The 57,671-nt window shown below is 40.4% G+C and carries 52 protein-coding genes (2 of these 52 running past the window's edge); 49 read left to right on the top strand and 3 right to left on the bottom strand.

The features are described from left to right. The 5 genes from ribF to NSQ17_RS08360 all read left to right on the top strand — a co-directional run. Positions 1–170 carry the end of a bifunctional riboflavin kinase/FAD synthetase gene (gene ribF / locus NSQ17_RS08340; RefSeq protein ID WP_017359069.1) on the top strand. 781 nt of this gene lie to the left of the window's left edge, so only the last 170 of its 951 coding nucleotides appear in the window; its start codon lies off the left edge, out of view; it ends in the stop codon at positions 168–170. 155 nt (positions 171–325) lie between these two features. Beyond that, positions 326–595, top strand: coding sequence for a 30S ribosomal protein S15 (rpsO, locus tag NSQ17_RS08345; protein ID WP_008354438.1), 270 nt, complete (start codon positions 326–328; stop codon positions 593–595). Positions 596–778: 183 nt separating this feature from the next. Next, positions 779–2,896 (top strand): polyribonucleotide nucleotidyltransferase, encoded by a 2,118-nt coding sequence (pnp, locus tag NSQ17_RS08350; protein WP_007499522.1) that lies wholly within the window; start codon positions 779–781, stop codon positions 2,894–2,896. A gap of 185 nt (positions 2,897–3,081) precedes the next feature. Further along, a complete protein-coding gene (locus NSQ17_RS08355) occupies positions 3,082–3,975 on the top strand; it encodes a polysaccharide deacetylase family protein (RefSeq protein WP_342468091.1) in 894 nt (297 codons plus the stop codon). Between the two features lie 33 nt (positions 3,976–4,008). Next, on the top strand, positions 4,009–5,241 hold the full coding sequence (locus tag NSQ17_RS08360) for a pitrilysin family protein (protein WP_041090488.1): 1,233 nt from the start codon (positions 4,009–4,011) through the stop codon (positions 5,239–5,241). A gap of 52 nt (positions 5,242–5,293) precedes the next feature. Here the strand turns inward: NSQ17_RS08360 and NSQ17_RS08365 are convergent, their stop codons facing one another. Next, on the bottom strand, positions 5,294–5,557 hold the full coding sequence (locus NSQ17_RS08365; protein WP_342468008.1) for an acyl carrier protein: 264 nt from the start codon (positions 5,555–5,557) through the stop codon (positions 5,294–5,296). Between the two features lie 170 nt (positions 5,558–5,727). Here NSQ17_RS08365 and NSQ17_RS08370 point away from each other — a divergent pair, with 170 nt between their 5' ends. From NSQ17_RS08370 to NSQ17_RS08380, 3 genes are all read left to right on the top strand, one after another. Then, on the top strand, positions 5,728–6,648 hold the full coding sequence (locus NSQ17_RS08370) for an aminoglycoside phosphotransferase family protein (protein ID WP_249116254.1): 921 nt from the start codon (positions 5,728–5,730) through the stop codon (positions 6,646–6,648). A gap of 173 nt (positions 6,649–6,821) precedes the next feature. Then, on the top strand, positions 6,822–8,591 hold the full coding sequence (locus NSQ17_RS08375; protein ID WP_268362991.1) for an ABC transporter ATP-binding protein: 1,770 nt from the start codon (positions 6,822–6,824) through the stop codon (positions 8,589–8,591). Then, entirely contained in the window at positions 8,588–10,303 is a 1,716-nt protein-coding gene (locus tag NSQ17_RS08380) for an ABC transporter ATP-binding protein (protein ID WP_342468009.1), read from the top strand. Before NSQ17_RS08375 ends, NSQ17_RS08380 begins: the two co-directional genes overlap by 4 nt. On the opposite strand, the gene NSQ17_RS08385 is transcribed toward NSQ17_RS08380, so the two are convergent. Further along, positions 10,290–10,550, bottom strand: a complete 261-nt coding sequence (locus NSQ17_RS08385; RefSeq protein WP_041507289.1) for a phosphopantetheine-binding protein — start codon at positions 10,548–10,550, stop codon at positions 10,290–10,292. The genes NSQ17_RS08380 and NSQ17_RS08385 overlap by 14 nt on opposite strands. Positions 10,551–10,615: 65 nt before the next feature. On the opposite strand from NSQ17_RS08385, the gene NSQ17_RS08390 reads away from it, so the two are divergent. Genes NSQ17_RS08390 through NSQ17_RS08405 form a run of 4 tightly spaced genes read left to right on the top strand, consistent with a single transcriptional unit; the run spans position 10,616 to position 14,607 of the window. Then, the gene (locus NSQ17_RS08390; RefSeq protein ID WP_342468010.1) at positions 10,616–11,665 is read left to right on the top strand and encodes a hypothetical protein; all 1,050 of its coding nucleotides are present in this window, start codon (positions 10,616–10,618) and stop codon (positions 11,663–11,665) included. A 19-nt stretch (positions 11,666–11,684) separates the two neighbouring features. After that, the gene (locus NSQ17_RS08395) at positions 11,685–12,263 is read left to right on the top strand and encodes a CYTH domain-containing protein (RefSeq protein ID WP_041507287.1); all 579 of its coding nucleotides are present in this window, start codon (positions 11,685–11,687) and stop codon (positions 12,261–12,263) included. 5 nt (positions 12,264–12,268) lie between these two features. After that, positions 12,269–13,414: a nucleotidyltransferase family protein gene (locus NSQ17_RS08400; RefSeq protein WP_342468011.1), complete on the top strand. Its 1,146-nt coding sequence runs from the start codon at positions 12,269–12,271 to the stop codon at positions 13,412–13,414. A 23-nt stretch (positions 13,415–13,437) separates the two neighbouring features. Next, on the top strand, positions 13,438–14,607 hold the full coding sequence (locus NSQ17_RS08405; protein ID WP_342468012.1) for a hypothetical protein: 1,170 nt from the start codon (positions 13,438–13,440) through the stop codon (positions 14,605–14,607). Here NSQ17_RS08405 and NSQ17_RS08410 read toward each other — a convergent pair. Further along, positions 14,604–15,686, bottom strand: coding sequence for a serine hydrolase domain-containing protein (locus tag NSQ17_RS08410; RefSeq protein WP_342468013.1), 1,083 nt, complete (start codon positions 15,684–15,686; stop codon positions 14,604–14,606). The two genes, NSQ17_RS08405 and NSQ17_RS08410, sit on opposite strands and share 4 nt — an antisense overlap. A gap of 109 nt (positions 15,687–15,795) precedes the next feature. Here NSQ17_RS08410 and NSQ17_RS08415 point away from each other — a divergent pair, with 109 nt between their 5' ends. From NSQ17_RS08415 to NSQ17_RS08595, 37 genes are all read left to right on the top strand, one after another. Beyond that, entirely contained in the window at positions 15,796–17,025 is a 1,230-nt protein-coding gene (locus NSQ17_RS08415) for a methionine adenosyltransferase (RefSeq protein WP_045034279.1), read from the top strand. Between the two features lie 5 nt (positions 17,026–17,030). Further along, positions 17,031–18,065 carry a hypothetical protein gene (locus tag NSQ17_RS08420; protein ID WP_342468014.1) on the top strand — a complete coding sequence of 345 codons (1,035 nt, stop codon included), beginning with the start codon at positions 17,031–17,033 and terminating at the stop codon, positions 18,063–18,065. 14 nt (positions 18,066–18,079) lie between these two features. Then, positions 18,080–18,631 (top strand): AAA family ATPase, encoded by a 552-nt coding sequence (locus NSQ17_RS08425; protein WP_135227167.1) that lies wholly within the window; start codon positions 18,080–18,082, stop codon positions 18,629–18,631. A 4-nt stretch (positions 18,632–18,635) separates the two neighbouring features. Then, entirely contained in the window at positions 18,636–19,625 is a 990-nt protein-coding gene (locus NSQ17_RS08430) for a phosphotransferase (RefSeq protein WP_212360354.1), read from the top strand. Then, positions 19,622–20,350, top strand: coding sequence for an SDR family NAD(P)-dependent oxidoreductase (locus tag NSQ17_RS08435; protein ID WP_045034282.1), 729 nt, complete (start codon positions 19,622–19,624; stop codon positions 20,348–20,350). The genes NSQ17_RS08430 and NSQ17_RS08435 overlap by 4 nt, the downstream gene beginning before the upstream one ends. Positions 20,351–20,364: 14 nt before the next feature. Next, entirely contained in the window at positions 20,365–21,138 is a 774-nt protein-coding gene (locus NSQ17_RS08440; protein ID WP_342468015.1) for an SDR family oxidoreductase, read from the top strand. Positions 21,139–21,154: 16 nt separating this feature from the next. Further along, positions 21,155–21,961, top strand: a complete 807-nt coding sequence (locus NSQ17_RS08445) for a histidinol-phosphatase (RefSeq protein ID WP_212360349.1) — start codon at positions 21,155–21,157, stop codon at positions 21,959–21,961. 24 nt (positions 21,962–21,985) lie between these two features. Further along, the gene (locus NSQ17_RS08450) at positions 21,986–23,068 is read left to right on the top strand and encodes a myo-inositol-1-phosphate synthase (protein ID WP_342468016.1); all 1,083 of its coding nucleotides are present in this window, start codon (positions 21,986–21,988) and stop codon (positions 23,066–23,068) included. Between the two features lie 3 nt (positions 23,069–23,071). Then, positions 23,072–23,923, top strand: coding sequence for an HAD hydrolase family protein (locus NSQ17_RS08455; RefSeq protein WP_342468017.1), 852 nt, complete (start codon positions 23,072–23,074; stop codon positions 23,921–23,923). After that, positions 23,924–25,060 carry an aminoacyl--tRNA ligase-related protein gene (locus NSQ17_RS08460; protein WP_058337325.1) on the top strand — a complete coding sequence of 379 codons (1,137 nt, stop codon included), beginning with the start codon at positions 23,924–23,926 and terminating at the stop codon, positions 25,058–25,060. Then, positions 25,047–26,177, top strand: a complete 1,131-nt coding sequence (locus tag NSQ17_RS08465; protein ID WP_041507277.1) for a nucleotidyltransferase family protein — start codon at positions 25,047–25,049, stop codon at positions 26,175–26,177. Before NSQ17_RS08460 ends, NSQ17_RS08465 begins: the two co-directional genes overlap by 14 nt. A gap of 4 nt (positions 26,178–26,181) precedes the next feature. After that, positions 26,182–27,438 (top strand): ATP-grasp domain-containing protein, encoded by a 1,257-nt coding sequence (locus NSQ17_RS08470; protein WP_342468018.1) that lies wholly within the window; start codon positions 26,182–26,184, stop codon positions 27,436–27,438. Continuing rightward, complete coding sequence (locus tag NSQ17_RS08475) at positions 27,425–28,735, top strand: hypothetical protein (protein WP_058337323.1); 1,311 nt, start codon at positions 27,425–27,427, stop codon at positions 28,733–28,735. The genes NSQ17_RS08470 and NSQ17_RS08475 overlap by 14 nt, the downstream gene beginning before the upstream one ends. Then, entirely contained in the window at positions 28,701–29,894 is a 1,194-nt protein-coding gene (locus NSQ17_RS08480) for an acyl-CoA dehydrogenase family protein (protein WP_342468019.1), read from the top strand. Before NSQ17_RS08475 ends, NSQ17_RS08480 begins: the two co-directional genes overlap by 35 nt. A gap of 25 nt (positions 29,895–29,919) precedes the next feature. Continuing rightward, the gene (locus tag NSQ17_RS08485; protein WP_342468020.1) at positions 29,920–30,915 is read left to right on the top strand and encodes a hypothetical protein; all 996 of its coding nucleotides are present in this window, start codon (positions 29,920–29,922) and stop codon (positions 30,913–30,915) included. Continuing rightward, on the top strand, positions 30,884–31,438 hold the full coding sequence (locus NSQ17_RS08490) for a hypothetical protein (RefSeq protein WP_058337321.1): 555 nt from the start codon (positions 30,884–30,886) through the stop codon (positions 31,436–31,438). Before NSQ17_RS08485 ends, NSQ17_RS08490 begins: the two co-directional genes overlap by 32 nt. A 12-nt stretch (positions 31,439–31,450) precedes the next feature. Beyond that, positions 31,451–33,418: an asparagine synthase (glutamine-hydrolyzing) gene (asnB, locus tag NSQ17_RS08495; protein WP_342468021.1), complete on the top strand. Its 1,968-nt coding sequence runs from the start codon at positions 31,451–31,453 to the stop codon at positions 33,416–33,418. A gap of 61 nt (positions 33,419–33,479) precedes the next feature. Then, the gene (locus NSQ17_RS08500; protein WP_008344726.1) at positions 33,480–33,752 is read left to right on the top strand and encodes a YlmC/YmxH family sporulation protein; all 273 of its coding nucleotides are present in this window, start codon (positions 33,480–33,482) and stop codon (positions 33,750–33,752) included. A gap of 328 nt (positions 33,753–34,080) precedes the next feature. Then, positions 34,081–34,983, top strand: a complete 903-nt coding sequence (gene dpaA, locus NSQ17_RS08505; protein WP_017359065.1) for a dipicolinic acid synthetase subunit A — start codon at positions 34,081–34,083, stop codon at positions 34,981–34,983. Beyond that, on the top strand, positions 34,980–35,573 hold the full coding sequence (gene dpaB, locus NSQ17_RS08510) for a dipicolinate synthase subunit B (RefSeq protein ID WP_017367267.1): 594 nt from the start codon (positions 34,980–34,982) through the stop codon (positions 35,571–35,573). The genes dpaA and dpaB overlap by 4 nt, the downstream gene beginning before the upstream one ends. A gap of 139 nt (positions 35,574–35,712) precedes the next feature. Beyond that, positions 35,713–36,732, top strand: coding sequence for an aspartate-semialdehyde dehydrogenase (asd, locus tag NSQ17_RS08515; protein ID WP_017359063.1), 1,020 nt, complete (start codon positions 35,713–35,715; stop codon positions 36,730–36,732). A gap of 92 nt (positions 36,733–36,824) precedes the next feature. Next, the gene (dapG, locus tag NSQ17_RS08520) at positions 36,825–38,039 is read left to right on the top strand and encodes an aspartate kinase (RefSeq protein WP_025207348.1); all 1,215 of its coding nucleotides are present in this window, start codon (positions 36,825–36,827) and stop codon (positions 38,037–38,039) included. A gap of 30 nt (positions 38,040–38,069) precedes the next feature. Then, positions 38,070–38,936 carry a 4-hydroxy-tetrahydrodipicolinate synthase gene (dapA, locus tag NSQ17_RS08525; protein WP_008344717.1) on the top strand — a complete coding sequence of 289 codons (867 nt, stop codon included), beginning with the start codon at positions 38,070–38,072 and terminating at the stop codon, positions 38,934–38,936. A gap of 171 nt (positions 38,937–39,107) precedes the next feature. Next, positions 39,108–40,775, top strand: a complete 1,668-nt coding sequence (rnjB, locus tag NSQ17_RS08530; protein WP_008344715.1) for a ribonuclease J2 — start codon at positions 39,108–39,110, stop codon at positions 40,773–40,775. Between the two features lie 121 nt (positions 40,776–40,896). Beyond that, on the top strand, positions 40,897–41,625 hold the full coding sequence (locus tag NSQ17_RS08535) for a ClpP family protease (protein ID WP_008344713.1): 729 nt from the start codon (positions 40,897–40,899) through the stop codon (positions 41,623–41,625). After that, positions 41,622–41,858 (top strand): YlzJ-like family protein, encoded by a 237-nt coding sequence (locus tag NSQ17_RS08540; RefSeq protein WP_008344712.1) that lies wholly within the window; start codon positions 41,622–41,624, stop codon positions 41,856–41,858. Before NSQ17_RS08535 ends, NSQ17_RS08540 begins: the two co-directional genes overlap by 4 nt. Before the next feature lie 110 nt (positions 41,859–41,968). Then, positions 41,969–44,344: a DNA translocase FtsK gene (locus NSQ17_RS08545; RefSeq protein ID WP_342468022.1), complete on the top strand. Its 2,376-nt coding sequence runs from the start codon at positions 41,969–41,971 to the stop codon at positions 44,342–44,344. A 164-nt stretch (positions 44,345–44,508) separates the two neighbouring features. Then, positions 44,509–45,234, top strand: a complete 726-nt coding sequence (locus NSQ17_RS08550) for a GntR family transcriptional regulator (RefSeq protein ID WP_008344706.1) — start codon at positions 44,509–44,511, stop codon at positions 45,232–45,234. A 100-nt stretch (positions 45,235–45,334) separates the two neighbouring features. Then, entirely contained in the window at positions 45,335–46,567 is a 1,233-nt protein-coding gene (locus tag NSQ17_RS08555; RefSeq protein WP_342468023.1) for an MFS transporter, read from the top strand. 319 nt (positions 46,568–46,886) lie between these two features. Continuing rightward, entirely contained in the window at positions 46,887–50,003 is a 3,117-nt protein-coding gene (locus NSQ17_RS08560; RefSeq protein ID WP_342468024.1) for an MMPL family transporter, read from the top strand. A gap of 145 nt (positions 50,004–50,148) precedes the next feature. After that, a complete protein-coding gene (locus tag NSQ17_RS08565; RefSeq protein ID WP_024720378.1) occupies positions 50,149–51,429 on the top strand; it encodes a pitrilysin family protein in 1,281 nt (426 codons plus the stop codon). Then, the gene (locus NSQ17_RS08570; RefSeq protein WP_039166628.1) at positions 51,426–52,718 is read left to right on the top strand and encodes a pitrilysin family protein; all 1,293 of its coding nucleotides are present in this window, start codon (positions 51,426–51,428) and stop codon (positions 52,716–52,718) included. Before NSQ17_RS08565 ends, NSQ17_RS08570 begins: the two co-directional genes overlap by 4 nt. Positions 52,719–52,869: 151 nt before the next feature. Next, complete coding sequence (locus NSQ17_RS08575) at positions 52,870–53,346, top strand: MarR family transcriptional regulator (RefSeq protein WP_024720380.1); 477 nt, start codon at positions 52,870–52,872, stop codon at positions 53,344–53,346. After that, positions 53,324–56,443, top strand: coding sequence for an MMPL family transporter (locus NSQ17_RS08580; protein ID WP_160757680.1), 3,120 nt, complete (start codon positions 53,324–53,326; stop codon positions 56,441–56,443). Before NSQ17_RS08575 ends, NSQ17_RS08580 begins: the two co-directional genes overlap by 23 nt. Positions 56,444–56,472: 29 nt before the next feature. Beyond that, positions 56,473–57,201: an SDR family oxidoreductase gene (locus NSQ17_RS08585; RefSeq protein WP_217967194.1), complete on the top strand. Its 729-nt coding sequence runs from the start codon at positions 56,473–56,475 to the stop codon at positions 57,199–57,201. A 72-nt stretch (positions 57,202–57,273) separates the two neighbouring features. After that, positions 57,274–57,531, top strand: a complete 258-nt coding sequence (locus NSQ17_RS08590) for a DUF3243 domain-containing protein (RefSeq protein WP_003211590.1) — start codon at positions 57,274–57,276, stop codon at positions 57,529–57,531. Between the two features lie 131 nt (positions 57,532–57,662). Next, positions 57,663–57,671 carry the 5' portion of a DUF3388 domain-containing protein gene (locus tag NSQ17_RS08595; RefSeq protein WP_039166619.1) on the top strand. The gene runs 783 nt beyond the window's last position, so only the first 9 of its 792 coding nucleotides appear in the window; the start codon lies at positions 57,663–57,665; its stop codon lies off the right edge, out of view.

Raw genomic sequence — 57,671 nt, forward strand, 5'->3', positions numbered from 1 at the left:
AAGTGAACCTTTTTGATTTTAACGAAGAAATTTATGGTGAACCGATTAAATTACAGTGGTACAAACGGATTCGCAGTGAACAAAAATTTAACGGTATCCAAGAATTAACGGCTCAAATTAGTCAAGATAAAGAAGAAGCGATTCAGTTTTTTCAAGATCATCTTCATTAAACAAAAAAATCGCAGAAAAACCGCTCTATCATTTGCAAAATCGGCATATTTTTAGTATGATAATTCCTGTAGCTTTAAAACCACTTACTTGGCAGGCCGACTTCACCGACGGTTGCGAGGTAGATGGGGCTAACATGATTTGGAGGTGAAACAGGATGGCTATTACTCAAGAGCGTAAAACTCAATTAATTAATGAGTTCAAAACACACGAATCTGATACTGGATCTCCAGAAGTTCAGATCGCTGTCCTAACAGAATCAATTAACAACTTGAACGAGCATTTACGTACTCATAAGAAAGATCACCACTCACGTCGCGGTCTTTTGAAAATGGTAGGTAGACGTCGTAATCTTCTTACGTATCTACGTAATAAAGACGTAACTCGTTACCGTGAGTTAATTAACAAACTAGGCTTACGTCGATAATCGTAAAAAGCGGGAGGATTCCCGCTTTTTTATCGTATAATCACTAATATTTTATGGTTAAAATGTTGAAAGAATGGCAAAAACCCTTCTACATACAGCTTTCACATTGATATGTGAAAATCATTTTGTTCATAATAAGAAATAACCTAAAAACTTTACGACAAGAGAGGAGTTTATCTCAGAATGGGACAAGAGAAACAAGTCTTCACCATAGACTGGGCTGGACGTCAACTGACAGTTGAAACTGGCCAGCTTGCAAAGCAAGCAAACGGAGCGGTTCTCGTACGCTACGGAGATACGGCTGTGCTTAGCTCAGCAACAGCTTCTAAAGAACCAAAACCACTTGATTTTTTCCCGCTCACTGTAAACTACGAAGAAAGATTATATGCAGTTGGTAAAATTCCTGGTGGTTTCATTAAAAGAGAAGGCCGCCCAAGTGAAAAAGCAATCCTTGCGAGCCGCTTAATTGACAGACCGATCCGTCCACTATTTGCAGACGGATTTAGAAATGAAGTACAAGTCATTAGTATTGTCATGAGTGTGGATCAAGATTGTTCATCTGAAATGGCTGCAATGTTTGGCTCATCTTTAGCTTTATGTGTGTCTGACATTCCATTTGAGGGACCAATCGCTGGCGTGACAGTAGGACGAGTAGATGGAAAGCTCATCATCAACCCAAATGTTGAGCAGCTTGAACAAAGCGATATCAACCTTGTTGTAGCTGGAACAAAAGATGCAATTAACATGGTAGAAGCTGGTGCTGATGAAGTACCAGAAGAAACGATGCTTGAAGCCATCATGTACGGCCATCAAGAGATCAAACGCTTAATCGAATTCCAAGAAGAAATTGTGAAAGCTGTCGGTAAAGAAAAAATCGATATTCCTTTATATGAAGTCGATCAAGCATTAGCAGAGGAAGTAAAACAACTTGCTGAAGCGGATCTACTGAAAGCGATTCAAGTACATGAGAAGCATGCTCGTGAAGATGCCATCAGTGCTGTGAAAAAAGCTGTCGTTCAAAAATTTGAAGAAGAAGAGCGTGACGAAGCAACGATTAAACAAGCGAAGGATGTCTTAAATAAGCTTGTGAAAAACGAAGTTCGCCGCCTTATTACTGAAGAGAAAGTACGTCCAGATGGACGCGGCGTCGATCAAATCCGTCCACTTTCTTCAGAAGTAGGACTTCTACCAAGAACGCACGGTTCAGGATTGTTTACAAGAGGCCAAACACAGGCACTCAGTATTTGTACATTAGGTGCACTTGGTGATGTACAGATTCTTGATGGTCTTGGTGTTGAAGAGTCTAAGCGATTCATGCACCATTATAACTTCCCGCAATTCAGTGTTGGTGAGACCGGCCCAATGCGTGGTCCAGGCCGTCGTGAGATTGGACATGGTGCGCTAGGCGAACGTGCATTAGAGCCAGTCATTCCATCTGAAAAAGATTTCCCTTATACGGTTCGTCTTGTGTCTGAGGTGTTAGAATCAAACGGTTCTACTTCACAAGCAAGTATTTGTGCGAGCACACTTGCGATGATGGATGCAGGTGTTCCAATTAAAGCACCAGTTGCAGGGATTGCAATGGGACTTGTTAAATCTGGTGAATACTACACAGTGCTGACAGACATTCAAGGAATGGAAGATGCACTTGGAGATATGGACTTTAAAGTAGCAGGTACATCTAAAGGTGTAACAGCGCTTCAAATGGACATTAAAATCGATGGTCTATCAAAAGACATTTTAGAAGAAGCACTTCAACAAGCGAAAAAAGGAAGAATGGAAATTTTAGATAGCATGCTGTCAACGATTCCAGCTTCTAGAGGAGAATTGTCACGTTATGCACCAAAAATCTTAACGATGACAATCAATCCAGATAAAATTCGCGATGTCATTGGACCAAGCGGTAAACAAATCAATAAAATCATTGAAGATACCGGTGTGAAAATTGATATTGAACAAGACGGTACAATCTTTATCTCTTCTACTGAAGAAGACATGAACCAAAAAGCGAAGAAAATCATTGAAGATCTTGTCAGAGAAGTTGAAGTTGGCCAACTTTACTTAGGTAAAGTAAAACGAATTGAAAAATTCGGTGCCTTCCTTGAAATCTTCAGCGGCAAAGATGGACTTGTTCATATTTCTGAGCTTGCACTTGAACGTGTTGGCAAAGTAGAAGATGTCGTGAAGATTGGTGACGAACTACTCGTCAAAGTCACTGAGATCGATAAACAAGGCCGTGTAAACCTTTCTCGTAAAGCTGTTTTACGTGAAGAAAAGGAAAAAGAAGAAAAGCAGTCTTAATGAGAACAAATAAAATGTGTTAGAAGCCAGGTATCCGTGCCAGGCTTCTTTCTTTTCTTGCGCGTAACAATAGTTCTAGCTTGTTTCTCCCTATCATAATTTGTGGTAAAGGGGAGGGACAACCATTGAAAAAAACGATACCATTCTTTGTGTTTGTATTTTTACTGCTCGTGTCATATCAAACGATGAAGCAGCCGGCTGCTGTTACATATATGAATTCAATGAAAGAGCACGCCGAGGTAGCATCTGTTTCAAAAGATATTCTGTATCAAGAGATCGAATCGAAGTCTTCTGACTATGAAGAGAAGCCGCAAAATGCTAAGATTGATAAAGTGTGGAAAAAGATGCCTGGTTTAAATGGACAGACAGTCGATATCGATGCTTCTTACGAAAAAATGAAAAAACAGGGCTCTTTCGATGAAAAGCTGCTTGTTTTTAAAGAAACAAAACCATCTGTCCATTTACATGAACTTGGTGCTGAACCTATCTATAAGGGACATCCAGACAAAAAGATGAATGCATTCCTGATCAATGTAGCTTGGGGCGACGAGCATTTAACAAAAATGTTGAATACACTAGAAAAGCATCAAGTGAAGGCAACCTTTTTCTTAGAAGGCAAATGGGTGAAAAACAGTCCAGACCTTGCTAAAAAAATCGTGGCAGATGGTCATGAAATTGGAAATCATTCATACAATCACCCGGATATGCGCACACTGACAAGAGAACGAGCATTAGAGCAGATGATTAAAACAAATCGCCAAATTGAAGAATCCCTTGGGAAAAAACCGATATGGTTTGCGCCTCCAAGTGGCAGCTTTAAAGAAGAAACAGTAAAGCTTGCGAAACAAGAAGGAATGGAAACCATTATGTGGACAGTAGACACGATCGACTGGCAAAAACCATCACCAGCTATATTACAAAAACGAGTGCTTGGGAAAATTCACAATGGGGCGATGATATTAATGCATCCAACAGACGCAACAGCGAGAAGTCTTGACGCACTTATCACTCAAATCAAAGAAAGAGGATATGAATTAGGAACGGTTTCTGACCTCCTAAGTGAAAAAAGACACCCGTGATGCGATCTGTTTGTTGAATAGGAGGAGCAAAACTTGGTCAAAACGTATACATGCCAAAACGGAGTAAGAATTGTACTTGAAAACAATCCCACTGTAAGGTCTGTCGCAATTGGCGTCTGGATTGGAACAGGTTCTAGACATGAGACACCAGAAGTAAATGGGATCTCACACTTTTTAGAGCATATGTTCTTTAAAGGAACAAAGACGAGATCTGCACGTGATATCGCAGAATCCTTTGACCGCATTGGTGGTCAAGTGAATGCCTTTACGTCAAAAGAATATACTTGCTATTATGCAAAGGTACTTGATTCACATGCTGGGTATGCCCTCGATGTGTTGAGTGACATGTTTTTCAACTCTGCTTTTGACGAAGAAGAGCTGAAGAAAGAAAAAAATGTGGTCTATGAAGAAATTAAAATGTATGAAGATACTCCTGATGACATCGTTCATGATTTGTTAAGCAAAGCCATTTACGGTGATCATTCATTAGGTTATCCGATTTTAGGGACAGAGGAAACACTCTCTACTTTTAACGGTGATTCCCTTAGAAAATATATGGACGAATTCTATACGCCGGATCGCGTCGTCATCTCTGTAGCAGGGAACGTCGATGACACCTTCATTCGTGAGGTCGAAACATTATTTGGCTCGTATGAAGGAAAGGGGAAAAAGCAGCCTGTCGAAGCACCGCAATTCCACTATGACAAACTGACACGCAAAAAGGAAACAGAACAGGCGCATCTTTGCATGGGCTTTAACGGACTTCCTGCTGGAGATCAGGGCATCTATGACTTAATCGTCTTAAATAATGTTCTAGGCGGTAGCATGAGCAGCCGATTGTTCCAAGACGTAAGAGAAGATAAAGGACTTGCGTATTCTGTATTCAGCTATCATAGTTCATTTGCAGATAACGGAATGCTGACGATCTATGGTGGAACTGGAGCGAAACAGCTGAATCTGCTATCTGAAACCATCTTACAAACATTAGACGTCTTAAAACGTGAGGGAATTACGCAGAAAGAACTTGAAAACTCTAAGGAGCAAATGAAAGGCAACCTCATGCTTAGTCTTGAAAGTACAAACAGCAAGATGAGCCGAAATGGTAAAAATGAATTACTCCTTGGTAAACATCGTACGCTTGATGAAATTATTGATGAAATCAATCGCGTCTCATTAGACGGCGTGAACAATTTATCGAAAAGAATCTTTACAGAAGATTATGCCCTCTCGCTTATTAGTCCAACGGGTGATGTACCTTCTGCTTAAACAAAAAAAGGCATGTCTTTTAAAAGAGATGCCTTTTTTTCATGTCTAAAGATTAATCAGCTAACTTGTTTTGCAGCTGATGAACAATTTTATTGATTGTCGAAAAGTGCTCGGTCAATAGTTCCTCATCTGCAAATTGAATATCAAAAACCTCTTCTAATTCCAAAATGAGTGAAACTGCTTTAATTGAATCGAGACCGTGATTTGTTAACTCTTCATCTGCACCAATAGAAACCTTGCTATCATCGTCCAAAGAACGCAGGACCAAATCCTTTACTTGACTTGATAGTGAAAGGGCATCCGTCGTTTCATTCATCTGCAACGCTCCTCTTTACAAATTTTCTATTCTTTACATAAATTAACTATATTAGAATGGAAAAACATTGTAAAGCAGTTTCGATATAAATAGGAATTGTTGATCATTCTCTTCAAATGAAAAATTTGGTAGAGTGAGAAGAAAAGAGACTGGGAAGGATGGATCAATCCATGAATAAAACAGACCTTGTACAGCACATTCCCTTATTAAAAAAAGCGATCTCCATAGACCAGATTGATAAAGGCTATTCTCGAGATGAAAAATGGGTCGTGACGATGTCATCAGGTGAAAAGTATGTCCTTCGATTCACAGATCAAGATCAATATGACAAAATAAAGACGCAATTTGAGCTCCTTTCCCAATTAAGACGTCACGGTGTTCAGTGTGCTGATCCAGTGAAAATGGGTGTTCTAGATGAAACACAGCAAGTGTACTATATTTTATCGTTTGTAGAAGGTCAAGAAGCAAAAGAAATCATGAGTCAGTTAACAGAAGAACAGCAGTATGCGATCGGGGTAAGTGCAGGACGGGATTTACGAAACATGCATACATATCCAGCGCCATCACATATCGAACCTTGGGAAGAGCGTGTTGTGAAAAAGCATCATCGATATTTAACTGCTTATCGGGAGAGCGGTATCTCCATAGAAGGGGATGAAAAAGTTGCGCAGTTTATCGCACAGCACATAGATAAGGTGAAGGGAAGGCCTAACCAATTTCAGCACGATGACTTTCATTTAGGGAATATTATTATAAAGAATGATAAATATGCAGGCGTTATTGATTTTAATAATTTTGATTGGGGAGACCCCATTCATGATTTTTATAAAGTAGCTCTTTTCAGTAGAGAAACAAGTGAAGCCTTTGCGGCTGGTCAAATAAATGGGTATTTTGATGGTGAAATACCAGCTGATTTTTGGCAGCTTTACTCTGTATATGTCGCAATGAGCATCTTTTCATCGATTATGTGGGTCATTAAATTTGATCCAGGTCAAATGGATGAGATGATTGAAAGACTAGAAAATGTATTAAAAGATCACGATTATTTTCGTCAAATAGAACCTCATTGGTATACGCGTATCACTAGATAACAGTGAAATATAGGACGATTAGGCGGTGATGGAAGTCACTGCCTTTTCTGTTATAATGATACAAATTACACATTGTCATGAGTAGAAACATTTTATATAATCCTAACAAGGATCGAAAAAGTTGTAAAAAAATTCCGTTTTTTGTTGAAAAAGAGCAAAAGGCTGGTGATGGATTGAAACAAATCGACAAAGATTCAAAGCAGCTATGGCGTGTATATTTATGGACACTCTCATTTTTAAAGCCTTATACAGGTAAAGTGATTCTAGTCATTATGAGTGGATTCGTTATTACCTTGAGCGAACTCATTATACCTAAATTTATTCAATATTTTATTGAAACGATTTTGCCAGCAAAAGACTTTTCTAAAATGAATGGATTATTGTTAGGCCTGACTGGCTTGATAGCACTTGGTATTATCCTGACAGCTGCACGAAATTTATGGCAAAGAAAATTAATCGAACAAGCCTCAAGAGATTCACAATTTGCTGCCTTCCAGCAAATCCGTCAACTCGGTTTCTCATACTACGAACAACATTCTGTTAGTGAAACACTCTCCTTTGTTAACACACAAACACGAGCTGTACAAGAAATTTACAGACGATACTTCCCACAATTTATCAATCAGACACTATTTATCGCCATCTCACTATACTTTATGATACAAATTTCTATCTTACTCACTCTCATCATCATTCCAAGTTTTATTCTCTACTATATCTTTGGACCTTGGCTTGAAAAAAAGGCAACGATCTACGGAAGACAAAGTGCAGAAGGTTTTCGCGCGTTGCAAACAAAATTATACGAAAGTCTTGCTTCAATGGAAGAGCTTAGAATTTTAGGTTATATGAATTGGGACATGGAGCGGATTCAAAAGCTGCATGAACAGGTCCGCCAAGATCATGAAAAAAATGTTTTTTTCGCTTACTTACGAGGAAGCAACCGCAGGCTCACTTATTATATTGGTGCTCTAGCTACATTTGCTCTCGGCATCTACCTTGTAAATAATGGCCAGCTGACGACAGGCGGTTTTGTGGCATATATACTATATTATTTTTCAGCAATGCATATGCTTACTTCTATTGTCACACTTCTAACAGAACAACGAATCTTAACCTTTCAAATTGAACCTTTATATCATTTTATGAAAAAAACACCCGATATTAGAGAGCCTCGTCAGCCTATGCTGCTTGATCAAGTCGAAGGCGATATCGTGTTTCATGACGTTGATTTTCATTATCCCAATCATCCTCCTTTATTAAAAGGGATGAATCTACATATTCGGCGTGGTGAAAAAGTGGCGCTTGTCGGTACGAGCGGTGGAGGGAAAACATCGCTTCTTAAATTAATTGGACGCTTTTATGACCCCTCATCTGGGATGATTACACTTGATGGAGTTGATTTGCGCTGTTTACCTACTAGTCAAATAAGAGGTGCGATGGGGTTTGTTTTTCAAGAAACGTTTTTATTTAATATGAGTGTAAAGGACAATATTCGTTTTGGAGATACAAGTCTTTCAGATCAACAGATCATTGAAGCCGCTAAAAAAGCTGATTGCGACTCATTTATAAGAGAACTAGAAAACGGATACGACACCATACTTGGGGAAAGAGGATTAAAACTATCTGGTGGTCAAAAGCAAAAGATCGCCATTGCCCGGCTATTTGCTAAGAATCCAAGTGTTGTGTTACTCGATGAAGCAACAGCATCTCTTGATAGTGTCAGCGAGCAAAAAGTCCAGCAGGCATTACATCAAACATTTAAGGAATCTACTGTCATTGCAGTCGCTCATCGTTTATCTACTGTAAGACATTTTGACAGAATTATTTTGATAGAGGACGGTCGTATGTTAGAAACTGGACATTTTAATGAATTGATGAGAAAAAAGGGACATTTTTATCAATTGGCGTCTGACCGCTCAGAAAAGGAGGCAGGTGTAACATGAGGAAAAATTGGCTGTTTCTTTTGATCACAAAGCAAAAATGGATGCTCATCCTCGCTCTTTTACTCGTTTTGATTGAAGCAGCAGCTAATTTAGCCATGATTGGGCTGCAAAAGTGGCTCATTGACGATGTTCTTTTGAATAGCGGAAATCAACATTTCCCCCATATCTTGATGCTGTTTGCCATCATTTTTCTTGTCTATGTTGTCATGTTTGTCGCCAGCCCATATGTGATGCACAAAAACTACCTTACCATCCACCATTCATTACAGAGAAAGATATTAGATCAGCTTCAGCAAGTATCGATGAGATCATATAAAATTCATCCAGTCAGTTATTATCTACACAAGCTTAACCAAGATGTAAAGACAGTCGCTGTCACAGCTGCTTTACATATACCAAAGATTGTACAAACTATTTTTATGGCCGTTGTTTTATCGATCATTTTACTATCTGTGAGTCCTGTATTATTTTTCTTGCTTCTTTTTGCAAGTACGTGTTATTTCATTGTCGGTAAAAAAATGGCGGAAACGGCAACAAACATCGCAAAAGAAGTGCAAGAGAGAAAGTCAGATCTATTCGTGCATGTCGAAGAAGGAATTTCTTCTACAAGAGAAGTGGTTGCATTTGATCGACGTAAATGGGAAATCGGTTTGTATGAAAAGCTATTTAACAACATGATGGATCGTGTCATAAAAGAAGGTAAGTTTCAAAATAAGCTTCTATTTTTAACAGAACCATTGAAATGGTTTGGAATACTATCTGTGCTTGTGTTTGGCACATATCAAGTAGCAGCAGGAAACATGTCAATCGGCTTGTTTGTCGTCATTTACCAATATGCTTCTCAATTAATGAAAAGTTATCAGGAGTTATTCCAGTATGTATTTGAATTTTTCCAGCAGCGTGCATCTGTTCATCGAATTGCAGAAGTACTGCAAATAGAAAACGAAGAAAAAGGAACGAAGCGAATACATTCTGTGGAAGATGTGGTGTTTGAAGATGTTTGTTTTTCTTATGAACAAACATCTAAAGGGGCTTTAAACGACTTGAATCTTCATATTCAAAAAGGAAAAAAAGTGGCCATTGTTGGAGCGAGCGGCAGCGGGAAATCGACTATCTCAAAGCTGGCACTGGGACTTTATCAACCGGATAGCGGAAACATTTTAGTAAATGGCGTTGAACGATCAGAGATAGAGCCATCTCATTTCTTAAAACGGGTAGCCGTTGTCCCGCAAGAACCCTATTTCTTCCCAGACACCATACGCCTCAATCTCATCATGGGGTTAACTGATATTACTGAAGAACAACTTGAACAGGTTTGTGAGATTGCACAAATTCTTCCCTTCATTAAAGGACTTGAAAAAGGATTTGATACAGTCATTGGAGAGAGGGGAATCTCCTTGTCAGGGGGACAGCGCCAGCGTTTAGCTATCGCTAGAGCGCTTTTAAAACAGGCTGATTTTCTGATATTAGATGAGGCGACATCGGCCCTTGACCGGCAGACAGAAAGGCAGGTTCAAAAAGGGATAGACGATGCAAAAGGAGGAAGCACATTGCTTGTGATTGCACACAGATTATCGACCATACAAAATGCAGATATGATCTATGTACTTGAAGACGGTGCCGTTCAAAGCTGCGGTACTCATGAGGAGCTGATGGAAGCCTCCTCGCATTACCGCTCTTTATTTATGGCGCAGGTCATCACAGCGTCTTAGTCAGTTTGGTTTTGACCAAAGTAAAGAGTCGATCTAAGGTGCGGAAGTGGTCAGGGTGTAATTCTTCGTCTTCAAACGCAATGTGAAAGGTGTCCTCTAATGAAATAACAAAAGAGACAATTTGGACAGAATTTAATCCTAAAGCTTTTAAACTATCATCAAGGCCTGGCTGCTCAGTGAGCGACAACTTATTCATCACAAGTTGGACAATTTTTTCTTCAACTTCTGTTCGTGTCAGTTCATTCATGTCGTGGCTCCTTTCTAAAAGATTAATATATGTTATATTTTGGTGGATTAAGGAGAAAATTGCAATTGTTTTTATCAATCTATCATAAGGGGTGGCATTCATTGTCATATGTAAGCTATCAAAAAAATAATGTTCGTGTGGTATTAGGGGCAGATGAATCAGTTCAGAATTTAGTCATCAGTAAAGTACATCCCTATGTTGAGTGCAGCAAAATAACAGACAGACTTGAAGGAGACGTTTGGACGATTTTAACCAGCAAATATGCACAAGACATTCAAACAGAAGTGCCACTTGAAGAAGTCTTTTATCAAACCAAGATGGAACCTCGCTGCCGCTACCTGTATCACGGAGAGAAGAAAGTCGTTGTAATAGATGAACCAAAAGATGTCAGATGGACAGCACAACACGCACTGCGTTTAATAAGAGTATTGCTTCGCCTTTTGTGTTATCAGGATGGACTTGTCTATTTGCATGGCGGCATGATGGAGATGAATCAAAAAGGGATTGCACTAGTAGGCGGATCAAGAGCGGGCAAAACATCCACCATTTTATCCTTGTTATCATTAACCGATGCAACGTACATCACAAACGATGATATAGGGATTTCATATACGAACAACGAGTACAAAGGAACTGGTTGGCCGAGATCTATGAGTATTCGGAAAGATTCTTTTGAAGCCATTGAAAAGCTTGGTTCACCATATAGGCTTCAAACATCGAGTCACCCATTTAATGAAGATGATAAGAACTATCATTTTGTCTATCCGGAGGAATTAGAAAAATGGTTTTCACGTGAAGTCAAAACAATGGGGAAAATCGATGTCATGGTGTTTCCTGAGTTTTTACCTCATGGGCAAACGGGTGCCGCACTTTCGAAAATCAGTCCACATGAAGCAGCGGAACGTCTAAAGGAGCACGCAGTCATCAATCCTGGAAGACATAATGAGTTCCTCTTACCATATTTCACTTTACCGACACCCGAAGCGCTAGAACCATTTCTTGAACATCTAGCGGAAAAGATCCCTTGTTATTCATTAAAACAGGCATTTACTTCTTTAGAGAAAGGAACCTTTCTCATTCAAGAGCTTCTTGAACAATCCGATATGGTCGTGTAAGACGTTTTGGAGGTGAGTCATGGTTGAGCAGGAGTATAAATATTTGTTGTCACAAACAGATTTTCAACACATCTACAACATGTTAAGTCAAAATCATCAACCCACTTATTTAATGAACTTCAATTACTATTACGACACCTCAGATTTTTTATTAAAACGATATGGCTATACCGTACGGATCCGTCAAACCAGCGGCAAACGAACACTTGAGATCAAATGTCCCAGTCAAACGTCTGGTTATAAAAGAGTAAGAGAAGAAAAGTCATTTCCTATTGAGGATCTACCGCAAAAACTAGATGTACAGAACATCGTAACGTCTTTACCTTTTACAATGACTGAACAGCCAGAGTTGTTAGGACTATTGGTTACTGAACGAACTACCTTTTATATCGAGACAGGCATCAAAGTGGATTTGGATCAAAGCAGCTATCTTGGCATCACAGATCATGAATTAGAAATTGAATATGACAGTGAAAAAGCATATGAGGCAGCTCAATGGTTTCATAGACTAACGGATGATTTGGACATACCAGTCAATCGAAAAGGGAAACGCTCTCGATTTATCACTAGATTTAAATCACTATACGGGAAGGAGTAATCCACATGCGGGCTGTTTTGGATCAATCCACTCTCTCAAATGAAGAGAGGCTACTATTACTTGGCTCACGTATTCAATTAAATGAAAAAGAAGAAGAGTTGATGAGAGATGTATTAAAAGACGGCATCGATGTACCTAAATTGATTGGACTTGCATCAAGACATAAGGTACTTCAACTGATGACGCCTCATTTGATTCGCCTTGATGATGAAAAAAAAATCACGACAACCTACAAATTTTTACTTCATTATCATTATATCGGGAATCGCCAAAAAAATATGGAGAGATTCAAGGAATTAAAGCGTCTTTTACAAACATTTCGAAAAGCAAAGCTGAAAGCAGTCCCTCTCAAAGGAGCCATTTTAACGCCTCTTGTTTACAAAGATTATGGACTCCGAATGATGTCAGACATTGATTTCTTAATTCATCCAGATGATCGAAAAAGAGCTTCTTCATTGCTCAAGGAGGAAGGGTTTATCATCGGTAAATATGACTGGGCAACCGATCAAGAAATACCGATTTCCCGAGAAGAAGAAATGATGTGGAGAATGAATGCTGGGAATCTTTATTCGCATATTAAACGGAGCGGAGAAGACTTTTTAAAGGTTCACCGTGTTGATTTTTCATACGATGTTGAGCTGAAAAAAAACTACGACGCGACAAATGCCTTGCTAGATGCTGCTAATGAAAAGTCATTTTTGCAAACGGATACTTATATGCTTGAACCTTTAGATTTTCTCATTCATCTTGCTTTCCATTTATACAAGGAAGCAACAAATGTGCAGTATGTCTATTTACATGCAGATCTCAATTTGATTAAGTTTTGCGATGTAAGGGAGTACGTCAAGTTTGCTGAAGAGCAAAACCAACTTGATTGGCATGCTTTGCAAGCAAGAGCGAAGGAATTAGGGGCCGAGAAAGCACTTTTTTACACGTTTACGTTTGTAGATTTATTGTATCAAACGAACTATATCGATCAATTGCAGCAGTTAGACATGAGTGACCAATCGTTCTTAGAAGCCTATGGAGAAAATGATTTTGGTTCTTCGAAAATGTGGAAAAAATCTTTTGTTGAGCGTTTTTTCAGCTTGGATAATCGTGATGAGCTTGAAGAGGAGCCTGTCGTACAGCTGTTCCCTGAAAGGCAGTAGCAAAATGAAGAGGAGGATTCTATATGGAGATAAAAGCGCTTTTTGAAAAGCCAAAGAACGATTTTCCTTATGAAAAATCATTTGTGTTTGCAGGTATTCATTTTCACATTTTATCAACCGAATCGCTGGCAATTGAAGATATCAAACATTATATCCCGAAAGAATCAGACAGCCATGTGGGGGATATGCCTTCACAAATTGATATACGGTTCATCATTGATCCTGAGCTTGAACAGTCCGTTCGCAATGCGTGCTTTCAAAAGGGTGAAACGATTACAGCAAAAAGGAAGTTTACTTACAAACGATTGAAATTAGACGATCAAGTATTGTTTGCCTCGCATGAAGGTGACGAGCCGCACAGTGTGGCGGTCTTTAAAGGGCGTTACGCTGTGATTGGAAAAAACAATAATGAATCTGCGATACGCTGTCCACTGCGAATCGTTCGAGAAATTGCCCTTAGAACATTAGAAAACCAAGGTGGATGCTTTACGCATGCAGCGGCTGTCTCTTTTGAAGATGGCCAAAAAGGAGCGCTCATTATTGGCGATAAAGGTGCCGGGAAGTCAACCACTATGTGGCAGTTTTTGCATCATGGAGGAGCAGATTTCATCACAAACGATCGTTCCATTTCAGTGCTTGAAGATCAGGAACTTACTGTGTATGGATGGCCGATGTGCTTGGCGCTTGGAGTAGGAACCGTCCAAGCCACAACAAATATACAGGAACTGAAAAACAAAAAATTCAGCCGGTCTCAAGATAAAAGAATATGGGATGAAACCATATCAACAGAGGAAGAGGCAAAAGAAAAATGGGCGAGCGGCTGTAAGTTTGAAATTACACCAAAAGAAGCTGCTGACATGACAGGAACAACGATTCGGAGCTCTACGAAAGTAAATATGGTGATTTTCCCTTCACTCAAAATAGGATCAGGTGAGATCAGGCTTGTACCAGTAAAAAAAGATGATCAGAGAGCAAAAGATATCATGGTCGCCAATATAAGAGAACCAGAAGATCCTGACTATTTAAAAGGCTGGCTCGGCCTTCGGCATGTGTCAGATACCTTTCTGGAACAAAAGGCATCTGAGCTGATCCATCATTTATTCAATATGCCATGTTTTTATTTAGAGGGTGATCCGAGGTATCTCCAGGACGCGATTCCAGATTTATTAAACAAAAAAGTGAGTTCCATTTAAAGAGACGATTGTCTAAACATTCGTTTGAGCCGGTCTTCACGCTTTTTCATCTGTTCGTGATCTGCTGGCAGAATGATTTGAAAGAGCATGTCGGCAATCGGCCGAGCGAGCCTTTCGTCAGAGTTTAAGAGAATGCAAACACCTAATTTACGCTTTGGAATGAAGCCAATATAGGAGGTGAAGCCTTTAATTTCTCCGCTATGTTCAGCTAAGGTGAATCCGTTAAAAGGTCTCAAAAACCATGAAAGACCAACACCTCTAGTGAAATCTTCTTCAACCATAACGGGGCTTTGCATTTCTTTTAGCGAATGCTGATGAAGCAGACGGTTTCCGTCGTATTGAGCTTGAATGAATCGAATCAAATCGTCTGCTGTAGAGAATAGTCCGCTTGAACCGTCCTCCCAAGATGGTGTTTCAGCACTTGGATAAGATATGCCGGAAAGACCAGAGGAAGAAAGGGTATACCCTTTGGCTGTCGATGCAGTTTCAATAAATCCAGTTTGCTGCAAATCGAGCGGTTCTAGTATGTGGGTATGTACTAATTCTCTAAATGGCTGTTGACTCACTTTTTCTAGTACTTTACTTAAGATTGAATAGCCAAGACTGGAATAATTGATGATAGACCAAGGCGGTGTAAAAATAGTCAGTATTTCCATGCACTGAGCTAATGTCATATCTCGCAGATGAGTTGCTTTATCGAGTGTTTTGGGCAGGCCTGAGATATGAGAGGCAATCATTCGGAAAGTGAGTGGAATTGGTTCAGATATGTGACTTTTTATGAAAGAAAGTAAAGGTTCGTAAGTATGAATAGGCTCATCGAGTTGAATCAATCCTTCCTCTCGTATTTTCATCATGACCATTGCAGTAAAAGGCTTAGTCACAGAACCAATTCGAAAGGTTGTGTCTTTTGTAACAGGGGTGCCGCTTTCAATATCAGCTAGGCCCTCATGCCACGACCAAATGTGCTTATCTTCATGAGAAATACAAATAGAGCAGCCAGGAATTTGATGTTGATTCAATAACTTCTTAATATCAGTGGTTGTATCTTGCAAGCGTTGTAGGATCGATTCATTGATCAAAATAGACACCTCTTTCATACAGAATATATATATATTACCAAATGTTTCATGTTGTTTTAAGGTAAAGGATCAATATTTTTATATTTTAAAAGAGAGCGGGCGATTGATAATGAAAACAATTCAAAAAACCATTCTTGATATTTTAAAAGGTGATGGCCAGGATATCGAACAAATTCCATATGAGCTTGTAGAACGTAAAGGAGTAGGGCATCCAGATACGATGTGTGACGCCATCGCAGAAAGAGCTTCTCAATATTATTCTCAATATTGCATGGAGCATTTCGGCAGAGTAGCACACCACTGGTTTGACAAAGTGATGCTTCTTGGTGGAGATGCTGATGTCACGTATGGGAAAGGGACAATGGTCAAACCGTATCAAGTTGTGTTTGCTGGAAAAGGGGCATACGCATACGGTGATGAGCCGATTCCTCTTAAAAAGATTCTTTTCGATGCAGCCAAAGATGTGTTATCAGAGGTGACGACCGGATTTGATGCTGACGAACATCTCGTCATTGACTGCCGTATTGTTGATCATCAAGGGGCAGGCCGTAAAAATTCAAGATATCGTCCGATGGTTGAAACAGATATGATCGAGATCGGGGATCCAAAGCTTGTTTCAAATGACTGTAATTTACTGCATGCTCATGCCCCGTTAAGCCGTCTTGAGAAACTCGTTCTCTATACAGAGCGTTATGTGAATGGACCAGAATTTAAAAAGGTGAACCCAGATACCGGCTGGGATGTGAAAATATTTGGAAGCAGACGTCATGAAGATTTCAAACTCATAGTAAACATGCCTTTTCTAGCAAAAGATATTCATAGTCTTGAGGAATATTTTGCCCGTAAAAAAGAGTGTCAGGATCAAATTGCTCGCTATATTCATGAAACGTTAGGACTTACCCCTGATCTTATGCTAAACGCAACAGATCGCAATGGTCGCCCGTACTTAACAGCACTTGGTTCTGTAGCAGATACAGGCGATGTAGGTGTTGTTGGAAGAGGAAATCGATTAAATGGACTGATCACCCCAATGCGGTCTATGAGTATTGAAGCGCCGGCTGGTAAAAATCCGCTTGATCATACAGGGAAATTGTATGGAGTGCTCGCACAACGATTGGCAGATCAAATTTTTGAGACCATTCAAAAGCCAACAGAAGTGCATATCTTTACTTCAAAAGAAGCACCGCTCCACAACCCTGATGAAATTGCCGTCCGTATTGAACAGTGGGATGGAAATGAAGTGGATAGAAAGAGAATTGAAGACATTGTCATGAATGCGGTTCATTCGATGGGCGATGTGACAAAAGATTTAATTTTTAAAGGCGTGACAATGTGGTAATAAGGATGAAAGAAAAAGTCATTAATGCCGTTCATGCATGTATTCATACAAAAGAACCCATGGCAGTGACCATTCATCCATATGAAATTGAAAAACACCAACAATTGAATCAACATCATCTTCTATTGATGCTAAAGCCTGAATTAACCAGTATCCACAAAGGTGTACAGCTTGATCGAATACTAGATGAACTTTTCCTACGCTTAGATAATCATGATATAGAAATAGGAGCAGTGCGTGTTATATCATCCTTATATTTGAAAGAAAAGAAAATAATAGAAAAACAATATGGGATGCTGAACAAAATCTCTAAAAACGGTCTGAGTGAATTGTCAGATACGGCAAAAAAGATGCTGTTCTTTAAATATCCAGAGTTTAAACAGAAGGAACATTTCATATATGGAGGCCATCAATTTTTAAAAAAGTACGAAGAGCTTACGCCATATGGTTTAGAGCTTCTTACACGGAACATGAAGGTGGACAAGCTAGGTGCGGGCACATACGCCATAAAGGCCGAGGTGGATGGAGAACAGATGCTTCTGCTCAATTCATTCCACCCTTGTCAAATTGAGTGGTTCACTGCACCTGCAAAGTCTATTATCGTCATGGAATGTTTTTCAAAGAAGCCCATGAGGATGTTAAGAGAAGATTTTATCGGTGCAACGGACCCTAAAGAGGCAAAAGCAGGTTCTTTTAAACACATGCTGCTGTCGGAGCAAAAGCGGTTTGGTTTAACGAACGTGTGTACTCGATTTAATGGCATTCACCTGTCACCAGGACCTGTAGAAGCAATGGCGGGAATGATTCACTATTTTCGTACACCTGAAACAAGGCTGACTCCCGCACATACACTTTTTGGCCAGTTGTTAAAGAAAAATGGCTTTTCGGAGGAATCACTAGATCTGTTATGTGAAGATGTGTCCATTCATTCAAGCGAAGTACCAGTATTTGAATTAACTGAAAACCTCAATTGGGATGAATCATTAGATCTGTTAACAAAAGTGAGAAACGACATTCAAAAGCATGAACGTGTTCTGTAACAGGGGGGAACCACTTGAATAATGAAGGAGCTAGCCAGCGAATATGGATTGTTGGTCCACCTGGATCTGGAAAAACGACCCTTGCCCATCACTTGAAACAGGAATTAATGTTACCTCACTATGAGCTCGATGCCCTGTTTTGGCAAGCGAACTGGAAAAAAACAGATCGGAAGTTGTTTATCGATAACGTCCATGAAGTTGTTAAACAAAAGAAATGGGTGATTGATGGTCAATATTCATCTGTTCACCATATCTTGACTGAATATGCTGATACGATCATATGGCTTGATGTGAAGAGAAGGAAGACATTCCCCCGTCTCATGAAAAGGACGTTCAAGCGGCTCATGACAAGGGAAAAACTTTGGAATGGAAATAAGGAGCGAATAGGGAATGCGCTCCAATTTTTCTCATATGCCTTTCATGTGTATCCAGAGGTGCTCCATCAAAACGAGAAGCTTTTTCATAAATTAAAAAAAGAATCACGTGTGAAATGCCTGCGCATAGACAAGCAGGAAGCAGCAGATCTGGTACTTAGGAAAATCAAAAACCTTGAGAAAAAGGGGTGAGGACATGATGAAATCTGATGATGCTGATAATGTCCTGAAATATTGGTTTTCGGAACAGCCAATCCGCTTAACACCTTTAAACGGAAGAAGCCCCAATGAAGGCTGGCTTGTAGAGGATGCTAAAAACCGCTTTGTCTTAAAAAAATGTGCGAGAAATCATGATGCAAAGTGGCTTCAATATTTAGAAGATTTAACAGATGCTTTGCTTGATCATGGTTTCCCGATTCAACCAATGATAGAGGCAGAGAACGGTCGTAAAACCATTTTATTCAAAGAACATTTTTGGCAGTTGCGGCCCTATTTTGAAGGAAGGCCATATGAAATGGGAAATCGTTCAGATGAACAAGAAGCCATTCGGGTATTAAGACAACTTCATTCATTAAAGAACTTACCGAAAGGGCCTGTGAACCCAAACTGTGAATTGAAAAACTGGATAACTTCACCGGACGAAACACTGGATAAGACGGCAAGTGTATTAAAGAAAGTCGTTTCTTCTAAAAAGGCTGCTTCTTTGCTTAAAGTGTATGAACAGGAGCTGATGAATGTACTCACGCTGCTAAATCCTAGTCTGTATGAGGCATTACCACATGCTGTCACACATGGTGATTTTCATTCTGGCAACCTGCTCATCCGTCATAAGAAGCTCGCCATGGTTCTTGATTTTGATACAGCAGGTTATAGACCACGAATTTATGATGCAGCCATATCTGCTTTTTTGTTAACGAGAATCAAGCGGGGAACATTTCAACTAGACATTGTGAAAACGATTCAATTTTTAAAGGCATATGCCAATGACTTATCTGAAAACGAGTGGCGTTCTATATCTGGTTTTATCAGACTTTTATATATTCCGACAGGTCGGTATTTAACACTTCTGCATACTTACACACCTCACTTATTGAACTGGTATATTGATTGGTCCTTGGAAGCACTAGAATCCGCATCAAGCCAGCTGAAAGAAGAATGGTATCTCCAAAAGGAGATGAGGATTTGAAGGTTGCTGTTGTCACTGGTGGAAATAGAGGCATTGGAAAAGAAGTGTGCAGACAGCTTGCGCAAGATGGCATGCTTGTCATTTTAACAGCACGGCAGATTGAAAATGCTGAATTAGCTGCTTCTGATATAAATGAGCAGGTTGTGCCATACCAGCTGGATGTGACAAACGAAGAGTCGGTTGAACGTCTGTCGGCATTTATGAAGGATTCGTACGGGAGAGTGGATGTGCTGATTAATAATGCGGGAGTCTTTCTTGACAACATAATGGATGACGCCTTTCCATCTTTTTTAGATCTTCCTGTATCGACACTTCAAGAAACGATGAATGTCAATGTGTATGGCGCAGCCAGAATGACCAAGGCGGTTTTCCCTTACATGAAAGAGGCTGGATATGGACGAATCGTCAATGTATCTAGCGGCATGGGAAGGCTCTCCGCCATCTCCGCTTCAAACGATGTTAGGCGTGACGGAAAAAGCGGTCCTTACTACAGGATGTCAAAAGCGGCTTTGCACGTTCTGACAAAAGTCACGGCTTTAGAGGGGGCGCCATTTTCTATTCTTGCGAATGCGGTTTGTCCTGGCTGGGTACAAACGGACATGGGGACATCAGAGGCTGTTAAAACTGTACAGGAAGGTGCATCAGGAATCGTATGGGCGGCACAGCTCCCCCGAGATGGACCAACAGGGGAGCTACTAAGAGACGGTAAAAGACTTCAGTGGTAAGAGGAGGCAGCTACATGCGAGGGATGAAAGAAAAGACAGTGATTGTGACAGGTGGGGCGCAGGGGATTGGATATGCGGTCGCAGAACGAGCAGCACAAGAAGGGGCGCAAGTCGTCATTGCTGATCACCATGTAGATTACGGATTAGCAGCAGAAAAAAGGCTCAAAGAAATTGGATATGATGTGTTGTTTATAGAAGCTGATATTGCTGATGAGGCAGCCATTGTCTCAATGGTAGAAAGAACAGTCGATCATTTTGGGAAAATTGACATGCTTGTGAATTGTGCAGCCGTTTTTATCATGCGTGGCCTTGAAGCTACTGTTGAAGAATGGCGGCGCATCATGGACTTAAATATTATGGGGCAAGCCCTATGTGTCAAACATGCGGCACCTCACATGGAGAAAATAGGAAAAGGATCCATTGTAAATATTGCCTCCATTTCAGGTCATATTGCCCAGCCGAAATATTTAACATACAACGCGACAAAAGCAGCCGTTGTGAATATGACGCGATGCATGGCAATGGATTTGGCGGATGCAGGTATTCGTGTGAATGCAGTGAATCCCGGTACGGTGTGGAACAAAAATAACGAACGATTTCACTTGGAAGAACTTGGATTGACAAGAGATCAAGCAAATCAGCACCCTGATATTGGAGGGATGCACATGTTAAAACGAACAGCTGATCCAGAAGAGATCGCATCTGCTGTCATCTTTCTTCTCTCTGATGAAGCGAGTTTTATCACAGGAGAAAATTTAATGGTTGACGGCGGCTATACTGCCATGTAGAGGAGTAAACATTTTGATGAAATTTGATCTGCACACACATCATCAGCGCTGTGGTCATGCGGAGGGAAACATCAGAGAATATATCGATGAGGCTGTCAAACTAGGTCTAGAATGTATCGGAATATCGGATCACTCCCCGTTTTTTGGTGAAGAGGCTGATCATTTTAAACCATGGGTAGCGATGGCGAAGAGTGAATTTCAATCATATGTAGAGGAAGTCCTGCAATTGAAAAAGGAATATGAGGGGAAAATTCACGTGCTATTAGGTGTTGAATCTGATTATTTTCCAGAACACGAAGCCCTCTACCGAGACGTGTATCGACATTATCCATTTGATTATATCATTGGCTCGGTTCATGTCAGTAATGGATACGATCTATTCAACCGGAAACGCTGGGAACGAATCACAGAGCAACAAGCCATCATTGAAAAAGAGACGTATTACCAGTTGATTAAGATGTCTGCTGAGAGTCAAATGTTCGACGTTTTAGGGCATATTGACGCCTTAAAAGGTTTTTATCCAGAAATTGCTCATCTCAAAACAGAAGCTGTCGATGATGCACTAAAAGTCATTGCGGAGAGTGGTTCTGTGATTGAAGTGAATACCTCTGGCAAAACAAAAGACTGCGGCGGCTGGTATCCATCAATGGATCTATTAGAGCGAGCCAAATTTTATGGTGTGGAAGTCACGTTTGGCTCAGATGCTCATCAGCCCGCCCGCGTGGCAGATGATTGGCTGAAAGTGAAACAAACGCTAAAGGAATTAGGTTACCAGGAATGGTGTATTTTTCAATCTCGTCAAAAGCGAAAATTGGCTCTATAAATTCATAAAAAAGGGGTTATGAAAATGACAAAAGTTCGTGTAGCAATTGCAGGAGTAGGATCATGTGCGTCAAGTATCGTTCAATTTGTTGAGTTGGCTAAGGAAAAGAAAGATACGCTCTCTGGTGTTATGCATGACGTCATTGGAGGCTATCAGTTATCTGATGTCGAATTTGTTGCCGCTTTTGAAGTAGATCAAAATAAAGTCGGAAAAGACTTATCAGAGGCCATTTTTACTAAACCAACAGCTGCAGTGAAACATATCGATGTTCCGTTTTTCCAAGTAACCGTCGAAGCAGGTCCTTTATGTGATGGACTTGAAGGAGATTTGTCCAACTGCATTCAACCACATGAACATTCACTGAATATGAAAACACATGAAGTAACGCAAAGGTTAAAAGATGTTCAGGCAGATGTACTCGTCTGCTTCTTACCAACAGGTTCGTTTGAAGCAGTTCGTGTGTACGCAGAGGCGTGTGCACACGCTCAAACAGCCTTTATTAATGCGACACCTGAACCGGTGGCAAATGATCCTGAGTTTGTCAAAATGTTTGAAGAGTCGGAGACCCCGCTCCTTGGAGACGATTTAAGAAGTCACTTAGGTGCAACCACACTGCATACAGCCTTAATTGAACTATTAAAATCCCGCGGGATTGATATCACCAATACGTACCAACTAAATGTTGGAGGGAATACGGACTTTTTAAACCTAGCCAACCCTATGAGATCAACGAGTAAGCAAAAATCGAAGAGAAAAGCATTGTTCGCTTCGGGGATTGATGCCAGTGAAGTGGCAGCAGGTCCAAATGGTTATGTCAGCTACTTAGGGGATCATAAAGTCTGCTTCTTGCGATTAGAAGGGAATTCGGTTTTAGATTCTGACATTTCACTTGAAATTCGTTTACAAGTAGAGGATAGTCCGAATTCAGCTGGTGTCATTGCGAATGCGATGCGTATTGCAAAAGCAGCTAAAGATATGAATCATAGCGGTGTCATACATGACGTCTGCCCATTCTTATTTAAGAGTCCACCAGTTGGACAAGTCGATTCAGAATCATTACGTCTGTTCAATGAATATGTGGCAAATGCTGAGCTGAAAAAGGTGTAACCAGTGGAAGCGGAACTCAATCTTCGCAAGATAAAATTTGCCGCTTTTGACTTGGATGGAACATTAATTGATGACAGAGGCGAGCTTATTGGTGATGTCCATGGCGCAGTGAACATGCTGCGCCAAAGAGGCATTATACCCATTATTGTGACAGGAAGAACCTATGATTCTTTCTTCTCTCTGGATTTAGATCGATCTCTACTCGCCTTATTTCATCATGATGTTTTGCTGAATGATGGGAATGTCATTTGTCATCATGAAAAGAAAACATTTGAGGTGAAGCGGTATGTAGATGTAGCTTTATGCCAACAGATCATCACATCACTTGATGGAAAAGCTGAATTTGTCATGGAATCTCATGGGAAGCACGTGGCATCAAGTAAAAGTGCTAAGTTGAAATACTGCATGCTATATAGCTTTCCACGAGAAAAAATAGAGGTTGGTCACAAGAAAGAATTTAGCTTTGACCATGTAACTAAACTATTTATTTTACCAAAAGAAAAAGTGGATCTTGCTCAACAATTAAAAAATTGTCATTGCGACGTAGCAGATGCCCAGTTTTTAAATGCTCAAGTCATATCTCCAAAAGGGATTTGTAAGGCAGACATGCTTGAGCACTATTTATACGATTGTTTTGGAGAAAGAGATTTAGATCGTGTGATTGCCTTTGGAAATGGTCATAATGACAGGCTGATGCTGAAGAAGGCCAAGTGGGGGCTAGCCGTTCAAGATAGTCATCCGTCGGCGATTGAGTTAAGTGATGTTCATTTACAGGAGCCTATTTCTGATTATCTATTTAAAGTTTTACAATCATTTGAAACGCCGCACGTTATCAATGAAAAGGGAGGTATTTAGTTGAGGACCCTTCAACTGCCTTTACCAGAAGCATTAGAAGATACAATGATATCGGATTTTATGGAAAGAGTTTCATTTCTATCTGCTCATATTGTGCACGTGGCTCTTAACGAAGAGGAATCTATGATTGAAGTAACCGTAGATAAAATGGGAGACAAAGAGGCAATATCAACTGCGTTTTCGAATCTATCGTCAAATATCGCACAGCTGCGGAGATTTCGTGAAAAAGAAATAAAATCAAATATTCATTTATCTAGTGAGCCTGTTCATTCGAAACTAAGCGAGGAAGATCAGAAAAGAACTTTCTATGATGAAGTTGAATTGGAACTTTCAAACTACTTTGATCAATTATTTTTAAATATAGGGATTTCACTTGGAGCGAAAGTAAGGCGATACCCTTCGACGATCAGTAAAGATTTAATGGAAAAATGTAAGTATCATACGAATTTTCCACAAAATATTTATTCTGTTTTTGAGATCCCTCATGATTATCAAATCATTGATGATATTCGAGAAAAGCATCATGGTTTTCAGCCTGAACACTTCCAGCAGGCAGGCCGTTTTTTACAGCCGTGTATTTGTTATCACTGCTATGAGGAATGGGAAGGGAAGACGTATACAGACAATCACATGATGACAGCAGCGGGGCAATGTTTTAGACATGAAATCTCTTGGAAAGTGGACCCTCTCAGGAAAATAGAATTTAGTATGCGCGAAATTGTCTTTATTGGTCATCAAGAATTTATCAATGAAACGAGAAAAACACTCCTTGAGAACACATGGGAATGCTTTCATCAACTTGGTCTAAGTGGAAAGGTCACGACCGCAAATGACCCTTTTTTCTTTTATGATGATATAGATAAAGCGAATTATCAATTAATGGCTAATAGCAAATATGAATTAGTCGCTGTGACAGAAAAGAAAGACGTTTCAATCGCTTCTTTTAACGACTGCGGAGAGATGCTTTGTGAAAGGTTCCATATTAGCGGAGAAGATGGTCTGCCGCTTTATTCAGGTTGTGCGGCATTTGGGATCGATCGTTGGGTTCAAGTGTTTTTACAAACATACGGTCGAAATCGAAAGGATTGGCCGAAAGACATGCTTCATTTAAAGGAGGAGCGCTATGCTGCAAAGTAATCTGACTCAAGAAGAACATACAGCTCTCACTTTATCCACTCCTTTTTTAAAAGCGAGTCAAATTGAAGAGATGCAGGAGCTTTTGTATAAGCAGCAAGACTGGAATGTCATTCTCGGAATGCTGCATGTTCACCGGACAGCAGGAATTGCGTGGAAGAATATTAAACGTTATGCCATTCATTTAAGAAAAGAGTTTAAAGCGACTTATTTTTTAAAGTCATTAGAGATTATGTATAAGGGTCAACTAGAAACGGCTCGAGACAATATCAAGTTAAATGATCAGTTATTTCAAGCACTTGATCAAAAAGGAATTGAATATGCCATTGTAAAAGGAAGTGTGATTGGCCAGTGGGCATACGGTGATGTTGGGCTTCGCTTATTTGGGGACAACGATCTCTTTATCTCACAAGATCAGCTGCAAGAAACTGGACACGTATTAAACGAATTAGGCTATATTCAAGGTTCTTGGAACTATGAAACGGAGACAGTCACACCTGCCAAACGCAAAGACATCCTTTACCTCATCATGAACTCACATCAAACCTACACCTATATGAAACCTACACCAGATTGCCGCTTTATTGATTGTCATAAAATTGATGTTCAGTTTTCAGTTGACCTCATGACAGGGAACCGAACGGATTCAATCGTCAAAGAAATGCTGTCTAGACGAATTCAAACGTCTGTTGACGAGCACCTTGTATGGTCTTTAAAAGAAGAGGATATGCTTCTTTTCCTCTGTATTCATTTTTATAAAGAAGCGATTTATTTAAATGAAGTGGAGTCAATGAAAGACTTACTGCTTTATAAACTGCTAGATATATATGGCATGTTTATGAAGGAAGACCTACTCGATGTGGATTTGTTTGTCCGCCAGACGAAAGCGTATGGCTTTGAAAAGATGGTCTATTTTGCTTTTCATTATGTGAATGAGGTCTTTCCTCAAACGATTCCTGAACTTGTCATGGATGCACTTCAGCCTGAATCGCTTACTTATTTATCCGAAGTGCTGGATGCAAATGATGTCGTTCATACTTGGAATCAACCAATTCGTAAACGATTCTTTCATATTAATCGATCTTTAGATATCAACAAGCATTCTGTGCATAAGGAGTAGTGTCATGAAAGATCCGGCATCGCTATTTGATTTTAAGGGAAGAAATGACGTGATTTGGTATGGGAATATGAATCAAGAACAAAGCTGGGATCAAACAAGAGCTTTACCAGTCATGACAGACCATGTTCAAAATGAACTGGTTCTTCAGCAAGAACAACAACTGCTTTTGATTGCATCTAAAGAGCATCATGTCATCTTGCATCATCAGCCTGATAAAGCTTTTTTAGCCTATTTGGAAAATCAAGGTGTCCAGCTTCCGCATATGACTCAACTAGACCAAGCATTTAAATTAAATGGACTGATTGTACCGTATCTTTTAGATGAATCACTTGAAAAAGAAGCATTGATTGAAAAAAGAACGATATACGGCTCAAATGCTACACTCGTAAAGCGGTTCAATCATAAGATTTCTACAAGAAGATGGGCAGAAGAACATCTGTTTAACGTCACATGCGGCGCTATCTGTCATCATGCTGACGAATTAAAACAGACGTATGAAGAATTAAAGGCGAAGAATTTCTCCAAAATGGTTCTGAAAATACCTTATGGATCATCTGGGAAGGGGCTGCGTATTTTAAAAAGTGACCGAGAATTTATGCAGCTGCTGACCTTTATTGAAAGAAGGAATATCGAAACGGATTTGCTCTTAGAGGGATGGCATCCGATTAAACGGTCCTTAAATGCCCAATTGCTCATTCAAGAGGAGGGGTCACACTTACTCTCCATTACAGAGCAGAAAATTAATGAGGACGGCATTTACTTAGGGACGGATTTTGTGCCTGTGTATGAATTGGGCAAAAAACGTGAATACGAAGCAAGCATGCATCGAATCATAGAGCTTCTTTATGATGAAGGGTATCGTGGTGTGGTTGGTGTCGATTCAATTATTGATGAAAATGAACAGCTCATACCGATCATTGAAATAAATGCCCGGTTCACACAGGTCACTTATTTACTCCCACTGATTTGTCGTTTTTTTTCAACCTACGAATATATCGAAAGCCGCTTTAAAAGATTCTCATGCCGCGCTGACCTGCCATTTGAAGATGTCTTAACGGAGGTAACAGAAGCACTTAATCCGGGAGAAGATGGCGGGTTCTTTATTTATACTTTTGGTAAGACGAGATCTGATGATATGTGGCACTATCGATTGTTTATCTTGTTTTACCATATGAAGAAGGACAAGCAGATTCATATGCTGACAATGTTTGATGAGATGGAATTTTCATCAGAAAGGAGGAGGAGTAGTGCTGGAAAATGACTTTACGCTCTTAGAGAAAGCGAATCGTTATGGGACGCCGATGTATGTATACGATGGAGATGCATTGAAAGAGCACTATGAGCACATTACATCATGGCTCCATCAAACAGCTGAGGTGTTCTTTTCATTTAAGTCCAATGGAAATGTCTCGATTGCATCATTGTTACGGTCTTTTGGAGCTGGTATAGAAGTGGCTTCTGAAGGAGAGCTTTTCATGGCGATAAAAGCAGGTTATTCACCGCAGCAAATCATTTTTTCTGGACCGGGTAAGCAGAAGGAAGAGATTGATACCGCTGTTCAGCATGAGATCTATTGTATTATCGCCGAATCTAAGGAAGAACTGACCTACATCGCTGAGTCTGCAAAACGTCAAGACAAGCAGGCATCAGTAGGCATTCGGATCAATCCAGAATCAATTGAATCACGAGCCAAAATAAAAATGGGCGGAGTTCCAAGTCCGTTTGGAATAGATGAATCTAAACTGAATGATGTATTTGATCTGTTTCAGAAGTATGATCATTCGCTGCTATTTAAAGGTATCCATATGTATCTGGGGACTCAAGTTCTTGATGAAACATCGCTTTTATCATCGTTTGAATACACACTTAACACAGCTGTTCGAATCAAGAATGAATATGGACGAACATGCCAGATGGTTGATTTAGGTGGCGGTTTTGGCATTCCGTATTTTCAGCATGAAACCCCGCTTCATGCTGAAAGGCTATTTCAACACGTAGCGGATTTGATTAGATCATATGAAACTGAGCTTGAATTTCCGAGGTTTATTATAGAAATGGGGAGATTTCTTTTAGCAGAATGTGGTGTTTATTTAACAACCATACAATATGTAAAAGAATCAAAAGGGCAGCCGTTTTTAATAGCAGATGGCGGGATGCATCATCATCAAGCGATGACGTTTAGAGGCAGACTGCTCCGCAATAATTACCCTATGCGGCTTATTAAACATTCCAGCAACACCGCAGACGTAGTGAAACAATCAATTGTTGGTCCGCTTTGTACACCAGAAGACTTAATTGGCAGGCAGGTGGAGCTTCCGCAAGGGGAAGTAGGGGATCTTCTTTGTATTGAGAAATCTGGTGCATATGGACTGAGCTACAGCCCTACCTTATTTTTAGGTCATTCTTCTCCGCTTGAGCTACTGTTGTTTGAGGGGAACGATTATGTTGTGCGAGATAGAGGGACCCCAGAAGATCTGTTATTGAAACAAAATAGATCATTCTTTAGACAAAGGAGGGGTGGAAATGAAACTGACAGAGCTTCGACAAGAAACGATTGATCGTCTCATTCACCAATTTTCAGAAAGAGCAGGGCAGCTGGATGCCGAATCTCGGTTCCCACATCAGAATCTAGACGAGCTGATTGATTGTGGATTACATGTTGCCAATATGCCGAAACAAGACGGAGGTCTTGGGTATGGATTTGAAGAAACGATCACCTTGTTGTCACACATATCTAAAGGGTGTGCGTCAACAGGCCTCATTATGGCAATGCATTACTATTCGCTCGGCGCATTTTCTGAAGTGCTGACAAGTGAGCAGCAGGCTTCGGTATTTGACGATATTCGGCATTCAGGAGAGTTCATCGCTTCTGTCAGCGACCCGAATGTGATTTTTATTTATCAGCGAAAGCAAATGGAGGGAATTCCAACCATCACCGCCGAAAAAACAGATGGCGGATATCTTGTGAGTGGAACTAAGTTTACTGTGACAGGTGCACCGCGCATTAAATATTTGCCAATCTATTGTGAGTATGCCCCGTCTTCATGTACATCTCAATATGGAATGACGGCGCTTTTAATGACATTACCGAGTGAAGGTGCTGCGGTGGAGGAATCGTGGAATTATTCGGGAATGAGAGCATCGATGAGTCATCACATTCATTTTGATCAAGTGTTTATACCCGATCATCAGCTCATCGGGCGGGAAGGCTACGCAATAGAAGATACTGAACATTTAATCTATTGGTTTCGTTTAGCTGTTACCGCTGTTTATTACGGGATTGCAAAGGCAGCATATGAACATGCCCTCGGTATGGCATATAAAAGGAATGATCGAATTTCTAAGAAAAAATCAGCCTTTTTACCAGGTCAACAATTTCGTATTGCAGATATGAAAATGAAATTAGATGTAGCACATTCTCAGCTCATAGCCTGTGCCCAGCAAGCAGATCGAGAAAAGAAACAAACTCATTACTCGAGTGAGTTGTATACGAAGACGCTGATTACTAAACACTTTGTGACGCAGGCGGCAGAAGAAATCGTGGAGCTGGCTTCTCAGGTCGAGGGTTTTTCTTCATTACAGCAAGGATCTTTGCTCGAGCGCTTAAGCCGAGATGTGAAAGCGGCAAAATTTCATCCACCTTCAGAAGATGTATTAAAAGAAGTGATTGCGAAAAAAGAGCTGGGCATTATCCCGTTAAAAAATCGCTGGGTATGATGGCGTAAAAAAGGAGGAGACATATGTGGCTACTGCAGCACCTATTTACCGAAACAATTATTTAAACTGTTCTCAATTAACGATTGCAGCCATGCTTCTTAGACAAGGAATTCAAATCGACAGGATTTGGAGGCAAGCTGGTCTTGTTTATAGATCTCAAGACCAAGGATTTGTTTTGATCGGTTCCTTTAAACATTTTCGTGAAGATATTTTGCATCATAATGGCATTCATTTAGAAGAAATTTTTTACACTGAAGAGGAATTAGACCTCTATATGAATCGGGTATTTAAACAGCATCCTAAGAGAGGCACTGTGTCTATTTCTTTAGATATATTTGAATTACCGTACTGTCCATTTTTTGAAAGAGAACATGGATATCATACATTGGAAGTACTTGAAGTGAATGATGATCATGTAGTGATCAGTGACCATGCTTATTCTTATCATGGCACATTGAGTAAAGATCATTTGATGAAAGCCGCACGCTCTGTCTACGAACATACGCCTCGAACCGAAAATCGTTATAAATGGATCAAACAGGTTGATCTTGAGAAAGAACCGGATGTAATGAAAGTTTTAAAAGAGCATGTCGCCATATTAGAAGGTGCACCGCCACATTTTGAATTGCCTGGAGCTATCACAGGACTTGATGCAATTTCAGTCATTCAAAGAGATTATATAGATAGTATCAAAGGTGATGAAAATGGTAATTTATTAGACAATGTTTATTTTGAAGGACTAAAGGATGTCGCCAACTCCAGAAAACATATGGTGACATTTTTATCATCATATGAAAATGAGCATTTACAACCCCTTATTCAAGCATTTGAAGATGCTTATCAAAGCTGGACAGTGCTTGCTAATTTTACAGCTAGAGTCGGCCTCAGCAAAAATCCTCGCAGTATGATTGAAAGGACGTCGAATCGGTTTCAAAAAACATTAGAGGTGGAGACAAGCCTTCTCACGCAACTAAAAGAGGTGATTCAAAATGAAAACCTATCAACCCCTCACTCTTCATGATTATGTCAATAACAGAGGCATCACATATCAAAATGAATATGAAAAAGGCCAATTAACCATTGGCGGGGCTTCTTTGCCGGCTGAGTTGGTCATGAACGTGAAAGACTCTTTGGTCGAAGGCATTCCTTTTCAGTTCATTTATCAAGATCAAGGAGACAATATTGAATTAGAGGGTCAGTCTATTCAACTTCAGGCAGTTGAAGCAGAAGCGCTCCATGTCGTTGGCTGTTCATCTAATGGTAATCTCTATGAAAAGATGACATTATTACGAGAGGGGACCGTTGTCTTGGAGTCTCGTCTTTCATTAACCGATGTGATTGAACGTGAACCTGCATTTGATGATCGATTGGCTTATGCATTTGATTATATTCATACGGTAGCCGGCATCAATCATCATTTGACATCAAACCTATGGATTGATTCGCTTTCCTTCTCGCAAAAAATCGTTTTTGATGAAATCCGCTTTCAAGATAATCCATTTATGCATATTTTCGCAATGACGATCCAGCAGTCAGATCAGTGATGGAAGGGAGCCATGTCTATGTGCGGCATTGCAGGTTATTGTCATTTTAACAAAGCACCACTTGATCCACACATCTTACTGAAGATGAAAAACGTACTTAGTGTGCGTGGACCTGATGATAGTGGTGTATATCAAGACGACTCAGTTGGTTTGGTTCATACGCGGCTTTCCATTATCGATATTCAATCTGGGCCGCAGCCAATAACAAATGAAGATGAGTCTATTTGTGTGATTTTAAATGGCGAGATATATAATTTCCAAGAACTAAGAGAGGACTTATGGAATAAAGGTCATACGTTTCGTACGCTGACAGATACAGAAGTACTTGTTCATGGCTATGAAGAATATGGTATTTCTTTTATTGAGCAATTAAATGGAATGTTTGCAGCTGCGATATGGGATCAAAAGAAGAAAGAATTCTTTTTATTTAGAGACCGGTCTGGGATTAAACCGCTTTATGTTTCAGAATGTAGAGGAGGGCTTATTTTCGGATCGGAAATGAAAGCTCTTCTTCAGCATCCAGATATACAAATTGCCATTCAGCCTGAAGCTGTCCTTAGTTATTTATCCTTCCGTTATGCGATCGGCGAGCAAACTTTCTTTCAAGGAATTCAAACATTACCCCCAGGTGTCATCTTGAAAATAGATGAAACAGGAATGACAAAAGAGGCCTATTGGCAATATCCTTTCCCATCTGATGGAATTGACAGGGGAGAACGTTATTATCAAAAAGGATTGTTTGAATTACTTCAAGATAGTGTGCAAAAACAAATGATGTCTGATGTACCTGTAGGAGCTTTTTTGAGTGGTGGAGTGGATTCGACTTCTATTGTTGCTTTGATGTCCAAATATGCGAACGAGAATATTCACTGTTTTTCGACCAGCTTTGAAGAGGAAGGTTTTTCTGAAGAAAGCTATGCCAAGCTCGCAGCAGAACAATACAACGTCAAGCTTCACTCGCATCGAATGAGTGAAGAAGAGTACTTTCAATTATTGCCAGAAGTTGTGAAGCGAAGAGATCATCCTCTTTCCATTCCTCATGAAGTCGCTTTTTACCATATGTCACGTGAAGCAAAAAAGCATGTAACGGTTGTTTTGTGTGGTGAAGGAGCGGACGAATTGTTTGCAGGGTATGGACGTGTGTTTAGGAGTCCTTCAGATTGGCGTAAAATTTTATGGCTTCAAAAAAACCGAAAGCTGTCATCGATCCTTTCAAAGGTATTATTTGAACCGTCCTTTCAGCAGCAGGTGCATCAATTTATCCATCTTGATGGGGAAATGGAACATTATAAAAAAAGATATGCTTGGTTTACGGATAACGAAAAAGAGCAGCTCTTAGGTCAGCAAGCTCATTCTATTGATTCTGCTGATTTGCACATGAATCAGTTGATCGCCCATTGCTTTAAAGAGATGGAAGGGGCGTCGTATGAAAACAAACTGCTCTATTTATTTCAACAAATTCATTTACCCAACTTGTTAGACCGGCTTGATATGATGACGATGTCACACGGACTAGAAGCACGTGTACCGTTTCTTGATCATCGCATCATCCAATTTGTCAACGATATGCCTTTCAAGTACAAACTTCCTTATAAAGGGCTACCTAGCAAAGTGCAAGCATTTTTCCAATCGAGCCTTAAAACAAGTGAGGTCCAAGATATTCCGAAATATATGTTGAAAAAGACAATGGAGCAAACGGTGGATAAGCGTATATTATATAGAAGAAAAATGGGTTTTCCGGTTCCGGTGTATCATTGGATGAACAAAAGAATGGGAGAAATCGAAGAGAAACTTCTTGATCAACAAAGCTTTGCAACACAATTATTTCAAAAAGAGCCGCTAGAACAATTTTTGCGACATCATTCGAATCAGAAGAACAAAAATGGAGCGGACCAAAAAGTGTGGATGCTTTACAACTTGGAATTATGGCATGATCACTATATCAAAGGGGCGCGTCTTCCGCTCCAAACTAGTCATTAAGAGGCCCGGTCTATTCACCATCCCTGCTGCATATATGATATGGAAGGGGAGTGATGCGATTTTGAGGCTGAGTGAGCTGTCAGGAAAAGAGATCGTCGATATTAAAAGAGCGGAGCGGCTTGGCGTGCTTGGACAAACCGACCTTGAAATAAATGAACAGGACGGTCAAATTACAGCACTCATCATACCTTCCGTCAAATGGTTTGGCTTTCGAAAACAAGGAAATGACATCCGCGTTCCGTGGAATCACATTCAAAAAATAGGATCAGATATGATCATTCTCGATGTGCCTGAAGAACTTCAGCCGCACGGAGAAAAAGAGCACCCATCATAAAAGGGTGCTCTCAGCGTGTAGACAAACTCTCGCATTCGCCAGCAGTCCTGCGTGCTGGTGCTCCCGAATGACAAATTCGCTCCGCGCCAGTAATCGTCCTTCCTAGGGCTGCAAAGGTTTTCTATCACGCTGAAAAGAAGACAAAGGGCTAAAATCAAGATCGTTTTAGCTCTTTGTCCATGATTTGAAAGGGCACCCACTATAAAAGGGTGCTCTTTTTCTTTTCTCTCTCCGATTTGTTCACAGGCTGAATCCTCTCCTCATATGCTGAAAGGGAGATTCGGAAAATATTACAGACTTTTTTAAATAAAGAAGGTGAACGGTCAGTATGTTGAGCGGTTTAACGGTTGCGGTGATCGGGGGAGATGCTAGGCAGCTTGAAATCATTCGCAAGCTGTCACAGCAGCATGCCAAAGTGTTTTTGGTCGGATTTGATCAGCTGGATCATGGATTTATTGGTGCTGAAAAGCTGAAAATGTCAGAGCTTCCATTTGAACAAGTGGATAGTATGATCCTTCCGGTATCAGGTGCTACAGACGAAGGGGTCGTTGCCACTGTTTTTTCAAATGAGAAGGTCGTGCTAGAAGCTAAATATTTAGAAAGAACCCCTGCACATTGTACCTTGTACTCAGGTATTTCTAATATGTACTTAGACAATATGGCAAAGCAGGTGAACCGGAAGCTTGTGAAGCTGTTTGAGCGAGATGATATTGCCATATATAACTCTATTCCAACAGTTGAAGGGATTATCATGATGGCCATTCAGCAAACGGACTATACGATTCATGGGTCACATGTCGCTGTTCTCGGACTTGGTCGAACAGGGCTCACCATTGCCCGCACATTTCGGGCGCTAGGTGCGGAAGTGAAAGTTGGTGCTGCGGATACAGCCCATTTAGCGCGAGCCTTTGAGATGGGACTTGATCCATTTTCAATGGACCGTTTAAAAGATGAAGTAACGGATGTCGACATCATCATTAATACGATTCCAAGCTTAGTATTAGATTCATCTGTCATCGTCAGCATGACACCAAAGACACTCATTTTGGATATCGCCTCCCGCCCAGGTGGAACAGACTTTGACTTTGCACAAAAGCATGGAGTGAAGGCGCTTCTTGCACCAGGACTTCCAGGGATTGTGGCACCAAAGACAGCCGGGCAGATCATTGCAAAAGTGCTATCTGGTCTCTTATGTGAACTTGCGGAGGAAAAAAGGGGGATGGAATCATGACTACACTAAAAGGGAAAAGAATCGGCTTTGGTTTAACAGGTTCTCACTGCACGTACGAAGCCGTTTTTCCGCAAATCGAATCACTCGTGAAAGAAGGGGCAGAAGTGCGTCCTGTCGTGTCATATACGGTGCAAAATACGAATACGAGATTCGGAGAAGGAGCGGACTGGATTGAGCGGATTGAGAAGCTGACAGGATTTCAAGCGATTGACTCAATCGTCAAAGCAGAGCCGCTTGGACCAAAACTTCCACTTGATTGTATGGTCATTGCGCCTTTAACAGGCAATTCAATGGCGAAATTTGCAAATGCACTAACAGACAGTCCAGTCTTAATGGCTGCTAAGGCGACCATTCGTAATCATCGCCCTGTCGTTTTAGGCATTTCCACCAATGATGCATTAGGTTTAAATGGTACAAATCTCATGAGACTCATGTCGACAAAGAACATTTTCTTTATTCCATTCGGCCAAGATGATCCATTCAAAAAACCGACTTCCATGGTAGCGCATATGGATCTACTGACAAAAACAGTAGAAGAGGCGCTCGAGCATAGACAAATTCAGCCCATTTTAATTGGATCAAACGAATAATAGATTCACTAGAAAATCATGAAAGATTCAAAAAAGGTACTTCAAGCCTTGCTTTTCTATGGTAAAATAAAATGTAAAAAGTCATAGGATGGCCATCCGAAAGAAAAGAATCATGGATGGGTCGGAAGGAGTTTTACTGATGGGAAGAGGATTGCATGTAGCTGTAGTTGGAGCGACTGGAGCTGTCGGTCAACAAATGTTAAAAACACTAGCTGACAGAGATTTTGAAATGGATACACTTACTCTACTATCCTCAAAACGTTCTGCTGGAACAAAAGTGACATTCAGAGGTCAAGAGTATACCGTTCAAGAAGCAACACCTGAAAGCTTTGAAGGGGTCAATATTGCACTATTCAGTGCGGGAGGAAATGTTTCCAAAGCGCTAGCTCCTGAAGCGGTCAAACGAGGTGCAATTGTTGTCGATAATACAAGTGCTTTTCGTATGGACGAAAATACCCCTCTTGTCGTACCAGAGGTAAACGAAAAAGATTTGCATGACCATCAAGGGATCATTGCAAACCCTAACTGTTCAACGATTCAAATGGTGGCGGCGCTAGAACCGCTTCGTCAAGCGTATGGCATGAAAAAAGTCATTGTGTCTACTTACCAAGCAGTATCAGGTGCAGGACATGAAGCCATTGACGAACTGTACAGCCAGTCGCAAGCCATTTTAAATAAAGAAGATGTGAAACCAGAAGTCATGCCTTATCAAATTGCCTTTAATGCGATTCCGCAAATTGATAAATTCCAAGACAATGGCTATACATTTGAAGAAATGAAAATGATCAATGAAACGAAAAAAATCATGCACTTGCCAGAGCTGGAAGTAGCGGCAACATGTGTGAGACTGCCAATTGAAACGGGTCATTCAGAATCGGTTTACGTTGAACTTGAATCAAATGACGCAACGGTTGATGACGTCAAGTCCATCCTAAAAGATGCACCAGGCATCACATTACAAGATGATCCGTCTCAGCAAATTTATCCAATGCCTGCAGATGCTGTTGGTAAAAACGACGTATTTGTCGGCCGCATTCGGAAGGATTTGGATCGTCCAAATGGCTTCCATATGTGGATTGTATCTGATAACCTGCTAAAAGGCGCTGCATGGAACTCCGTTCAAATTGCAGAAAGCTTACGAGCATTAAAATTAGTTTAACATTCAATGGATGATGAGGACGAATAGAAGAGAGTTAGGCATCTTTCGCCTGCTCTCTTCTGTTACGTCAGAATGAACTTGGAGTGAAAACAGTGAAAATAATTGTCCAAAAATTTGGCGGTACATCTGTCAAAGATGATCAAGGGAGAAAAAGGGCACTTGCACATATCTTATCTGCAAAAGAGAAAGGCTATAAATCGGTCGTTGTCGTGTCTGCGATGGGACGAAAAGGCGATCCTTATGCGACAGATACGCTGCTTGGTCTGCTTTATGGCAGTGCGCAGCATATGACAAACCGAGAAAAAGATTTACTCGTGTCTTGCGGAGAAAATATTTCAGCTGTTGTTTTTTCAAGTATGCTGAATGAAAACGGGCTAAAGGCTGTAGCGATGACTGGATCACAGGCAGGCTTTGTGACAGATAAAGAACATACAAATGCGAAAATTATTGACATGAAGTGTGAACGTCTTGAGGCGGCACTTTCAGAGCATGATGTGGTTGTCGTTGCTGGATTCCAAGGCGCTGCAAAAAATGGAGACGTGACAACAATCGGACGAGGCGGCAGTGATACGTCAGCTGCTGCGTTAGGCGCTGCATTGCAGGCAGATTTCATCGATATTTTTACAGATGTAGAAGGGGTCATGACAGCAGATCCCCGTATCGTAGAAAATGCAAAACCATTGAGAGTCGTGACATACACAGAAATTTGTAACCTCGCATACCAAGGGGCAAAAGTCATTCACCCTAGAGCTGTTGAAATTGCCATGCAAGCAAAAGTACCAATGAGGGTCCGTTCAACATACTCTGATGATGAGGGCACACTCGTGACATCACACTACTCAGATAAAATGAGTCATGATGTGTACGACCGCCTGATTACGGGTATTGCACATGTCAATGATGTCACACAAATCAAAGTCCCAGCTAAAGAGGGACAGTACAGCGTACAAACAGAAGTCTTTAAAGCAATGGCAAATGCCCAAATCAGTGTCGATTTCTTCAACATTACACCGAGCGAAATCGTCTATACGGTGACAGGTGCAATGACTGAAAAAGCAACGGCGATCCTAAAAGATCTGGGCTATACGCCGATTGTCACAACAAACTGTGCAAAGGTATCAGCTGTTGGAGCAGGCATTATGGGTGTACCAGGTGTCACATCTAAAATTGTATCTGCACTATCTGAGCAAAATATTCCGATCTTACAGTCCGCTGACAGTCATACGACGATTTGGGTGTTAGTGAACGAAGAAAACATGAGAGCGGCTGTTAATGCCCTTCATGAAGTGTTTGAACTTTCAAGATAAATGTGATTGAATCATGATGAGGTGAAAAAAATGAATTTCGGAAATATCGCAACAGCTATGATTACACCTTTTGATAAAAAGGGCAACATTGATTTCCAAAAGCTATCAATTCTCATTGATTACTTGTTAAAAAACGGCAGTGACTCTTTAGTCGTTGCAGGGACAACAGGCGAATCGCCAACTTTATCGACTGAAGAAAAAGTCGCTCTTTTTCAGCAATCGGTGAAATTAGCAAATGGTCGTTGTAAAATCATTGCAGGAACAGGCAGTAATAACACAAATGCGTCTATTAAACTAACGAAAAAAGCAGAAGAAGCGGGCGTTGATGCAGTGATGCTTGTCGTACCTTACTACAACAAGCCATCACAGGAAGGCATGTATGCACACTTTAAAGCAATTGCCGAGTCTACATCTCTTCCTGTCATGCTTTACAATGTACCAGGAAGAACGGTTGCTTCATTAGCACCAGAAACAACGATTAAGCTTGCGCAAATACCGAACATTGTCGCAATCAAAGAAGCAAGCGGTGATCTAGATGCCATGACAAAAATCATTGCAGAGACACCAGAAGATTTTGACGTTTATTCTGGTGACGACAGCTTAACGCTTCCTGCGGTTGCGGTTGGTGCAAAAGGAGTCGTCTCAGTGGCTTCTCATATCGTAGGCCTTGATATGCAGCAAATGCTAAAAAGCTACGCCTCAGGACAAACAGCGAATGCGGCATTGATTCATCAAAAGCTGGTGCCGATCATGAACCAGCTGTTCTCAGCGCCAAATCCAACGCCTGTCAAAACAGCTCTTCAGCTGAAAGGATTAGATGTCGGATCCGTTCGTCTCCCGCTTTTACCTTTATCAGAAGAAGAGAGACTGAATTTAAGCAGCGTATTAAACAGCTGATCAAAACAAAAAAATTCGTAAGCGGTCATTCTCAGATGTCCCTGAGTATGACCGTTTTTTATACATAAACACTTTCTTAAAATGTGACTTCATCTTGTTTTCTAAAATTAGATTCAGTTATAATAGCATTAAGCGATGATGGACGGGCTTGAGACTAGGAGGATAAGAATTTTGAAAAAGAAAAATACAGAGAACGTAAGAATTATTGCACTGGGAGGCGTTGGAGAAATCGGGAAAAACTTATATGTCATTGAGATTGATTCCGACATATATGTTGTAGATGCAGGACTCATGCATCCAGAAAACGAAATGCTAGGCATTGACGTGGTCATTCCTGATATCTCTTATTTAACAGAACGAGCTGATCGGGTGAAAGCAATTTTTCTTACCCACGGACATGATGAAGCAATCGGAGGCGTATTCCATTGCTTAAGCAAATTGTCTGTACCAGTTTACGGCACGAAGCTGACCCTTGCGTTACTTCGAGAAAAGTTAAAGCAATACGGCTTCAATCAAAAAGCTGATTTGCGAGAGGTTCATGCAAAGTCAGTCATTACATTTGAAACAACAAAGGTATCGTTCTTTAGAACGAATCACAGTATTCCTGATTCAGTCGGAATCAGCTTCAAAACATCTCTTGGTTCAATCGTATGCACAGGTGATTTTAAATTTGATCAAACCCCAGCGCTTAACCAAGCCTGTGACATCGGAGAGATTGCGAAAATTGGAAACAACGGCGTTTTAGCACTTCTTTCAGACAGTGCAAATGCTGAAAAACCAGGTTATACACCTTCTGAGGCGCTCGTCCAAGACGAAATCTCAAATGCGATGTACAATGCTGAAAATCGTGTGATTGTCGCTGTATCTTCATCAAATATTAACCGTGTACAGCAAATCATTAATGCCACAAACCAAAATGGCCGTAAGCTTGCAGTAGCAGGGAAAAATATGATGACAACTCTTCAGCTTGCGATCAAACTTGGTTATGTGACAGCAGACGAAGAATTATTTGTTCCAGTCCAAGAAGTGAAAAAAATGGCGAAAAACAGTGTGGTCATTCTCACAGCAGGAAGCCACGGTGAGCCTCTCGCTGCTTTAACAAAAATGGCGAAACAAAATCACAAACAGCTTCATATTGAAAAAGATGACACGGTTGTGATTGCGTCTACACCTCTTCCAGGACAAGAACTCACCTATTCAAAAACGGTGGATTTCCTTACAAGAAGCGGAGCACAAGTGATTTTTGCTCAAAAACGTGTGCATGTATCTGGACATGGCTGTCAAGAAGAGTTAAAGCTCATGCTGAACTTACTGAAGCCAAAGTATTTAATTCCAGTAAACGGCGAATATCGCATGCAAAAAGCACATTCTCGTATTGCTGAAGAAGTGGGCATGAAACGAAGCGACATTTTCTTAATTGATAAAGGGGATGTTGTGGAATTTAGAGGTCAAAACGTCAAAATCGGTGAAAAAGTACATCAAGGGAACATTTTGATCGACGGTCTTGGTGTTGGTGATATTGGGAATATTGTCTTACGTGATAGACGCCTATTGTCTCAAGATGGCATCTTAATTGTGGTCATTACGCTCGATAAACAAAAGAAACAATTAATTTCTGGACCTGAGATCATCACAAGAGGATTTGTTTATGTAAGAGAATCCGAAGAGCTGATTGTGAAAGCAACAGAAATGGTCAAAGGGATTGTGAAAGAGCAAACGGAAAACTCAATTGTTGAATGGTCAACACTGAAACAATCCATGCGCGATGTACTAAATCAATTCCTATATGAAAAAACAAAACGTAAGCCAATGATCATTCCAATTATTATGGAAGTGTGATGAGAAAAGTCCAAAGAGCACAAGCTCTTTGGGCTTTTTTGATGTGACATGATGAATGCGGATGGAATGTGACGATCTTGTTCATAATAGGAGGAGAGTTTTTAGGAAAGGATGGAGACAAATGGACGAACAGAATGAACAGCAGCCTGAGCGAAAACCAGAAGAAAAAGATAGCATTATGAGCAAAATACAACAGCTTGGTGAAACAGCCGTCCCGCAGTTGTCACAAGATACAAACATACATTGCCTGACTATTATTGGACAAATTGAAGGGCACATGCAGCTGCCGCCACAAAATAAAACAACCAAATACGAACATGTCATTCCACAAATCGTAGCAGTTGAACAAAACCCAAAAATTGAAGGGCTTCTAATCATTTTAAATACAGTGGGCGGCGATGTAGAAGCAGGACTAGCCATTGCGGAAATGCTCGCTTCTTTATCCAAACCGACTGTATCCATTGTGCTTGGCGGCGGCCACTCTATTGGGGTCCCAATCGCCGTATCGTGTGATTATTCATACATTGCCGAAACAGCAACGATGACCATTCACCCTGTACGCTTAACCGGTCTAGTCATCGGTGTTCCGCAAACCTTTGAATACTTAGATAAAATGCAGGAAAGAGTCATTAACTTTGTCACGAGTCACTCAAACATTACAGAAGAGAAATTTAAAGAGCTTATGTTCTCTAAAGGCAATCTAACAAGAGACATCGGGACAAATGTCGTTGGCCATGAGGCGGCGGAATACGGGCTGATGCATGAAGTCGGCGGCGTTGGACAAGCGATTAAAAAGCTGAACGAGCTTATTGGAGAACGGGCTGCACAAAACGAGGGGCTGATCCAATGATTTTATATACACCTATGCCTTATGAAGCCATTTACGCTGAGGAACAAGGAGAACGCAAACTCCAGCAGGTAAACATTCAGGGTGTGCCAGTGATGGTTGAAATGAAAGAAGATGAAGCGGAAATCGTTCAAGTAATGAGTACGAATCCAATGGACTTTTTGAATCAGGAGCTTGCACCAGGTAAGCGATTGAAGTTACATTTAGGCACCAATCAAACCGACTCATATGAATGATTCTATGCTATAATAAAGGGAAAACTTACAACAAGATGCAGCCAAAACCAGGCTGCTTTCTTTCTGATCTTTTCGTAGGTTATATTTTCTTTTGTAGTAAGGTGATGAGTATGGCGAAAAAGAGAAAACGTAAAACAAGAAAAAAACAAAATAAACAGCTAAAACTGAAATATGAACTAAATGGGTTAGTCTGTATTGCCATAGCGATCATTGCCATTTTACAGCTAGGTGTAGTTGGACAAACCTTTGTACATCTATTCCGATTCTTTGCAGGTGAATGGTTTATTCTCTGCCTTATCGGATTATTTCTTTTTGGTGTGACGATTTTTTGGAAAAAACAAATTCCTGATTTACTGACAAGAAGAAAAGCAGGTTTATACTGCATCATTGCGAGTATCTTGCTTTTGTCCCATGTGAAGCTTTTTCAGCATCTTTCAGCTGCAGGCGTGATAGGCTCTCAAAGTGTAATCAGAAATACGTTTGAGTTATTCTTAATGGATATGAAAGGTGAGACAGGCTCGCCCGATTTAGGAGGCGGTATGATCGGTGCCATATTATTTGCGGCCTCCTATTTCTTGTTTGCACAAGCAGGGTCGCAAATCATGGCCATTGTGCTAATGCTGATCGGCATTGTTCTGATCACAAACCGGTCACTGCAAGAAATGGTCAAAAAAGTGACGCTGCCTGTATCACAATTTTTGGTGAAGCAGTGGAAAGCATTTATTGAAGATATGAAAGGCATAAGGCAGGCGAAAAAGAATGCACCTGCGCAGAAAACAAGTGAAAAGAAAAAACGTTCACGCATACAAGAAGAGGACGAAGAGGATCATGATCATATCTTGATCGAGGAAGAAGAGCAGGCTTCTGACAATCGTCAGCCGATTATCTCAAGTTTTGCTGATCGAGATGACATGCTCACACCGCAAGTTCAAAAAGATCAGCCGGTCAATGAGCCAGATCCTCTTCAAGAAACTGTACAAGGCACTCCGTCTCATGATACAGGGGACGAACCGAAAGAAGCTCCGCCTATGACGTTTACGGAGCTTGAAAATAAGGATTATGAGCTGCCATCGCTTGATATTTTAGCTGAGCCGCAGCATTCAGGTCAGCAAACAGATAAGAAGAATATTTATGAAAATGCAAGAAAGCTTGAAAAGACCTTCCAAAGCTTTGGTGTAAAAGCAAAAGTGACACAAGTTCATTTAGGTCCGGCTGTCACAAAATATGAAGTATACCCTGATGTCGGCGTGAAGGTAAGTAAGATCGTCAACTTGAGTGATGATTTAGCCCTTGCATTAGCAGCAAAAGACATTCGAATTGAGGCGCCGATTCCTGGTAAATCCGCCATCGGAATTGAAGTTCCCAACGCAGAAATTGCGATGGTTTCTTTAAAAGAGGTTTTAGAATCGAAACAAAATGACCGCCCAAATGCCAAGCTACTCATCGGACTGGGCCGAAATATTTCTGGTGAAGCTGTGCTGGCTGAAATGAACAAAATGCCGCATTTACTTGTGGCTGGCTCGACAGGAAGCGGAAAAAGCGTATGTATAAACGGCATTATCACAAGTATTCTCATGAGAGCAAAACCTCATGAAGTAAAGATGATGATGATTGACCCGAAAATGGTTGAATTAAATGTTTATAACGGCATCCCGCATCTGTTGGCTCCAGTCGTAACCGATCCTAAAAAAGCCTCACAGGCACTTAAAAAAGTTGTGAGTGAAATGGAGCGCCGTTACGAATTGTTTTCTCATACGGGCACAAGAAATATTGAAGGGTACAATGATTACATTAAACGAATGAATCAATCAGAAGAGGCGAAGCAGCCAGAACTACCTTATATTGTCGTCATTGTAGACGAGCTTGCTGATTTAATGATGGTTGCTTCCTCTGATGTGGAAGATTCCATTACAAGGCTTTCTCAAATGGCACGTGCTGCAGGGATTCATTTAATTATCGCCACACAGAGACCTTCGGTTGATGTCATTACTGGTGTTATTAAAGCCAATATTCCATCCCGTATTGCATTTAGCGTATCGTCACAAACCGATTCAAGGACCATTCTTGATATGGGAGGCGCAGAAAAATTGCTGGGCAGAGGGGATATGTTGTTCTTACCGGTCGGTGCGAACAAACCAGTTCGTGTCCAAGGCGCCTTTTTATCAGATGAAGAAGTGGAACATGTCGTTGATCATGTCATCACACAGCAAAAAGCACAATATCAAGAAGAAATGATCCCAAGTGAAGAAACGCAAGATCAGCTTGGGGCTGTGGACGACGACTTATATGATGAAGCAGTTGAACTGATCATTGGTATGCAGACGGCCTCTGTTTCTATGCTGCAAAGGAGGTTCCGCATCGGTTATACCCGTGCTGCACGTCTTATTGACGCAATGGAAGAGCGCGGGGTTGTCGGACCATATGAAGGAAGTAAACCGAGAGAAGTCCTCCTCTCAAAAGAACAATATGACGAGCTCTCTTCATAATTCGAAGAGAGCTTTCCTAACACAAAGTTAACGATATATTGATTATGTTAACTGGATGTCAGACTATTTATTTATTTGCAAAAACATGATATAGTTATGTTCATCTTATCTCGGAATAGAGATTTCTCATCTTATCATTTGCATTGATTAGACGGAGGGAAAACATGTCGACCAAAACAGACAATCGCCATTTATATTTGAAAGTGATTGACCGTATTAAAGAAGATATTCAAACAGGCGTATATGCCGAAAAGGAAAAGCTGCCTTCAGAATTTGAGCTCTCAAAGCTTTTAGGCGTGAGCAGAGCGACCCTTCGTGAAGCCCTTCGTATATTAGAAGAAGAGAAATATTTAATAAGAAGGCATGGTGTGGGGACTTTCGTCAACTCAAGACCGCTTTTTTCTACTGGCATTGAACAGCTGACAAGTGTTACAAAAATGATTGAACAGGTCAATATGACACCAGGTACCATCTTTTTGTCCTCACAAGAAGGGGAGCCGACGGAGAATGATGTCATTCGTTTTCAGTGTGATGAATCCGAGAAGGTTTTTTCAATGGAACGCGTTCGAACAGCAGATGGACAGCCAGTCGTCTATTGTTTAGATAAAATTCCGGTCAAACATCTCCCCGCTTCTTTTACTCATGAGGAAGAATCGCTTTTTGAGCTGTTTGGCAGAGAACCGCACAGCGGAATTAAATATGCAGTGGCAGACATCGAACCGATTGGTTATCACGATCAGGTTTCACCGATACTAGAATGTGACCCAGAAACAGCGTTACTATTACTGAAACAAATGCACTATGATCAAGATGATCAGCCGGTCTTATACTCGCTCAATTATTTTCGAGCGGATAAATTCAGCTTCCATGTCATACGTAAACGATTTTAACAAAGCAGTCGCTTCCATAGGCGGTTGCTTTTTGTTTGTCTATACATAAAACCCGTGAAACATGCCACACTAATACGTAACAGTATATAGAATTGGGTGAATGATGTTGGGCGAGAAAACAGTCAGTAAAAAGAATATTATTGCATTATCATCAGTGCCTCTAATCATGACGCTTGGGAACTCGATGCTAATACCCGTATTACCAGAGATAGAAAAGAAACTTTCAATCACTTCCTTTCAAGTGTCACTCATTATTACGGTATACTCCGTTGTGGCGATTTTGTGTATTCCGATTGCCGGTTATTTATCTGACCGAATTGGGCGGAAAAAGGTACTTTTACCATGTCTTTTAATCGCAGGACTTGGAGGAGCTGTTGCAGCTGTGGCCTCAACCATCATGAAAGAACCGTACATGTGGATTCTATTTGGCAGGGTCCTTCAAGGAGTTGGCTCAGCCGGGGCAGCACCTGTCGTTATGCCGTTTATTGGCGATTTGTTTCACGATGATGAAGAGGTAAGTGCGGGACTTGGAGCAATTGAAACTTCTAATACAGCTGGAAAGGTACTCAGTCCTATTATTGGGGCACTTCTCGCTTCTTGGTTTTGGTTTGTGCCGTTTTGGTTCATTCCATTCTTTTCAATCATCAGTTTTGTGATGGTTCTGTTTATGGTTGAATCCGCAAAGAAAGAGGAAGATCCGCCTACATTTAAGGAGTTTTTAAAATCAACAAAGACGATTTTTAAACATGAGGGACGCTGGCTTTATGCCATTTTTGCTATTGGTGGTTTTATTATGTTTCTTCTTTTTGGCGTGCTCTTTTATTTATCAGATAACCTAGAGGCAGCGTATCAAATAACGGGTGTCAAAAAAGGCTTGCTGCTAAGTATCCCGCTCCTTTTCTTATCAATCAGCTCGTATATTGCGGGGAAAACAATCGGGAAAGAAAAGGGGAAAATGAGGATATTTCTCATCGTTGGTATGGCTCTTTTATCATTTTCGTATATATTTTTATGGTGGAATCACAGTTTTTACGTGTTGTTTGTCTGCTTAAGTATTGGCGGCGTAGGGATTGGCATTGTGCTTCCAGCACTTGATGCGTTGATAACAGAAGGGATTGAAAAAGAGCAGTGTGGAACCATTACGTCATTTTATAGCAGTATGCGTTTTATCGGTGTTGCTTTAGGACCTCCAATTTACGCATTTCTTATGGATAAAGGAGACGCCATCGTTTTTATTCTATCGACCATATGTAGTCTCATTTCATTATTTTTGGTCCTCTTTTTCATCCAGCCAGATGAAAAGGATGAAAGTGAACAATTGAAAACGGTTTAAACATAGAAAAAAGACGGTATTTTGCCATCTTTTTTCTTTTTTATAAATTGACATGTAAAATTTTGATAGTTAAACTAATGTATAGTAATATCTTTTAAATTATCCCAAATAGGAGGTGTTCAAAAACATTCATTTTCTGTCTTTGTTTTAAGGCAGAAATTGAGCTCGTGGCTGATGATGGATATGCGTTTCTTCAACACGAAAGGACAATTGAATAGGTCATCCTGCCATTAGCACGTTGAAGGAGACGAAGTCAGCACTTCAGACACGCTCAAAAACAGCAAATTGATTGATGAACTAGAAGGAGCTTGAAGCAGCTATGTTGCAAATAATTAAAGCAAGATGGATTGTATTAATGGTGTGGATGATAACAGCTGTGATTCTGTTTATTACTGCGCCCGATTTAGAGGAATTAACAAGAGAAAAAGGGCAGTTAAAGGTTCCAGAGGGGACACCAACAGCTGAGGCACTTCACTTATTGGATAAGCTTTCAGATCATAATGGGAAAAAAGATACTGGTGTGATTGTATTCTCCGAACAACATTTGTTCCCTGCCAAAGAGCAGGAATTAAAAAAGGCTTTAGCTGCACTCATGACACATGCCCCAGAACTCCACATTGACGGAATTACTTCGTATTTTCATGTAGATCGTGACATTCAAAAACAACTTTTATCAAAGGATAAAAGTACACTTCTTGTTCCATTCAAATTCGACCACTACGAAACAAAAGCTGTGAAGGTTAAAGAACGAATTGAGGAAGTTTTAAAGCCCTACAACGTCTCATATGAAATGACAGGTCAAAAATTTGTGGACTCAGATGTCATTAAAAGCTCTCAACAAGGTCTGAAGAAAACTGAACTTATCACGATGATTTTTATTTTCTTTATTTTAATAATTGTATTCAGATCGATACTGGCACCTGTTGTTCCGCTTATTACGATTGGCATTTCTTATGCTGTCAGCCGGTGTATTGTGGCTTTTCTCGTAGAATATACACCATTTCCTATTTCTAATTTCACTCAGATTTTTATGGTAGCTATTATGTTCGGTATAGGAACGGATTATTGTATATTACTTTTAAGCCGTTTTAAAGAGGAGATTGGTCAGGGGCGTGATGTCAAAGAATCGATTATCATCACGTATCAATGTGCAGGGAAAACAGTCTTTTTCAGCGGCTTAGCTGTGTTAGTCGGCTTCTCAAGTATTGGTTTCGCAAAATTCCAATTGTACCAATCAGCCGTCAGCGTTGCCGTAGGCGTTGGCATCCTGCTCATTGCACTTGTCACAATCGTTCCCTTTTTTATGTCGGTTTTCGGAAAATCCCTTTTTTGGCCGTCTAAAAGAGAAAACATTCGTCATCCACAAAGTAAGATTTGGGAATGGGCTGGGCGCTTTTCATTTAAAAGACCGCTCATCAGCTTAGGTGTAGTTGCACTCATCACTGTTCCTCCGATTCTGATGTATGACGGCACTCTTTCTTATAATAGTTTAAATGAGATTGGGACAAAGTATGAGTCAGTGTCTGCATTTAATACGATATCTGAGCAATTTGGCTTTGGTGAAGCGCTGCCGCTGAATGTGCTTGTCGAAAGTGACAATGAGCTCGATAATCAAGAAAAGATTGTCATGATTGAAAAACTGACCCGTAAGTTAAATGACATTGAGGAAGTGAAAGCGGTTCGCAGTGTCACTCGCCCAGTTGGAGATGGGTTAAGTCAGCTCTATGTTACCTCTCAAGCGAAAGAGCTGGGGGGAGAGCTTGGGAAAGGTCACGAGGGCATCGGGAAAATTACAGATGGCTTGACCGAAACAAACTTAGCACTTCTCAAACAAAAACCAAAAATTGAAGAATCCGCTAAAGGGATTGATCAATTGATTGATGGGACAAAAGCCATCAAAGGCGGTATCGGAGAAGTGAGGAAATCACTCATTTCTTTAGAGGATGGTGTGAGGCGCAGTAAAGAGGGCGTAGGAACCATTCGCACTGAAATCAAACAAGCGAAAAAAGAATTAGAGCAAGAATACCGCAGAAGTGAAACCATGATTCAAGATCTTGAACGAGTCGTAAGCATACTGGAAGGTCACGCAACATCAAATGAGCAGCTGATGACAACGATTAAAAAAGTGAAACAATCCTATGAAAACGTATCATTTGAAGGGCTTGAAAACCGGCTTCCAGAAATCAAAGACATGAATGAATATAAAGAAATCAAAAAAGTATTCAAAGATACAAAAGGAATGCTCGATCAAGCTGGAGAGCAAATGAGCGTCTATGAAGAGGAAGCATCTGCCTTTAAACAAAAGATCAAGAAAGCAGATCAAGTCATTCAAACGTTCTCAAGCAAGCAAAAAGAAATCAAACAACAAGTAAAGGCGCTGATGACAGGTCTAGATCAAATTTATGATGGTCTTGATGAAACGAATAAAGGCCAAAAACAGCTCATCAAAGAAATGCCTAAAATTGAAGATGGCGCAGATCAGCTGACAGATGGCCAAAAAGCCGTGAAAAAAGGGTTTAACCAGCTATCATCTAAACTCTCACTATTAACAGATGGATTAGATGAAAGTATTTCCGGACTTGAGCAAGTAAAAAGCGGCTTTACCGAGGCAGACAGCTACTTAAAACAGCTTCAGGAAGCACCAGATGAAGAAGTAACGGGCTGGTTTATACCAGAAGAAGTATTGAAACGCCATGAGTTTAAGAAAATATTTAATACGTATATGTCCCCAGATCGTAAATTAACAACCTTTGAAGTGATTTTAAATGTAAATCCATACAGCAATGAAGCAATGAAAGGTGTAGCAAAAATCGAAGAAACCCTTGATCAATATTTACCTGTAAGTGGTTTGAAAAATGCCAATTACGGTGTATCTGGTATCTCCAGTTTAAATGTTGACTTAAAAGAAACGTCAGACGGTGACTTTATCAGAACGGTTATTTTCATGTTAATTGGTATCTTTATTATTTTAGTTTTATTACTAAGGTCAATCGTCATGCCGATATACTTAACACTTTCACTCATATTAACGTATTTTACATCCATTGGCTTAACAGAATGGATTTTCAAAACATTCTTTGGCTACGATGGTGTCAGCTGGGCTGTTCCATTTTTCAGCTTTGTGATCCTTGTGACCCTTGGCATTGATTATTCGATCTTCCTGATGGATCGCTTTAATGAATGGAAGGGAGAGCATGTTCAAGCATCCATGATATCAGCGATGAGAAATATGGGGTCCGTCATTATTTCAGCAGTTGCTATTTTAGCGGGTACTTTTGCTGCGATGCTGCCATCGGGTGTTTTATCATTAGTTGAAATTGCAACGGTCGTACTCATTGGACTTTTATTATATGCTTTTGTTGTTCTACCACTCTTTATCCCGGTCATGGTTCGCATCTTTGGAAAATGGAATTGGTGGCCGTTTAGAATGAAATAACAACCTGCGTCTCTGCTTTTAGCAGAGGCGTTTTTATTTCCTATCCTTTCCTCTGATTGATATAATGACTATTAAATGGCTGTTTCACGTATATATCAGCTATGTTCTAATACATAATAAATAGGATGAACAAAGGAGGTTTCTCATGACGTACTTACAAGAGAAGACATTTGATACACCTGGTCTTCATACTCATATTGTCAAAACAGAAAAATTTAAAACCGTGACGATCCTTTTTAAAATGCTTGCGCCTTTATCCAAAGATGACGTCACCATGCGTTCCCTTTTCCCGCATGTGCTTTTAAGAGGAACAGAAAAAATGCCGAAAACGGGAGAGCTTCGTGCTTATTTCGACGAGCTCTATGGGGCGACCGTTTCCGCAGACATGGCGAAAAAAGGTGAAAATCACATCATTACCTTCCGTCTAGAAATGGCGAACGAAAAATATTTAAAGGATCAAACCCCTTTACTAGAAAAAGGGATTGCCTTACTTTCTGAACTTTTATTCCACCCGTACGTGGAAAACGGAGTATTTCATGAATTGTACGTTGAGCAAGAAAAGCGAACATTGAAACAGCGCATTCAAGCCGTTTATGATGACAAAATGCGCTATTCAAACTTAAGACTTGTACAGGAAATGTGTAAAGGTGAGCCATATGCACTGCACGTCAATGGTGAAATGGAAGACGTCGAAGCGATTACGGCAGAAGCGCTCTTTAAAGCATACGAGCATGCACTTCAGTCCAACCAGCTGGATCTCTATGTTGTGGGAGACGTTGATGAACAAGATATCAATCGAATGGTCTCGCAATACTTTAAAACAAGTGAAAGAGAGCCGGTCAAACAAAATACCGAATCATCAAGATCACAAATAGAGCCAAAAGAAGTCATTGATGAAGAGGACGTAAAACAAGGAAAGCTGAACATTGGCTTTCGCACACATACAACGATAGCAGATGAAGATTATCCGGCGCTGCATTTGTTTAATGGCATATTCGGCGGCTTCTCTCATTCAAAGCTATTTATCAATGTGCGGGAAAAAGCAAGTCTTGCGTACTATGCAGTCTCTAGACTTGAGAGCTTTAAAGGTTTGATGATGGTCATGTCAGGAATTGAAGTCGGCAACTATCAGCAGGCAGTAGACATCATCAAAGAACAATTTGATGCCATGCAAAAAGGCGATTTTTCTGATGAAGCAATTGAACAGACAAAGGCTGTCGTCAAAAACCAGTTGCTCGAAACCATTGATACGTCTTATGGAACAGCGGAATACTTATATCAGCATGCCGTCGTGCCAACAGGGGAGAGCCTCGATTCCTTTTTAGAAGCGTTAGACAGAGTGACAAAAGAGGACATCATCAAAGTGGGTCAAAAAATCGAATGGGATACGACCTATTTTCTTAAAGGAACGGAGGGTGCTTCATGACAGTGAAAACAATTCAATTCGACCAGTTGCAAGAAACGGTCTATCACGAAAAAATGGAGAGCGGACTTGACGTCTATGTACTGCCAAAGCAAGGGTTTAACAAAACCTATGCAACCTTTACAACAAAATACGGCTCTGTCGACAATGAATTTGTGCCGCTTGGCAAAGAAGACATGATCCGAGTGCCTGATGGAATTGCCCATTTCTTAGAGCACAAGCTGTTTGAAAAAGAAGATGGAGATGTGTTTCATACATTTAGTAAACAAGGAGCATCCGCAAATGCTTTTACGACATTTACGAGAACAGCTTACTTATTCTCAAGCACCTCAAATGTCGAACAAAACCTTGAGACACTCATTGATTTTGTGCAAGAACCTTATTTTACTGAAAAAACAGTCGAAAAAGAAAAGGGCATCATTGGTCAAGAGATTAACATGTATGATGACAATCCCGACTGGCGGTTATTCTTCGGTTTGATTGAAAATCTATATCAAGAGCATCCTGTGAGAATTGATATAGCTGGAACAGTAGAAAGCATCGCTCCGATTACAAAAGATCATTTGTATGAATGCTATGAAACGTTCTATCACCCAAGCAATATGCTTCTATTTGTTGTCGGTCCCGTTGATCCGAAGCAAATATTAGATCAAGTTCGAGCGAATCAGGCGAAAAAGCCATTTACAGACCAGCCAGAGATCAAACGAAAAGACATCAATGAGCCTGAAGGTGTGTACCGAAAAGAATACGAACTTCCAATGAACGTACAAGGCTCAAAATGTATGTTTGGATTAAAAACAAAGAATCCTCATAAAAAAGGCAATGAACTGTTAAAACATGAGCTCGGAATGAATCTCATTTTAGAGACGCTGTTTGGTAAAAGCTCCTTACAATATGAACAGATGTATGAAAAAGGCTTAATTGATGAGACCTTCAGCTACGATTATACGGAAGAAGGCGGTTTTGGCTTCACTTCAGTTGGTGGAGATACAAATGACCCTGATCAACTCGCAGATGAATTAAAAGAAACGCTTCTTCAAGCAAAAAGCCTGATCACAGAAGAAAAGATTGAACTTGCTCGCAAGAAAAAAATTGGCAGCTTTTTAAAAGCAATGAACTCCCCGGAGTACATCGCCAATCAATTCACTCGATACGCATTCTTAGAAATGAGCTTATTTGATGTCGTGCCAGTACTGGAGCAAATCCAATTAACAGATATTCAGCAAATCTTAGACGAAGAAATTGATGAAGAAAGAATGTCAGTTTTTAAAGTCGTACCGAAAACAAAATAAATGAAAAAAAGACAAACTCAACGTATAAGAGTTTGTCTTTTTTGTGTCCAATGGAAGAAAGCGCTTTATATGCGAAGATATTGATTGACAATTGTTTCGGTAATTAGTTAAACTCTTTAATAGTTAAACAATCAAACTAAAGGAGCAGCATATGGTACAAAATAAAATTGCCCAGCTCATCCAGAGATATGCGGACGTCTATCTCATGATGGAAAAAAAAGTATCGAGTATGATCACGGAAAAGCTCGATAAAGAACTGACACTTGATCAATATTACTCGCTTCGATACATCAATTTACACCCAGGATGTACATCAACAGACCTAGCCATCGAATGTAATGTCAATAAAAGTGCTGTGACATCCATGACCAATCGTCTTTTTAATAAAGATTATATTTATCGAGAGCATGATCAAGCTGATCGAAGAAACGTTCATCTTTATGTGACACCCGAAGGAAAAGAAGTGGTCAGCCGAATGGAAAAGCAGCTTCAGGATCTTGTTCGGTCATATTTAGAAAAATTTGATGAAAAAGAAATAGAATCATTTATTCAAACATATGAAAAGATTTATCAAATTATCATCGAAGAGGAGGCACAACATAGTAATGAGAGCAATCATAAAGGGTAGATGGCTGATTACGATCCTTTGGGTCGTACTAGCGGCTGTATTATTAATCACCGCTCCTAATATGGCGCAATTAACAAAAGAAAAAGGGCAGATTTCTGTTCCAGATGGTTATCCTTCTTCCTACGCCGATCAATTATTAAAGAACATGTCTGAAAATGGGGATACGGAAAAATCGATCGTCATTGTCTTTCAAGGAAAGGATATCGTCAAAGAAAGAGAAGCCTCTTTAAAGAAAGCGATGGAGATTTTAGAAAAGGATCAAGATCTCCATGTTGAAGACATCACTTCTTATTTTGATGCAAACAAAGATATTAAAAAACAGATGCTCTCTAAAGATCAAACAACACTTCTTGTTCCAGTTACATACGACTCGAACAAAATCAAAGCATCCGATTTTAAAGAAAGAGTCAATGAAAAGCTTAAGAGCCTGAACCTGAAATTTGAAATGACAGGTCAGCCGCTAATCGACGATGATGTCATCACAAGCTCACAAGAAGGTCTGAAAAAAACGGAATTCATTACAATTGGGTTTATTTTAATTGTTCTTGTGCTTGTCTTTAGATCCGCAGTGGCACCGTTCGTTCCTTTAGTGGCCGTGGCGCTTTCCTATTTGGTCAGCCAATCCATTGTGGCTTACCTAGTAAAGTATGTTGATTTTCCGCTCTCAACCTTTACCCAAATTTTTATGGTCGCCATCATGTTTGGGATTGGAACCGACTACTGCATCCTGTTGCTAAGCCGGTTTAAAGAAGAACTATCTCACGGAAAAGATAAGATTGAGGCGATTATTACAACATATAAGACGGCAGGTAAAACCGTTTTATTCAGCGGAATTGCTGTTCTCATTGGTTTTACGTGTATCGGTTTAGCCCAATTCCAACTGTATAAATCAGCTGTCGCCGTGGCGGTTGGTGTCGCCGTGTTAATTGTGGCACTGCTCACTGTCGTTCCATTCTTTATGGCGGTTTTAGGAAAAGTGTTATTTTGGCCGATCAAAGGCGATATTGCCCACCCGCAATCGAAAATGTGGGAAACAGCCGGTCGTTTTTCATTTAAGAAACCACTTCTCAGCTTGCTAATCGTTGCAATTATTACCCTTCCAGCGATTCTTATGTATAAAGGAACACTTTCATATAACAACCTAGACGAAATCGGCAATAAATACGAATCCGTCAATGCATTTAATACGATCTCTGACAAATTTGGACCAGGTGAAGCCCTTCCGGCAACCGTTGTCGTGAAATCATCTGATCTTTTAGACAATAACGAAGGTCTGATTGCTGTTGAAAAACTAAGCCGCGCCATTGAACAAACAGATGGCGTGAGTAAAGTAAGAAGTGCGACACGCCCTGTTGGAAAAGGACTGAATGATCTGTACGTGAAATCTCAAGCCAAAGAGCTAAATAGCGGGCTTGATAAAAGTAACGAAGGGTTGAAAAAGATCCAAGATGCTCTTACAACCATGAGTAAATCCATTGAGGATCAAACACCACAAATTAAATCATCTGGAAAAGGCATTAACAAATTGATTTCTGGAACCGAATCCGTAAAATCAGGTATTCAAAACGTCGAAAAATCGATGAGAGAACTGCAAAACGGAATTGATCAAAACAAAAAAGGTGTTTCTGAAATTAAAGAAAGAATAAAGGGTGCGAAAAAGGAATTAACAGATCAAGTCGCACAAGTGAATCAGCAAGTGGCACTGTATAAAAGCATTTCCAAAGAATTAAAAGCAGCATTGGCACAAGTCGATACGTCATCCTCTGCCGCAGCGGATGTGAAAGCTTTGATCAGTCAAGCGAATAAACAGTTCAGTACACTTGAGCAGCAAATTCCGCAAGTGAAAGAAAACCAATCATATCAAGCCATCAAAGCTTCATATAAGGAACTTTCTACTACCTTGCAAGAAGGAGCCAAACAGGCTGACAGCTATGCAAAACAAGCAAAAGAAGCAAAAAAACAGCTTGAAGCAGCAGATGCTTTTATCGCAAAAGCTTCAGAGCAGCAAAAAGTGTTTACAAATCAAATTGATGAGCTGATTGCTGGCTTAGAAGCTATTGAGAACGGGCTAGATCAAACGTCTAAAGGCCAAGGACAGCTAGCTGATAGTATGCCTAAACTTGCAAATGGAGCCGGCGACATCATTAATGGTCAAAAACAAATGAAAGAAAAAATTGGCGGCTTTGGTGACGATCTGACCAAGCTGACAGATGGTCTAAACAAAAGTGTCGACGGACTTGAGAAAATTTCAAACGGCTTAATGGGTGCAGGAGACTACTTAGATGAACTGAAAAACGCACCAGATCAAGACATGGCCGGTTGGTTTATTCCAAAAGATGTCCTGAAAAATAAAGCTTTCAAGCAAGTGTTCGATTCCTATATGTCTGATGACCGCAAGATGACAAAGATTGACGTCATCTTAGAAGACAATCCATATGGAAACGACGCCATGAAAACGATTAAACAAGTAGAGGCTTCTGTCAAACGTGCACTTCCTGAAACAAACTTAAAAGATGTTTCATTTGGCGTATCTGGTGTATCAAGTATGAACGCTGATTTAAAACAGCTGTCAGACCAAGACTTCAATAAGACGGTTTTTTACATGATGATCGGTATTTTCTTAATACTAGTGATTCTCTTCCGTTCTCTCGTGATGCCGCTTTACTTAGTTGGATCGCTGATTTTAACGTACTTTACCGCCATTGGTGTAACAGAATTTATTTTCACCCATTTCTTCGGATATCCGGGCATCAACTGGGCTGTTCCATTCTTTGGCTTTGTCATCTTAATGGCGCTTGGAGTCGATTATTCGATTTTCTTAATGGAACGTTTCAATGAATACAAAACAAAAGACATTCAGTTTGCCATGACTGAATCAATGAAAAATATGGGATCTGTTATTATGTCTGCTGCCGTCATTTTGGCAGGAACATTTGCAGCGATGCTGCCATCAGGTGTATTGTCACTCTTACAGATTGCAACACTTGTTCTCACAGGGCTTTTATTGTATGCACTCGTTGTGCTACCATTGTTCGTACCTGTGATGGTCAAATTGTTCGGATCAGCGAATTGGTTCCCATTTAAACGAAAAGAATAAGGATTCCATAAAGAAAGTAGGAACAAAGTATGAGTCGTTGGGCACTGATTACTGGTGCCAGTGGCGGAATTGGGCAGGCGACAGCCAAAAAGCTTGCCCAAGAAGGCTGCCATCTGATGCTCCATTATCATCAAAATGAACAAGCGGCTAGCCGTCTTTCCGCTGATCTCAAAGAAACATATCAAGTAGAAACGTACGTCATCCAAGCTGATTTAGCGAAAACAGGCGGAGCAGCAGAGCTTGTCAGCCGCCTGCCGCTTGATCCAGATATTCTTGTTTTAAATAGCGGAAAGAGTCATGTTGGTTTAGTGACAGATACTGAAAAAGAAGATCTAGCCAGCATGGTGCAGCTTCATGTGACAAGTCCATATGAGCTTACCCAATCTATTTTGCCTGCCATGATCCAAAAAAAATCAGGTCATATTATTGCAGTTAGCTCGATATGGGGGGAAACGGGTGCCTCGTGTGAAGTACTGTACAGTATGGTCAAGGGTGCTCAAAATGCTTTCATTAAAGGGCTTGCCAAAGAGCTTGCCCCAAGTGGAATTAGAGCAAATGCAGTCTCACCAGGTGCTGTTCAAACTGATATGATGAAAAGCTTCACACAAGAAGACCTTGCGATAATGGAAGAGGAGATTCCGCTCGGCCGTCTTGCCGCACCTGAAGAGATAGCCGATGTCATTTGGTTTCTCGCCTCCAAGCAGTCAAGTTATATGACAGGTCAAATTTTATCCGTTAATGGCGGCTGGTACTGTTAAAAACGTGTATAATTCGTCACTCCATGACAAAAGCTATGGCTGTAATTCATCTTTTCGAATGGAGGAATCGACATGTCAGTACTTGAGAACTGGGACCATTGGAAAAACTTTTTAGGAGACCGTTTAAATCATGCGCAGGATAAAGGCTTAAAAGATGATACTATCAATAACCTTGCGTATGAAATTGGCGGATACCTGGCTAATGAAGTTGAAGCAAAGAATGAGCAAGAAAGAGTACTTGCTGACCTTTGGAGCGTCGCATCAGAAGATGAGCAGCGCGCAATTGCCAATATGATGGTCAAACTGGTTGAAAATAATAGCTCGCACTAAACAAAAAGAGGGGTCGTTTGTGCCTCTCTTTTTATTTTAACTGTTTCACAACATTGTGCTTTCTAAAAATGTGAAAATGCTTTATGATAAAGGAAGGTAAAAATTTGCCACAATGAAGGGGGTAATATCATTTGGCAAAG

It is taken from the genome of Bacillus sp. FSL W8-0629, from assembly GCF_038593225.1.
GTDB lineage: Bacteria > Bacillota > Bacilli > Bacillales > Bacillaceae > Bacillus > Bacillus altitudinis.

Coding starts and splice junctions, on each gene's coding strand:
- rpsO (WP_008354438.1), top strand. CDS start 326: ATGGCTATTACTCAAGAGCGTAAAACTCAATTAATTAATGAGTTCAAA.
- pnp (WP_007499522.1), top strand. CDS start 779: ATGGGACAAGAGAAACAAGTCTTCACCATAGACTGGGCTGGACGTCAA.
- NSQ17_RS08355 (WP_342468091.1), top strand. CDS start 3,082: ATGAAGCAGCCGGCTGCTGTTACATATATGAATTCAATGAAAGAGCAC.
- NSQ17_RS08365 (WP_342468008.1), bottom strand. CDS start 5,557: ATGAATGAAACGACGGATGCCCTTTCACTATCAAGTCAAGTAAAGGAT.
- NSQ17_RS08370 (WP_249116254.1), top strand. CDS start 5,728: ATGAATAAAACAGACCTTGTACAGCACATTCCCTTATTAAAAAAAGCG.
- NSQ17_RS08380 (WP_342468009.1), top strand. CDS start 8,588: ATGAGGAAAAATTGGCTGTTTCTTTTGATCACAAAGCAAAAATGGATG.
- NSQ17_RS08385 (WP_041507289.1), bottom strand. CDS start 10,550: ATGAATGAACTGACACGAACAGAAGTTGAAGAAAAAATTGTCCAACTT.
- NSQ17_RS08395 (WP_041507287.1), top strand. CDS start 11,685: ATGGTTGAGCAGGAGTATAAATATTTGTTGTCACAAACAGATTTTCAA.
- NSQ17_RS08400 (WP_342468011.1), top strand. CDS start 12,269: ATGCGGGCTGTTTTGGATCAATCCACTCTCTCAAATGAAGAGAGGCTA.
- NSQ17_RS08405 (WP_342468012.1), top strand. CDS start 13,438: ATGGAGATAAAAGCGCTTTTTGAAAAGCCAAAGAACGATTTTCCTTAT.
- NSQ17_RS08415 (WP_045034279.1), top strand. CDS start 15,796: ATGAAAACAATTCAAAAAACCATTCTTGATATTTTAAAAGGTGATGGC.
- NSQ17_RS08420 (WP_342468014.1), top strand. CDS start 17,031: ATGAAAGAAAAAGTCATTAATGCCGTTCATGCATGTATTCATACAAAA.
- NSQ17_RS08430 (WP_212360354.1), top strand. CDS start 18,636: ATGATGAAATCTGATGATGCTGATAATGTCCTGAAATATTGGTTTTCG.
- NSQ17_RS08440 (WP_342468015.1), top strand. CDS start 20,365: ATGCGAGGGATGAAAGAAAAGACAGTGATTGTGACAGGTGGGGCGCAG.
- NSQ17_RS08445 (WP_212360349.1), top strand. CDS start 21,155: ATGAAATTTGATCTGCACACACATCATCAGCGCTGTGGTCATGCGGAG.
- NSQ17_RS08450 (WP_342468016.1), top strand. CDS start 21,986: ATGACAAAAGTTCGTGTAGCAATTGCAGGAGTAGGATCATGTGCGTCA.
- NSQ17_RS08465 (WP_041507277.1), top strand. CDS start 25,047: ATGCTGCAAAGTAATCTGACTCAAGAAGAACATACAGCTCTCACTTTA.
- NSQ17_RS08470 (WP_342468018.1), top strand. CDS start 26,182: ATGAAAGATCCGGCATCGCTATTTGATTTTAAGGGAAGAAATGACGTG.
- NSQ17_RS08480 (WP_342468019.1), top strand. CDS start 28,701: ATGAAACTGACAGAGCTTCGACAAGAAACGATTGATCGTCTCATTCAC.
- NSQ17_RS08490 (WP_058337321.1), top strand. CDS start 30,884: ATGAAAACCTATCAACCCCTCACTCTTCATGATTATGTCAATAACAGA.
- asnB (WP_342468021.1), top strand. CDS start 31,451: ATGTCTATGTGCGGCATTGCAGGTTATTGTCATTTTAACAAAGCACCA.
- dpaA (WP_017359065.1), top strand. CDS start 34,081: ATGTTGAGCGGTTTAACGGTTGCGGTGATCGGGGGAGATGCTAGGCAG.
- dpaB (WP_017367267.1), top strand. CDS start 34,980: ATGACTACACTAAAAGGGAAAAGAATCGGCTTTGGTTTAACAGGTTCT.
- asd (WP_017359063.1), top strand. CDS start 35,713: ATGGGAAGAGGATTGCATGTAGCTGTAGTTGGAGCGACTGGAGCTGTC.
- dapA (WP_008344717.1), top strand. CDS start 38,070: ATGAATTTCGGAAATATCGCAACAGCTATGATTACACCTTTTGATAAA.
- NSQ17_RS08535 (WP_008344713.1), top strand. CDS start 40,897: ATGGACGAACAGAATGAACAGCAGCCTGAGCGAAAACCAGAAGAAAAA.
- NSQ17_RS08540 (WP_008344712.1), top strand. CDS start 41,622: ATGATTTTATATACACCTATGCCTTATGAAGCCATTTACGCTGAGGAA.
- NSQ17_RS08545 (WP_342468022.1), top strand. CDS start 41,969: ATGGCGAAAAAGAGAAAACGTAAAACAAGAAAAAAACAAAATAAACAG.
- NSQ17_RS08550 (WP_008344706.1), top strand. CDS start 44,509: ATGTCGACCAAAACAGACAATCGCCATTTATATTTGAAAGTGATTGAC.
- NSQ17_RS08555 (WP_342468023.1), top strand. CDS start 45,335: ATGATGTTGGGCGAGAAAACAGTCAGTAAAAAGAATATTATTGCATTA.
- NSQ17_RS08560 (WP_342468024.1), top strand. CDS start 46,887: ATGTTGCAAATAATTAAAGCAAGATGGATTGTATTAATGGTGTGGATG.
- NSQ17_RS08565 (WP_024720378.1), top strand. CDS start 50,149: ATGACGTACTTACAAGAGAAGACATTTGATACACCTGGTCTTCATACT.
- NSQ17_RS08570 (WP_039166628.1), top strand. CDS start 51,426: ATGACAGTGAAAACAATTCAATTCGACCAGTTGCAAGAAACGGTCTAT.
- NSQ17_RS08575 (WP_024720380.1), top strand. CDS start 52,870: ATGGTACAAAATAAAATTGCCCAGCTCATCCAGAGATATGCGGACGTC.
- NSQ17_RS08580 (WP_160757680.1), top strand. CDS start 53,324: ATGAGAGCAATCATAAAGGGTAGATGGCTGATTACGATCCTTTGGGTC.
- NSQ17_RS08585 (WP_217967194.1), top strand. CDS start 56,473: ATGAGTCGTTGGGCACTGATTACTGGTGCCAGTGGCGGAATTGGGCAG.
- NSQ17_RS08590 (WP_003211590.1), top strand. CDS start 57,274: ATGTCAGTACTTGAGAACTGGGACCATTGGAAAAACTTTTTAGGAGAC.